45 protein-coding genes and 1 riboswitch (2 of these 46 running past the window's edge) are annotated in these 57,671 nt (G+C 58.7%); of the genes, 20 read left to right on the forward strand and 25 right to left on the reverse strand.

What is annotated here, in order from left to right; translation table 11 throughout:
* From M9Q49_RS19660 to rho, 8 genes are all read right to left on the reverse strand, one after another.
* A protein-coding gene (locus M9Q49_RS19660) for a hypothetical protein (RefSeq protein WP_254510531.1) crosses the window boundary here: on the reverse strand, positions 1-586 show its 5' portion. The gene continues 752 nt to the left of window position 1, outside the view; only the first 586 of its 1,338 coding nucleotides appear in the window; the start codon lies at positions 584-586; its stop codon lies beyond the left edge, outside the window.
* 15 nt (positions 587-601) lie between these two features.
* Entirely contained in the window at positions 602-1,099 is a 498-nt protein-coding gene (locus M9Q49_RS19665) for an ExbD/TolR family protein (protein WP_254510532.1), read from the reverse strand.
* 24 nt (positions 1,100-1,123) lie between these two features.
* Positions 1,124-1,636 carry an ExbD/TolR family protein gene (locus M9Q49_RS19670; protein WP_254510533.1) on the reverse strand — a complete coding sequence of 171 codons (513 nt, stop codon included), beginning with the start codon at positions 1,634-1,636 and terminating at the stop codon, positions 1,124-1,126.
* 60 nt (positions 1,637-1,696) lie between these two features.
* Positions 1,697-2,152, reverse strand: coding sequence for an ExbD/TolR family protein (locus M9Q49_RS19675; protein WP_254510534.1), 456 nt, complete (start codon positions 2,150-2,152; stop codon positions 1,697-1,699).
* A 43-nt stretch (positions 2,153-2,195) separates the two neighbouring features.
* Positions 2,196-3,035 (reverse strand): MotA/TolQ/ExbB proton channel family protein, encoded by an 840-nt coding sequence (locus tag M9Q49_RS19680; protein WP_254510535.1) that lies wholly within the window; start codon positions 3,033-3,035, stop codon positions 2,196-2,198.
* A gap of 552 nt (positions 3,036-3,587) precedes the next feature.
* Entirely contained in the window at positions 3,588-5,027 is a 1,440-nt protein-coding gene (locus tag M9Q49_RS19685; RefSeq protein ID WP_254510536.1) for a toxin-antitoxin system YwqK family antitoxin, read from the reverse strand.
* Between the two features lie 42 nt (positions 5,028-5,069).
* Positions 5,070-5,723 carry an ATP-grasp domain-containing protein gene (locus tag M9Q49_RS19690; RefSeq protein WP_254510537.1) on the reverse strand — a complete coding sequence of 218 codons (654 nt, stop codon included), beginning with the start codon at positions 5,721-5,723 and terminating at the stop codon, positions 5,070-5,072.
* 758 nt (positions 5,724-6,481) lie between these two features.
* Positions 6,482-7,993 (reverse strand): transcription termination factor Rho, encoded by a 1,512-nt coding sequence (gene rho / locus M9Q49_RS19695; RefSeq protein ID WP_254510538.1) that lies wholly within the window; start codon positions 7,991-7,993, stop codon positions 6,482-6,484.
* Positions 7,994-9,000: 1,007 nt separating this feature from the next.
* Between rho and M9Q49_RS19700 the strand changes: the two genes are divergently transcribed.
* Complete coding sequence (locus M9Q49_RS19700) at positions 9,001-11,829, forward strand: PSD1 and planctomycete cytochrome C domain-containing protein (protein WP_254510539.1); 2,829 nt, start codon at positions 9,001-9,003, stop codon at positions 11,827-11,829.
* Positions 11,819-13,270, forward strand: a complete 1,452-nt coding sequence (locus M9Q49_RS19705) for a DUF1501 domain-containing protein (RefSeq protein WP_254510540.1) — start codon at positions 11,819-11,821, stop codon at positions 13,268-13,270. The genes M9Q49_RS19700 and M9Q49_RS19705 overlap by 11 nt, the downstream gene beginning before the upstream one ends.
* A 183-nt stretch (positions 13,271-13,453) precedes the next feature.
* Here M9Q49_RS19705 and ccsA read toward each other — a convergent pair whose 3' ends face one another.
* Positions 13,454-17,533 (reverse strand): cytochrome c biogenesis protein CcsA, encoded by a 4,080-nt coding sequence (ccsA, locus tag M9Q49_RS19710; RefSeq protein ID WP_254510541.1) that lies wholly within the window; start codon positions 17,531-17,533, stop codon positions 13,454-13,456.
* 52 nt (positions 17,534-17,585) lie between these two features.
* Complete coding sequence (locus M9Q49_RS19715; RefSeq protein WP_254510542.1) at positions 17,586-18,224, reverse strand: hypothetical protein; 639 nt, start codon at positions 18,222-18,224, stop codon at positions 17,586-17,588.
* Positions 18,225-18,534: 310 nt separating this feature from the next.
* Between M9Q49_RS19715 and M9Q49_RS19720 the strand changes: the two genes are divergently transcribed.
* Positions 18,535-19,650 carry a D-TA family PLP-dependent enzyme gene (locus M9Q49_RS19720; RefSeq protein ID WP_254510543.1) on the forward strand — a complete coding sequence of 372 codons (1,116 nt, stop codon included), beginning with the start codon at positions 18,535-18,537 and terminating at the stop codon, positions 19,648-19,650.
* A 41-nt stretch (positions 19,651-19,691) separates the two neighbouring features.
* Here the strand turns inward: M9Q49_RS19720 and M9Q49_RS19725 are convergent, their stop codons facing one another.
* Positions 19,692-20,483: a hypothetical protein gene (locus M9Q49_RS19725; protein ID WP_254510544.1), complete on the reverse strand. Its 792-nt coding sequence runs from the start codon at positions 20,481-20,483 to the stop codon at positions 19,692-19,694.
* A 225-nt stretch (positions 20,484-20,708) separates the two neighbouring features.
* On the opposite strand from M9Q49_RS19725, the gene M9Q49_RS19730 reads away from it, so the two are divergent.
* From M9Q49_RS19730 to M9Q49_RS19750, 5 genes are all read left to right on the forward strand, one after another.
* Entirely contained in the window at positions 20,709-23,477 is a 2,769-nt protein-coding gene (locus M9Q49_RS19730; RefSeq protein WP_254510545.1) for a hypothetical protein, read from the forward strand.
* 62 nt (positions 23,478-23,539) lie between these two features.
* Positions 23,540-24,466, forward strand: a complete 927-nt coding sequence (locus M9Q49_RS19735; RefSeq protein ID WP_254510546.1) for an ABC transporter ATP-binding protein — start codon at positions 23,540-23,542, stop codon at positions 24,464-24,466.
* 95 nt (positions 24,467-24,561) lie between these two features.
* Entirely contained in the window at positions 24,562-25,026 is a 465-nt protein-coding gene (locus M9Q49_RS19740; protein ID WP_254510547.1) for a hypothetical protein, read from the forward strand.
* 154 nt (positions 25,027-25,180) lie between these two features.
* The gene (locus tag M9Q49_RS19745; RefSeq protein ID WP_254510548.1) at positions 25,181-26,752 is read left to right on the forward strand and encodes an FAD-dependent oxidoreductase; all 1,572 of its coding nucleotides are present in this window, start codon (positions 25,181-25,183) and stop codon (positions 26,750-26,752) included.
* 817 nt (positions 26,753-27,569) lie between these two features.
* Positions 27,570-28,502 carry an SMP-30/gluconolactonase/LRE family protein gene (locus M9Q49_RS19750; protein WP_254510549.1) on the forward strand — a complete coding sequence of 311 codons (933 nt, stop codon included), beginning with the start codon at positions 27,570-27,572 and terminating at the stop codon, positions 28,500-28,502.
* A 213-nt stretch (positions 28,503-28,715) separates the two neighbouring features.
* Here M9Q49_RS19750 and M9Q49_RS19755 read toward each other — a convergent pair whose 3' ends face one another.
* The gene (locus tag M9Q49_RS19755) at positions 28,716-29,018 is read right to left on the reverse strand and encodes a hypothetical protein (protein WP_254510550.1); all 303 of its coding nucleotides are present in this window, start codon (positions 29,016-29,018) and stop codon (positions 28,716-28,718) included.
* Positions 29,019-29,253: 235 nt separating this feature from the next.
* On the opposite strand from M9Q49_RS19755, the gene lpxB reads away from it, so the two are divergent.
* Positions 29,254-30,468: a lipid-A-disaccharide synthase gene (gene lpxB / locus M9Q49_RS19760; RefSeq protein ID WP_254510551.1), complete on the forward strand. Its 1,215-nt coding sequence runs from the start codon at positions 29,254-29,256 to the stop codon at positions 30,466-30,468.
* Positions 30,469-30,493: 25 nt separating this feature from the next.
* On the opposite strand, the gene M9Q49_RS19765 is transcribed toward lpxB, so the two are convergent.
* On the reverse strand, positions 30,494-31,765 hold the full coding sequence (locus tag M9Q49_RS19765) for a hypothetical protein (protein ID WP_254510552.1): 1,272 nt from the start codon (positions 31,763-31,765) through the stop codon (positions 30,494-30,496).
* Between the two features lie 243 nt (positions 31,766-32,008).
* Between M9Q49_RS19765 and M9Q49_RS19770 the strand changes: the two genes are divergently transcribed.
* The gene (locus M9Q49_RS19770; protein ID WP_254510553.1) at positions 32,009-32,950 is read left to right on the forward strand and encodes a DUF1559 domain-containing protein; all 942 of its coding nucleotides are present in this window, start codon (positions 32,009-32,011) and stop codon (positions 32,948-32,950) included.
* Positions 32,951-33,021: 71 nt separating this feature from the next.
* Here the strand turns inward: M9Q49_RS19770 and M9Q49_RS19775 are convergent, their stop codons facing one another.
* Entirely contained in the window at positions 33,022-33,714 is a 693-nt protein-coding gene (locus tag M9Q49_RS19775; protein ID WP_254510554.1) for an NAD(P)H-hydrate epimerase, read from the reverse strand.
* A 40-nt stretch (positions 33,715-33,754) separates the two neighbouring features.
* On the opposite strand from M9Q49_RS19775, the gene M9Q49_RS19780 reads away from it, so the two are divergent.
* The 4 genes from M9Q49_RS19780 (at position 33,755) to M9Q49_RS19795 (ending at position 38,920) form a co-directional block, all read left to right on the forward strand.
* The gene (locus M9Q49_RS19780; RefSeq protein ID WP_254510555.1) at positions 33,755-33,979 is read left to right on the forward strand and encodes an FmdB family zinc ribbon protein; all 225 of its coding nucleotides are present in this window, start codon (positions 33,755-33,757) and stop codon (positions 33,977-33,979) included.
* Positions 33,980-33,994: 15 nt separating this feature from the next.
* Positions 33,995-34,555 (forward strand): NYN domain-containing protein, encoded by a 561-nt coding sequence (locus M9Q49_RS19785; protein WP_254510556.1) that lies wholly within the window; start codon positions 33,995-33,997, stop codon positions 34,553-34,555.
* Entirely contained in the window at positions 34,552-36,558 is a 2,007-nt protein-coding gene (gene nadE / locus M9Q49_RS19790; RefSeq protein ID WP_254510557.1) for an NAD(+) synthase, read from the forward strand. Before M9Q49_RS19785 ends, nadE begins: the two co-directional genes overlap by 4 nt.
* A 93-nt stretch (positions 36,559-36,651) precedes the next feature.
* Positions 36,652-36,869: riboswitch (cobalamin riboswitch) on the forward strand.
* A 23-nt stretch (positions 36,870-36,892) separates the two neighbouring features.
* Entirely contained in the window at positions 36,893-38,920 is a 2,028-nt protein-coding gene (locus M9Q49_RS19795) for a TonB-dependent receptor plug domain-containing protein (protein WP_254510558.1), read from the forward strand.
* 204 nt (positions 38,921-39,124) lie between these two features.
* Here M9Q49_RS19795 and M9Q49_RS19800 read toward each other — a convergent pair whose 3' ends face one another.
* The 3 genes from M9Q49_RS19800 to M9Q49_RS19810 all read right to left on the reverse strand — a co-directional run bounded on the left by M9Q49_RS19800 (position 39,125) and on the right by M9Q49_RS19810 (position 42,231).
* Positions 39,125-40,732 carry a response regulator gene (locus tag M9Q49_RS19800; protein ID WP_254510559.1) on the reverse strand — a complete coding sequence of 536 codons (1,608 nt, stop codon included), beginning with the start codon at positions 40,730-40,732 and terminating at the stop codon, positions 39,125-39,127.
* A 150-nt stretch (positions 40,733-40,882) separates the two neighbouring features.
* Complete coding sequence (hisG, locus tag M9Q49_RS19805) at positions 40,883-41,734, reverse strand: ATP phosphoribosyltransferase (protein ID WP_254510560.1); 852 nt, start codon at positions 41,732-41,734, stop codon at positions 40,883-40,885.
* 131 nt (positions 41,735-41,865) lie between these two features.
* Complete coding sequence (locus tag M9Q49_RS19810; protein ID WP_254510561.1) at positions 41,866-42,231, reverse strand: phosphoribosyl-ATP diphosphatase; 366 nt, start codon at positions 42,229-42,231, stop codon at positions 41,866-41,868.
* A gap of 305 nt (positions 42,232-42,536) precedes the next feature.
* Here M9Q49_RS19810 and miaA point away from each other — a divergent pair, with 305 nt between their 5' ends.
* On the forward strand, positions 42,537-43,535 hold the full coding sequence (gene miaA, locus M9Q49_RS19815; protein WP_254510562.1) for a tRNA (adenosine(37)-N6)-dimethylallyltransferase MiaA: 999 nt from the start codon (positions 42,537-42,539) through the stop codon (positions 43,533-43,535).
* Positions 43,536-43,574: 39 nt separating this feature from the next.
* Here the strand turns inward: miaA and M9Q49_RS19820 are convergent, their stop codons facing one another.
* The 3 genes from M9Q49_RS19820 to M9Q49_RS19830 all read right to left on the reverse strand — a co-directional run bounded on the left by M9Q49_RS19820 (position 43,575) and on the right by M9Q49_RS19830 (position 46,449).
* Complete coding sequence (locus M9Q49_RS19820; protein ID WP_254510563.1) at positions 43,575-44,264, reverse strand: hypothetical protein; 690 nt, start codon at positions 44,262-44,264, stop codon at positions 43,575-43,577.
* A 272-nt stretch (positions 44,265-44,536) separates the two neighbouring features.
* Positions 44,537-44,983 (reverse strand): IS200/IS605 family transposase, encoded by a 447-nt coding sequence (tnpA, locus tag M9Q49_RS19825; protein ID WP_254510564.1) that lies wholly within the window; start codon positions 44,981-44,983, stop codon positions 44,537-44,539.
* Positions 44,984-45,171: 188 nt separating this feature from the next.
* Positions 45,172-46,449: a radical SAM/SPASM domain-containing protein gene (locus tag M9Q49_RS19830; protein WP_254510565.1), complete on the reverse strand. Its 1,278-nt coding sequence runs from the start codon at positions 46,447-46,449 to the stop codon at positions 45,172-45,174.
* Positions 46,450-46,567: 118 nt separating this feature from the next.
* Here M9Q49_RS19830 and M9Q49_RS19835 point away from each other — a divergent pair, with 118 nt between their 5' ends.
* The 3 genes from M9Q49_RS19835 (at position 46,568) to M9Q49_RS19845 (ending at position 48,991) form a co-directional block, all read left to right on the forward strand.
* Entirely contained in the window at positions 46,568-47,008 is a 441-nt protein-coding gene (locus M9Q49_RS19835) for a hypothetical protein (protein WP_254510566.1), read from the forward strand.
* Positions 47,009-47,308: 300 nt separating this feature from the next.
* Positions 47,309-47,869, forward strand: coding sequence for a hypothetical protein (locus M9Q49_RS19840; RefSeq protein WP_254510567.1), 561 nt, complete (start codon positions 47,309-47,311; stop codon positions 47,867-47,869).
* Positions 47,870-47,902: 33 nt separating this feature from the next.
* Complete coding sequence (locus tag M9Q49_RS19845; RefSeq protein ID WP_254510568.1) at positions 47,903-48,991, forward strand: hypothetical protein; 1,089 nt, start codon at positions 47,903-47,905, stop codon at positions 48,989-48,991.
* Positions 48,992-49,051: 60 nt separating this feature from the next.
* Here the strand turns inward: M9Q49_RS19845 and M9Q49_RS19850 are convergent, their stop codons facing one another.
* From M9Q49_RS19850 to fliW, 5 genes are all read right to left on the reverse strand, one after another.
* On the reverse strand, positions 49,052-49,996 hold the full coding sequence (locus M9Q49_RS19850) for a DUF1559 family PulG-like putative transporter (RefSeq protein WP_254510569.1): 945 nt from the start codon (positions 49,994-49,996) through the stop codon (positions 49,052-49,054).
* A gap of 9 nt (positions 49,997-50,005) precedes the next feature.
* Positions 50,006-50,431 carry a hypothetical protein gene (locus tag M9Q49_RS19855; protein WP_254510570.1) on the reverse strand — a complete coding sequence of 142 codons (426 nt, stop codon included), beginning with the start codon at positions 50,429-50,431 and terminating at the stop codon, positions 50,006-50,008.
* 70 nt (positions 50,432-50,501) lie between these two features.
* Positions 50,502-51,413: a response regulator gene (locus tag M9Q49_RS19860; protein ID WP_254510571.1), complete on the reverse strand. Its 912-nt coding sequence runs from the start codon at positions 51,411-51,413 to the stop codon at positions 50,502-50,504.
* Between the two features lie 126 nt (positions 51,414-51,539).
* On the reverse strand, positions 51,540-53,033 hold the full coding sequence (locus M9Q49_RS19865; RefSeq protein ID WP_254510572.1) for an SH3 domain-containing protein: 1,494 nt from the start codon (positions 53,031-53,033) through the stop codon (positions 51,540-51,542).
* Between the two features lie 118 nt (positions 53,034-53,151).
* Positions 53,152-53,676 carry a flagellar assembly protein FliW gene (gene fliW, locus M9Q49_RS19870; RefSeq protein ID WP_254510573.1) on the reverse strand — a complete coding sequence of 175 codons (525 nt, stop codon included), beginning with the start codon at positions 53,674-53,676 and terminating at the stop codon, positions 53,152-53,154.
* 220 nt (positions 53,677-53,896) lie between these two features.
* On the opposite strand from fliW, the gene M9Q49_RS19875 reads away from it, so the two are divergent.
* Both M9Q49_RS19875 and M9Q49_RS19880 read left to right on the forward strand, forming a co-directional pair.
* Positions 53,897-55,258, forward strand: a complete 1,362-nt coding sequence (locus M9Q49_RS19875; RefSeq protein ID WP_254510574.1) for a DUF1501 domain-containing protein — start codon at positions 53,897-53,899, stop codon at positions 55,256-55,258.
* Between the two features lie 71 nt (positions 55,259-55,329).
* Positions 55,330-57,671, forward strand: the 5' portion of a protein-coding gene (locus tag M9Q49_RS19880; protein ID WP_254510575.1) for a CHAT domain-containing protein. The gene runs 595 nt beyond the window's last position; only the first 2,342 of its 2,937 coding nucleotides appear in the window; it begins with the start codon at positions 55,330-55,332; its stop codon lies off the right edge, out of view.

Raw genomic sequence — 57,671 nt, forward strand, 5'->3', positions numbered from 1 at the left:
TGGGACCGAGATACTCAGGCTTCTTGGCGGGGCCTTCTTGCTGCCCGGCGCCTTCTTCGAAGGCTGGCTTGTTTTGCGAGCCGTCGCCAGAGGCAGGATTCGACTGCTTGAACTCGCCAGGATCCGCAGGAGGAGCCGGCTCGCCCTTTGGATCAGGCTTGGGTTCGGCAGGAGCAGGAACAGGATCGGCTTTGGGATCCGTCGCGGTAGGCTCCGCCTTCGACTCTGCTTTTGGTTCCGCCGGAGCTGGCTCTGCAGCTTGCTCGGCCTTAGGTTCCGCTGGAACGGCTGCGGGTTGCGGCTCGGCCTTAGGTTCCGGCTTGGGATCGACTTTCGGTTCGACCTTGTTGGATTCGCTGGCTTGCTTGGCAACCGCGGCAGCCAGTTGCAGCTGCTTCTCGGCACCCACGGTCAAGCGTTCGTCTTCGACTCTCCCTTTGGCTTGCTCAGTCAACCACTTCCAGTTGCCGACGTCACGGGCAGCGCCCCACAGCACCCAGATGAGCGCACCGAGCATCAGCAGGCTGCCTACGCGGGCGTAGCCAACCTTTTTTTTGCCAGCTCGGGCTCGAGTGACGGTGCGCATCCAGTGAGTCCTCCGTTACCGCATTTCGACGAAGCTGAGCTTGGTCAGGGGTTCGCCGCTGGCCATTTTTTGACGAGTGCAGACATCGACGACCTGCATTAATCCATCATACGCCAGCCGCTCGTCGACCTGAATCACGACCTGCTTGAAACTGGCAACCCGATCGGACAAAACTTCGTTCAAACGCCGATCCAAACCGGCCACGCCGCCGACCGTCGTATCGCCGATGGACAATTGACCGAGTGAACCGTTTGGCTTGGCGAAGGCCGAGATAGTGAGTGTTTCAAGACCTACATCAGCTTTGGAGATAAGCGGGTCGCCACCAGGCTTTTCTGGCCCTGGCGTAACCGGCATCGCCGTTGGCAAGCGCAGCAGCACTTCACCTTCGATCGGCGCGGGCCGAAAGGTGAGGATGAAAAACGTCAGCAGCTGAAAGGCCATGTCGAGCATCGCGGCCATGTCGAGCTTGACGCCACCAGCACCGTGCTTTCGCTTTTTTAGTCGGCCACTCATGGTGAACTCGATTGACGACAGTCGTTACGGTGCTTCGCCGGCAGCTATAAAGCTCAGCTTGGTGAGCTTCTCGCCGTTGGCTAACTTTTGACGCGTGCAAACATCGACGACCTGCATCAACCCTTCGTAGTTGAGCTTGTTGTCGACTTGAATTACTACCTGCTCAAAGCTGGCCACTGGATCGGCCAGGATTTCGCTCAGGCGGCGATCGAGAGCCGAGGTGCTGCCGATTTGCGATTCGCCGATCGCCATCTGACCGAGCGCGCCAGTGGGTTTGGCAAACGCGCTGATCACCAGCGTTTCGAGCCCCGAAGCCGGGTTGTTATTGGCAGCGTTGTTACCAGCCGATTGACCGGCCTTCTGCGTGATCGGTTGCGGCGGCGGCAAGCGAAGACGGACTTCACCTTCGACCGGCGCGGGCTTAAACGTGAGAATGAAGAACGTCAGGAGCTGGAAAGCCATATCGAGCATGGCGGCCATATCCATCTTAACGCCGCCACCCCCGTGCTTGCCTCTCTTCTTACGACGACTTGCCATGAAAAATCTCTATTCTGCACTGCACTGATTGGGTAGGCAGTAAATTGCGTGGGGGAAAGACTAACCGCCTTCGGCTTTATTCATCGCCTTGAGGGCAAAGCTGCGATAGCCATAGTCCTGACAAGTCTTGACGACCTTATTGAGCAGGGCGAACGGCGTTCGTTTGTCGGCGCGAATCACCACGGTGCTGGGGAGATCTTTGCCGAACGTGAGCGAAGGATCGGTCCGCTGGGCGACGGCCAGGCTCGCCATGGCTTCGGTCTTCAAATAGCCTTCGACGTCGGTGATCAGCGCGCCATAGACGCGCAGCTCACCTTTGTCGTTGACGTTGAGCACGAGCAAATCCGCAGCGGCTCCTTCGACGGGGCGGGCCGAGCCCACCACCGGCAGCTTGAGATCCAGATCCATGGCCGCGGCTTTGAAGTTGATCACGAGCATGAAGAACGTGATCAGCTGGAAAACCATGTCGAGCATCGGCACCAGATCCGGCTCGGCTCCTTCATGACCACCTGACATCGCGTAACTCCTTGAACTAGGTCGCTAACATGCGAGCCATGAACTAGCGGGCAGGAGCAGGAACGGCGCGGGCAGCCATGGCAGCTTGAGCTTGCATGGGCGACGGAGCAGTCCGTGACTTGGCGGCGTGAGCAGCCTGACGAATGTACTGATCGGCGAGCAACAGGGTCTCGACCGAGATGTGCATCACGCGGTTGCGGAAGTAAGTGAAGAAGAAGATCGCCGGCACGGCGAGAGCAACACCTTCGAACGTGAGAAGCAACGCTTCCGAAATACCTTCAGCCACCTGGCTCGCCTTGAGCTGGGTATCGGAGAGAGCGATAACCGCGAAGGACGCGATCATCCCCTTGAGCGTGCCGATCAGACCGATCATCGGGCCGAGCGACCCGATCACCGCGAGCATGCTGATCTTGCGTTCCATGTCGACTTGTTCGGCTTCGGCTTCGCGGTCCATTAGTTCGCGAGCTTCCGGCAAACCAGCAGGCAACTCGGCGATGCCGCTGGAAACCAACTTGCTGAAGAACGACGTCTTACTCTTGGTGAACTCGTATAACCCCTGGAAGTCGCGGGCCCCGAGCATTTGCTCGCAGGTGGCGATTTCGTCTGGCGGAGCGGCAACGGCCATCTTCAATTCCATGAACAGGCGAATGACCGTGGCGATGAAGTACATCGACATGAGCAAAATGAAGAAGCCGATCGAGCCCGACGACTTGATGAACCACATGAAGCGGCTCTTCTGGTGCTGCTCAGGAGCGGCGGCTTCACCTTCGGCGGCAGGCGCTTCTTCTTGTGCAGCCACCGGCGTCGGCGCGAACGAGGCCACAGCGCCCCAGGCGACGAGCGATGCCGCACAGATCAAGAAAATTCCAAGAAAACGAGACATGTTTCGTACCTGTTCCCAAAGATGATGGATTGACTCGCGGCAACACCCAATCGCACAGCGAGCAAACAAACTGCCGAGGTGAAAGCAATCTTACTGGAAGAGCGATAGCAAAATCAACGAAGTTGGCAAGAAGCACACCGATCTTAGCAATGTGATCGCTCGAGATACGAAAAGTACTCGTTCACATCGTTAAAATTGGTGCAAATCTGGCTGCGGCTCTTCAGACGCAACACCGTCACCTGGCAACCCCCGACAACCCACTGTAGTTGGAGTTGGCGAAACCCCAGGCGGGCCGAACTGCTTTTCTCGCGCCCCAAGATCTCAGTCCAATCGACGGCCGCACGACCCACCCGAATAGGGCGTCGCTAGAGCGGCCAATGAATCAGACGAGCGGGGCGTGAGACGCACGAACCTGGCGGACGTGAGGGGATCACGCTCAATCTACATGCAGTTTTTCGTAACCACCGCCTCACTTTATTCCAGCACTGGAGGAAATCCGCCAGAAATTACGATTTCGTAATAATTTTACGGGAAATTTTCCTGGACAGGCCGCTACGGCCCGAACCAACTGCGGGGTTCACTGCGGTATCCAAAGTGGAGGTTTTGCGGCGGAGAGAGGGGCCCCGGGGCGGTCCACGGCATGTCTTCCCAGCGCCGTACTAAGTAGATTCGATCGCCAAACTGCACACAGCGATAGCCACCTCGGTACAAGATGAGGCCGATTATGTCGCGGCGGCGGCGGCGGAACAGAACGTCGCCCAGTTTGCCTTCAAAGCTGAAGTAACTCTCTCCATCGCTGGCCGATCGATCAAATTCAATCGACGTGCCACGCAAAAGGTGAGCGAAGCAATCCCCAGCCAGCGATTCTTGGCTGCGGACCGGGATCACTTCATTCCACTCCTGCTCCTGCGAACTGCCGTGCGCGAACTGAACGAGATCAATCCCCGTGGGATCCACAAACGGCGGCGTTGGATCAGCGGCTCGCGGCACCACCCAAAGCGAGCCATAGCGATAGTCAAAGCCGCAGCCTTCTTGAACCGCATACTCGCACAGGGCAGGAACTAGCCCTAAATGCTGGTCGTCAAACAATGCGATATCAATTGCGCGGTTCTCAAAATGGATCAGAAGTGGTTCCTTGATCGAGGAATTACTGGGAAAGCGAAAAAGCAACTTGTCGTCGCCTACGGTCCGGTAGAAACTCCACTCTCCTGCGGTTGCCTTCGATAGCCAGGCGGCAAGTTGCGGATCGCGTTGTTCATGCAGCCAATTCCAAAACTGCTCCACCAGCGGTTCGCCGTTCCAAGTCACGATCTCGTGGTTCACGTACTCAGCTGTGTTCAACAGCTCGCCATTCACCGTTTGCCAAGTAGTTCGGCCGTGACGTTTGCCTTTTCGCCAATTGCTCGTGACAAGCACGTCCAAATCTCGGGGATAAAACTCTGAAAATAAGCTTCTGATTGGCTGTGCACTGGTAGGTTCGATGTACAGATCGAAATCCGGTGGTGTGAGCGTGCCGAAGTTGCACCGAGATTGCGACCGCCATTCGCCGGCAAATTCCCCTGCTTCATACTGGCCGACATATTCGCATTGACCGCCATAGCCCGAGCGAAACGGCCCATGCAACTTATCGCCGAGATACGTTGCTTCGATGGCGAGCTTACCCTTCAAATCCCAAACTCGCCGCGGCCCGCACAATTGGCCGTCGTAGTAATTGGCCTCGTACCAGACTTCGCCATTGCGCAGCGACTGTGACAAGCCATGCCGCACCGGCTTGCCCAGCCAATCGCGGTGATAAGTCACGCGGCGCTCAAAGACCGTGGTCGTCGAAGCGCCCGTGTCATCGCCAATCGATTGATAGGCAAAATCCCTCTCGACCCAAGGCCAGCGATAAATGGTCAGCCCGACTCCCACGGCTGCCATCAAAAGCAAGATCATCCGCAAACTAAATTGCAGTCGAAACCGCCGCGGACGTGGGAGAGGAAGCTCGCTCATGGCCGCGCATTGTAAGGCCCTGCGATTGCGATGCGAAACTCGTCAACCGAATCGCTCAGCTAACGAGCGATAGAAATCACGGCAATCCAAGCCCGGTGGCAGCCCGCAACAGCCGCCGTCGCCCGTCTCGAGCAAAAAACATTCGCCACTCTCTGTAACCGCGCAGTCGGCCATGAAGAAGGGAGATGAAAAACACTCTCCCAATTTGTCGAACCGTGCGAAATCCGTGAACGAACCGCCATAATATCCGTAGGGCTCACTGAAGACTCGTTTGCCGCAGAGGAAAATCATTCGGTATTCCTCGCAGCACTCTTCGCCAAAGGGATCGAGCCCGAGAGAACGGAGTCGCACGAGTGGCCGAACAACTAACCCCGTTTCGAAACGATCGGCGCGGTACTCACGCAACTCGGCGATCGTCTGCGCAAACTGCTTGAGGGTTCCCGGCCGCGGAACAACACATCCTCGCGGCCAGATTTCTTTGGCTGATTTGACGTAGTCTTTGAGGAAATACGGTGGCGCAGACATTGCGCTGGCCTGCCTGCGAACTTCGCTTGGATCGAGCGACGTCGACGTAACCGCAGGCAGCGAAATGTCGCGGATACGCGGGAAGAACTGACCAAAAAGTTGCGTTTGCTCGAACTGCTCCGGCGTTGTGACGAGCCGAACGCCGCGATCCACGAGACCGCCGTGAAGCATCGCGTACTCTCGCGGCTTCAGTGTGCCACCGCGGTAGACGCCGATTGACTTCGCCTGAGGAGACGTCTTTTGAAACGCACCTCGCAAATCACCTCGCTGCAGTGCTGGTAAATCGAATGTGGTGAATGAAATACCTAGATCATCACAAGCCAAGCACTCTTTGAGAAACCTCGAATCGGGCAACACCTGAGAGTCTGCAGAGCAGGGAAAAACCACTAGCAAACTTCGCATTGTTTCGTGAGTCACTTTGTCAAAAAACTTGACTACATACAATACATTTGTATAGTTATCATTGAGACGCGCGTACGTCTCCTCTTTGGCAATTTGGTGAAATCATCCTTCCCGCAACCATGCGCCGATCGCACTAAAGTGACGCGAGGGTTGTCGGAAGTGTTGTGACAACGCCGCGAAACTGTTGTGGCCGAAATGCCGAAAAATAATGGTTACGGCAGCAGCGACTACGGCAAGTGATTGACAGCGAAAGAGTTGCCGAAGGCCAACGACTCGCAAGAAGAGCACAACACGAAGCTGGCAACTGTTGTGAAGTTACCACAGAATTGCGGCACTTATTGTGCGCAAGTAATGAACAGACCAGCAGTTACAAGAGTCGCAATTACTGCGCACAACTGTTGTATATTCGCAAGCGAAAGAATCGCAAGGGGAACGTGAAATTTGAGGAACGCGGCGCTCGGCTCCCCGTGAGTGCACGGGGCGAGGGAGTTTTTCTTCCCCAGCCCCTAGTTCCCAACCCCCAGCCCCTAATCCCTCGCCTTGCTGATCAACTGAATAAACTCAGCATTGGTCTTATACCGGCCGAGTTGCTTGGTCAGCTGCTCCATGGCATCGACAGGATTCATCGACGACAGGGTACGGCGAAGCATGGTGATGGCGTGGAGCAAGTCCGGCGGCAGCAGCAGTTCTTCACGGCGGGTGCCCGATTGCTGCACGTCGATCGCGGGGAAGACCCGGCGCTCAGCGAGCTTGCGATCGAGGACCAGTTCCATGTTGCCCGTGCCTTTGAACTCCTGAAAGATCGCGTCGTCCATCTTGCTGTTCGTTTCGATGAGCGCGGTTCCCATGATGGTGACCGAGCCCCCTTCTTCGAACGCACGAGCCGTCGCAAAGAGCTTCTTCGGAATGTCCATCGCGCGAGTACCGAGACCGCCCGATTGAATGCCGTCGCCCCGCTTGTTGCCGACGTACTTGTTGAACGCTCGCGCCAGACGCGTGATCGAATCGAGCAACACGAAGACGTCTTGCCCCATTTCGGCGAGTCGCTTGCAGCGCTCGATGACGATCTGAGCCAGACGAACGTGACTTTCGATGTCGTTGTCGAGACTGCTCGCGACAACTTCACCCTTCACGTTCCGCTTCATATCGGTGACTTCTTCCGGCCGTTCGTCAATCAGCAGAATGAACTGCTTCACGTCGGGGAAGTTTTGCGTCATCGCAGCGCTGGCATGTTGCAGCAGAATCGTCTTACCGCTGCGGGGCGGAGCGACGATCAGTGCGCGTTGCCCGCGGCCGAGCGGAGTGAGCAAGTCCATCACCCGCGTGGTAAGCGGCGTGGCGCCAGTCTCGAGATAGAACCACTTGTCGGGATTGATCGGCGTCTTTTGGTCGAAGTTTTTGACCTTGAGATACTCTTCCGGCTCCATGCCGTCGACTTCGGTGATCTCGCGCAGTCGTGGGCCTTGCTGCTTGCGAGCTGGCTGCACGGTGCCTTTGATGATCACACCTTCGCGAAGACCGAAGCGCTCGATCATCGTGCCAGGCACAAATGGATCGCTGCGTTCGCGGGAGTACATGTTCTCGACGCCACGCAGAAAGCCGTAGCCGTTCGGGTGCATCTCGAGCAGGCCAGAACCTTGCTCAAGAACTTGTTCGACCGCAGGAGGATTGGGATAGAGATTGCCGCTCGGCCCGCCATTGGCGCCCGCACCCTGGAAGCCGCCATCGGGAGCTGCTTCGCCGCCGAAGGGGACTTCGCCATTCTGGGCGAATTCATCTTCCGGCCGGCGCTCGCCGCCCTCACCGACAGGCCCCTGGCCCGGACCACCGGGGCCGCCTTGGCCTTGCGGGCGCCGACGACGACGCGGTCGGCCACCGCCGCCGCCACCGTAGCCATTGCCGCCGCCTTGACCACCACCGTAGTGTCCACCGCCCCCTCCGCCGCCACCGTAGCCATCGCGATCGCGATACCCACTGTAGCCGCCGCCTTGGCCGCCTCGGCCACCCGAACCTCGGGGACGGAACTTCTTCTTACCCATGCTTCACCACAGAATTGCGAAAAACCAAGTCCAATTGTTATTGCTGCGAATACGAGGATGCCGCGTACTCGATAAGAGGTACGCGAGTATTGTTCACGTATTCGGCAGGCAAAATGGCAGAAATCCTAGCCACTTGCCCAGCGCTATTGCTGTGAATGCACAGAGCCAGGGTCTGAAACACCAAGGCCGTGAATGCACAGGCTGTGCTTCGCCAGTGCGGCGAAATATCGTAGGCGTCAGTTCGACTTCGCCCAAAAACAGTCTGCAAAAAACAGTCCGGCAGGCACACCTGAAAGCTTCGGCCGTTGCCGAACTCTCCCTTGCTCTGTCACCCAAAACCGGCGACCCATTCATCTCATCGCCGAGGAGGCACGCTTGGTTGCATGCGGGAGGTCGGCGAGTGAGGTTTTCAACCAGATGTTGCTGCAGGATCAGCGGGGAGGCGAATGCGGCGATCGTAAGCGCCGGTCATGCGCGGCCGGAGGGCCGGTCAGCAAGATTTCGTCGAAACGGTTGGGTAAGTCCGTCTGCTTGGGTGACGTTCAGGGTGGTCGCAATCGCTGCGACCGTAGGGGAGAGAAGCGCTCTGGCTATCGTTTCTAAGGTGCTGTGGAGAACCCCGGAAACTGCAACCGTCGCAACGCTTGTCGTAACAAGCCGCCGCAACAAAGAGGACCGCTTACAAGTGAGACAGAAGTCGATCTATCGCGAATCTTATTAAAGTGTTCGGACATGTCAAGCCTGGAGTAGAGCTAAACAGGCAGAAATTGAGGAAAACTTGTCGAAACAGGTAAGTTTTCTGCCGGCTACGCCGTATTTTTCGGTGTTTCATACAAAAGGCGGCTGCGCTGGATGCCTGAGGCGCTGGTCAGGGAATTGCCGCCATTCCTGCGCTGCCGGCTTCAGCTTATGGCCGCGTCTTGTTCCGCCTTCGACTATGATTTCTATTGAATGCTGAGCGGCCTCACTCGGCTGCTTCCCGCCTTACTCCCGCCCGAAAGTTACCGATGGTTTTCTGGTTGCGACATTCGTTGTCCTGCGCGTTTGGGATCCTGGCGGTGATCTCGGGCGCAGCTCTCGCCGATGAACCGAAGGCCACGCCTGAGCAAGAACGGTTCTTCGAAGAAAAAGTCCGTCCCGTCCTGGCCACCAAATGCTGGGAATGCCACGGCACCAAGAAACAGGAAAGTGGTCTGCGACTCGATTCGCGGGCCAGCATCCTGAAAGGCGGCGACAGCGGCAAGCCCGCCGCTCTGGCCGGCGATGCTGACAAGAGCCTGATGATCGAAGCGCTGCACCATCGCGGCGACGTGCAAATGCCGCCGGAAACAAAGCTGCCGGAAGGCGAGATTGCCGCGATCACTGATTGGGTGAAACAAGGTCTACCTTGGCCCGCCGGTTCTGCCTCAGCGAGCCTAGCACTGACTGCCGTCCAGCGAGCAGCCGCCGATCGGCAATCGCATTGGGCGTACCAACCTGTGTCGCCACCCGCGGTTCCTGCCAATGTCGGCGGCTATCACACCAACGGTCCTCTCGATGCATTCGTCGCCGCCAAGTTGCAAGCTGCCAAGCTCACACAGTCGCCCGAAGCCGATCGCCGCACACTGCTGCGTCGGTTATCGTTCGATCTCATCGGCCTGCCCGCGACCAGCGAAGAAGTAATGGCCTTTGAACAAGATGCCGCTCCCGATGCCTATGAACGCCAAGTCGATCGCCTGCTCGCTTCGCCGCAACTCGGCGCTCGCTGGGGTCGGCATTGGCTCGATGTTGCTCGCTATGCCGACACGCGCGGCTATGCGTTTCAAAAGGATCGCCGTTATCCGTATGCGTACACGTACCGCGATTACGTCATCGATTCGATGAATCGCGACTTGCCCTACGATCAATTCATCCGCGAGCAACTAGCCGCCGACCAACTGCAACTCGGCGACAACAAAAAGCCCCTCGCTGCGCTCGGCTTTCTGACAACGGGCCGCCGCTTCAACAACCGCAACGATGACATCGACGACCAGATCGATGCCGTGACCCGTGGCATTCTCGGCCTGACGGTTGCGTGCGCCCGCTGTCACGATCACAAGTTCGACGCGATCCCCGCCGAGGACTACTACTCGCTGTACGGTGTGTTTGCGAGCATCGAAGAACCCAACGAACTCCCCCTCATCGCCCAACCGCAGGAATCCGAAGCATTCCAGGCCTTCGAAGCCGAACTCAACAAACGCCGCACCACGATGAACGATTTCATCGCGGCCAAACATCGCGAAACCATCGACAAGTCGCGGCAACAAACGGCGGACTATCTCGCCCGAATCGCCGCCGGTGATCGCAACGTTTTGCTCGAGAAGCTGACGTTCCTCTCGCTCGATCCCAAGGATCTCCGCCAGCCGCTGGTCGATCGCTGGAAGAAGTTTCTCGCCGAGCGGACCACGAACAACGAGCACGCACTCTGGGGCTTGTGGCAGGAATTGCTCGCGCTGAAGGACACCGATTTCGCCGCCGAAGCGCCGAAGGTGATCGAACGTTTTGCGCAGCGCCCCGAGGGTGTCGAAAAAGGACAGTTCAATCCGCTGCTGAAGGCTGCAATCACGGCTGAGCAACCGGCGACGCGAATGGACGTGCCGCGGATCTACGGCAAGTTGCTCGTAGCGACCCTCGGTCCGTGGAAAGACGCCGGCAGCAATGACGAAGCGATCAATAAGCTCGATGCCGCTCAGCAGCAATTGGCCCGCGTGCTCGTCGCCAAAGAAAGCCCAACCGATTTGCCGGCGACTGACACACGCAACTTCCTGAATCGTGCCGATCGCAATCAGCTCGATGGCTTGCAGAAAAAAGTGCAAGAGTTCGAAGCCTCGTCCCCCGTCGCTCCGCCGCGAGCGATGGTGGTCTACGACAAAAAACAGCTTTACGATCCGAAGGTATTCATCCGCGGCAACCAGGCCCGCCCTGGCAAGCCAGTGCCGCGGCAGTTCCTGCTCGTCATGAATTCCGCCGAACAGCGTCAGCCGTTCAAGCAAGGGAGCGGCCGCAAAGAACTCGCCGATGCCCTGGTTTCGCCCAGCAATCCGCTCACCGCGCGCGTGCTGGTCAACCGCGTCTGGATGAATCACTTCGGCGAACCGATCGTCAACACACCGAGCGACTTCGGCATTCGTACCGAAGCGCCGCCGCTGCAAAACGCTCTCGATTGGCTCGCCGCCGAGTTGCCCACTCATGGTTGGTCGATGAAAGACCTCCACCGGCAGATCGTCACCTCGGCCGCTTATCGGCAACAAAGCAACGATCGCGCCGATGCCCACCAGATCGATCCCGAGAACCGCCTACTGTGGCGCATGAATCGCCGGCGCCTCGAATGGGAACCCCTTCGCGACAACCTGCTCGCTGTCTCTGGCCGGCTCGATCTCGCGATCCACGGCAAGAGCGTCGAACTCACCAAGGCCCCCTTCCCGCGCCGCCGCAGCGTCTACGGCAGCCTCGATCGCCAGGACGTGCCGAACCTGTTCCGTGTGTTCGACATCGCCAGCCCCGACTCCAGCAGCCCGCGTCGGCCGCGCACCACCGTTCCGCAGCAAGCCCTCTTCCTGATGAACAGCCCGTTCGTCGTCGAGCAAGCGCAAGCACTTGCTCAACGTCCGGAAGTGACAGCCGCCGAAAACAACTCCGATAAAATTCAATCGCTCTATCGCCTGGTCTTCGGCCGCGCGGCTGACGACGAAGAACGCAAGATCGCCGAACAATTCCTCAGTTCTACTCCGCCAGCCGGCGAAGGCGTGAAACTGAATCCACTCGAACAATTGGCTCAGCTGTTGTTGCTGACGAACGAGTTTACGTATGTCGATTAATTACTCGAACGACTGTTCGCTCACCCGTCGTGAACTTCTCCGCCGCAGCGGCATGGGCTTCGCCATGCTCGGGCTAGCGGGCGTGATGCAGGACTCTGGCCGGCTCGTCAACGCGGCGGAAGAGAACGCCGGCTATCAAAATCCGCTCGCGGCGAAGTTGCCTCACTTCCCCGTGAAGGCCAAGCGGGTCATTCACATCTTCTGCAACGGCGGGCCGTCGCACGTCGATACGTTCGACCCCAAGCCACTGCTCGATAAATACAACGGCAAAGCCTTGCCGACCACGAATCTTCCCACCGAGCGGAAGACCGGCGCTGCCTTTGCCTCGCCCTACAAGTTTCAAAAGTACGGCCAGAGCGGCATCGAAGTCAGCGAGATTTTTTCGCACACCGCGCAGCACATCGACGACATCGCGGTCATTCGCTCGATGCATGCCGACGTGCCCAACCACGAGCCGTCGCTGCTGCTCATGAACTGCGGTGAATCGCGGCTCGTACGGCCGAGCATGGGTTCCTGGCTCACCTATGGCCTCGGTACGGACAATCTGAATCTGCCGGGCTTCATCGCGATGGTCCCCGGTGGCTATCCAATTCAAGAAACACAGAACTGGCAATCGGCATTTCTGCCGGGCGTGTATCAAGGAACCTACGTCAACACGCAGCATGCCGAGATCGACAAGCTCATCGAAAACGTCCGCAACAAATGGCTTCCCGACAGCGCTCAGCGGCAGCAACTCGATGCGCTCGCCGCGCTCAACAAGCATCATCGCGAACAGCGCGGTTTCGATCCGGCGCTCGACAGCCGCATTCACTCGTTCGAGCTCGCCTATCGCATGCAGCGCGAAGCAGCCGAAGCTTTTGACGTGAATCGCGAAACCAAACAAGTGCTAGATTCCTACGGCCCGGGCACTCAGGCCCGGCAGATCTTGATCGCGCGGCGGCTGATCGAGCGCGGCGTTCGCTTCGTGCAAGTCTGGCACGGCGAAGGGCAGCCTTGGGACAATCACGACGACATCGCCGACAATCACCGCCGCCTGGCCGGTCAAACCGACAAAGCGATCGCGGCCCTCATCACTGATCTCAAACGGCTCGGCCTATTCGAAGAAACGCTCATCCTTTGGGGCGGTGAATTCGGCCGCACACCAACCGTCGAACTGCCGCAAGCCGGCGCCAACGCAGGCAAGATCAACGGCCGCGACCATAACCACCACGGCTTTACCTGCTGGTTAGCCGGCGGCGGTGTGAAAGGCGGCCAGACCTACGGCGCAACCGACGAGTTCGGCTTCAAAGCCGTCGAAAATCCAGTGCATGTGCACGACCTGCACGCCACCATGCTCCGCCTGATGGGCTTCGACCATGAGAAGCTCACCTACCGCTACGCCGGCCGCGACTTCCGCTTGACGGACGTGCATGGCAAGGTGATTCAGGATTTGATTGCGTAGGAGAGCGTTTGCGTGCCTATCGATGGCGATGACGACGCGGGCCAAAACTGGACAAATGGAATTTGTATCGAGTGGCTCGAAGAATTGAGCGACACGCGCGAGGATATCTACACCCTCGCCGACGGGAACCCGCTGAGCGAGTCCCCGTGAATTCTGCCGCGATCGCGTGCTTGATCGCGACTGCTAGGCCCGCTTCAAACTGCCCAGCGCCCCGCGATGTTGCTCTTCGCTCCTCACGCTCCACCACATGTGCAGCGGCAGTCCGGCTCCCAGGGTGATCAGTGCGAGCTGCGAAGCGACGAACACCAGCAGCGTTCGCAGCACTCCTTCGGTGAAACCGTAAGAGTGCAAGCCCACGCCGAGTTCGTTCACGCCGAACCATGACCAGGCCGTGACGATATTGCCGCCGATGGCGAGCAGGGCGAGGCCGCGTTCGCCGACCATCTTGTCCCACTTGGCGTGCAGGATAAGAGCATTCCACAGGACGATGATTAGCGCGCCGTTTTCCTTCGGATCCCAGCCCCAGAACCGGCCCCAGGAATCGTCGGCCCACAGACCGCCGAGCACCGTGCCGACAAAGCTGAAGAACATCGCGAAGCACACCACGCCATAAATCATGCGGGCGCAAATCCGCCGGAAGTCCGACGTCAGGCCGGGCGTACACACGCCGAGCACGACATACAGCACGCCGAGGAAGCCTGCCAAGAAGGTCGACGCGTAGCCGACTGTGATGCACACTACGTGCGTCGCCAGCCAGAACTGCGTATCGAGCACGGCTTGCATCACGCCGATGGTGTCACCGCTCATGCCCAGGAAGTACGCGATGATCAGCGTGGCAAAGCCCGCGATCGTCGAGACCAGGTTCCCCAGGCCGATGCGGAAGACCAACTCGATCACCATGCCGACCAGCACGGCGAACCAACCGATGAAGACCGCGGAGGAATATAGATTGGTTACCGGCGGCCGACCGGAAATGTAGATCCGCATGGCCAGTGCTGCCGTGTGCAGCACGAAGGTCAAAAACACCAGCGTGAAGGCTGCCCAGTTGCACGAGCGCGACGGAATCAGCCAGCCGAACACAGCCAGCAGAAACGCCACGATGTAAAGCTGCATGCCGACGTAGAACGGCGATACGCGGTTCATCCAGACTTCGAGATCGATCTTGCGACGGTTGTATTCCGGCGGATGCGTTCGCTCAACGGCGGAGTCGAACCGGCTGACCGCGAGATTGAACGGCTCGATCGTTTCAGTAACTTCTTTTTCCTTCAGCTTGATTTCATTCGGCAGTTCCTTCAGTCGCCGGGCGACGAAGGCCACGTCATCAAGCTGCTTGATTTGCTTCTCGACGTCCTGAATTTCTTCGGCAGTATTTCGTTGACGTTCGGATGAACGCTTCAGCAAATCGAGATCTTCCTCGAGGCGCTTTTTCCGGGCCGCAATTCCCTTTTTGCTTCCCAGTTCGGTCAGTTCCAACTTGTCGGCCTGCCATGCATCACGCGGAACGGAATGCTTGCGATAGGCCTGAATGATATTGATGAAGGCCTCGGTGGCAGGATCGCCAGGCTGGTTCTGTACGTTGGTCTGCAGGAACCAAACGATCCAGGCGTTGTGGAACGACTGCCACTTGGCTTCGGTGGTTTTATCAGTGGCCGCATTGGGCAGCGGAATCGCCAACGGCGGCTTGGCTTGCTCCAGCATTTCGCTGCTTTCCATCATCGCCTGTTTGAAAGCGAGGATTTTTCGCTGCACCATGTCCGGCGCATCGCCTTGCTCAGGCAATGGCGGCAGCTGCGGCGGATTGAAGGCCCGCACCAGTGTCATGTACTGCGTCAGCTGACCGTCCATCAGCATCAGCTTGCGCTGCGTGACGGTCAGTTCTTCTTTGGGCTTTTGCCGGGCAGCACGCACTTGGTTTTCGAATTCCTGGATCTTGGGAAAGAGCTCCGCGGTGGAGTAAACGTGCCCTTGGCGCTTCTCGTCGAGCTCGAAGACTTTTTGCACTTCCGGATTGTCGATTTTGAAGACCAAATGCGAGGCGGTGGCCGGCGAGCCGCTGATCAGATCGAGGAACCACTGCGTGACAGAAATCGTTTGTCCTTCGCGCGTCTTGGCCGTTTCACGCTGGCGGAACTGCAGCAGCATGTTGCGTACGTGCGAGTCAAACGGCATCACGCGGCCGTTGCCAGCAACGGCGAGCTTGCCGAATGCTTCGTAATCGAGCTGCGGCGTGCGCGATGACTTGCTGCGCAGGGCCATGCCAAGGAACATCGCGAAGATGATTGTCGAAGCCGCAACGGCCAGCAGAATGCCGGTCCAATTGACTTCGTGCGGAGCCTTCAGCAGCGGCTTGATCTCGTTGGCTTTCGCCTTGCGTTGATTGGCGAGCTTCGCTGTCTGCGGCTGCACCACATCGGCGACAATGATGTCGCCGGCTGCAATTTCTTCATTCTCTCGGCGGCGAAGAAAACGAATCAGCGTGGAGAGGAAGTGAGCAATCATCCCCACCGTAATGATCATTAGAGCGACGTATGGAATCATCCAACCGACGTTTTGCACCACCGCCAGCGTGCTGTGCTCCACACCGCTCGGCAGGCGAGCATAGTTGCTTTGATAGAGCGTCATCCCGCTGTAGCGAAGCGGGTCGTTCATCTTGATATGCACGGTCGAATCGACGCCGTTGGTCGGGTCCTTCACGAGCACGTCGGACGAGTAATTCCGCGGCGTATTTGACGCGACGTAATCGTCTTTCTTCACATCCTTGAGCTGTACGGTGAAGGGCAGGAACTGCCGCTTGAAGCGGAGCGCAGCCAGATACGGCTTGCCCGAGACGTCGACCGTTTCGAGCGCAGCGGGATCATCGGTCTCGGTGATGGCTTGTGCGATCAAGTAGGTTCCGAGATCTGTATTGCTCTTTTTGTCGGTGAAGCGCACATAAGCAGCTCCCAGATCGACCGAGCCTTCCGAATCAGTACCTTTCGCCGCCGAGCGCGGAACAATCGTTTGCTTTTTGCCGATGCCTTGCGTCGCAAGTGAATTTTCGTCGGCTTTTAGCTTTCGCAGGTCTGCATTCCGGACGTACTGCAAGACAAACACTTTGACGGGCAGTGTGTTGTTCGGATCAGGAATTGGAGTGAGTGCATTTGCTTTCTTTGCAACCTCCGCGAGCTGCTCATTGGTTAAGCGTAAATCGAGAGCAGCGCTGCCCGTCCTCGTTAGGTGCAGTATTTCGTCGTTAAGCTCGGCATTGGCCAGCAAATCTTGCATCGGCACGACAAAGTGCTCGTCCTTCTCCTTACCACTCCGGTCGATCAGGGCGAGCTCGGTAGAACGAATATCGCGCAGATAGTTCGCAGTTTGTCCCTCGGTGAGGGCCATGTTGTATTCGACGGCATATCGCGCGACGAACAGCTCGTTGAGCATCAACAGCAACATGCCCTGATGCAGCAGCACGATGCCGCCCCGCTTTTGAAACAGCAGCCAGCAGCCGGGGAGCAAAATCACGCCGGCGAAAGTTCCCTTCAAAAGCTGCCACACAATCCGCAGCCCTTCGGCGCCAGGATTGTCCATTTGAAACAGCACATACCACACACCGAACGACAGCCCAGCGAGCAAAAATCCAAAGATCGCCACCAGCACGCCGCGCAGCATCGTCACTTTTGGCGAACGAAAGATCGGCTGCAGCGCGAACCAGAAATAGCAAAACACCGCCGACACCCAAACGCCGATCAGCGTCACTTGCGAAGCAATCCAGAACTGATCCCAAGAGAACGGCGGATTGGTTTGAAAGCCGGCGCTATTGTGCCCGGCCAGAATCAGCAGCAGCGTGATCAACCAGCCGAATGCGATCAGCCCCAAGCCGCCGATGACCAGCGACATTTTGGTCTTCAGCTGCAGCACCCAGCGTGCATGGGCAAACAGCATATTCAGAATCATCGTCACGCCCACGAACATGCCGCCCGGCATGGGAATCGGCGGGAGGTTGATTCGCTTCCAGTTGGGGAAGAACGAGGGCGGAAAGAAGACGTTGATGTCGACGCGCATGATCCACGCGCGAAAGTATTCCGGCACGACCTGCCAGATGTCTTTGTCGACCTGCGCGAGCGTGCCGACGAGCACCACGAAGATGCCGTACGCAAACATCGCGACCGCGATCTTTTGCGAAGCCAGCGGCGCGAGGAACCAATCGAACCAGGCAGCCGTCGACATCGGCCGACCGGAATCGAGGCCATCAGCGAGAACAGGTTTGGAAGCAGCAACCGACATAATAGAAATCTCCGCCGCGCGGGCGAGGAGGTGGAAAGGCAAGCGAGACAAACTACCAGCTGAGCGACTTCGCAAACTCTTCGAAGCGTTGCCGCTCTTGTTCGGCCAGCTTGGTCGAACCAATCAGCTTGATAAACCAGGTGCGGTCGCCATCAGGAACGAGCACACCAAGAATCGACTTCTTGGTCGGCGCCGATTCGGGCGAATGCATTTCAATGAACATCGCGCTCATGCCGTTGACTTCACGCGGCTTGAGGGCTTCGGCCAACTCTTCCTGCTTGAATTCAGGCAGGCCGACCTGACCGCGCCAGCGATTCATATTTGCAATCAACTCGCCGCCGGTGAGGCTCACCGTGATGTCAACCTTTTCACTGCCATCGACCACTTCGAAGGCCTTCAGGCTGAATTGATTGCCGGCCGTCTGCTTCCATTCCGCAGGCGTCTCGAACTTCAGATCTTCGCTCGGCGGCGGTTTGCTCGGCACGCGCTGGGGCGGCATGCCGCCAGGAGGAAAACCCGGCGACGCAACCGCCGTGGCGATCGACTCTGGTTTGGGGGTGGTGTAGCTGGCAATCTGGTCGCGCCGGTTCAGCGCGTAGCTAGTCATGAAAAAGAAGAAGCCGAAGGCAATGACCCACACGGCAATACGAGCCATGATGGTTGCGGGATCGGCAGTGGGGGAACTAGACATGATTGCCCTAAATAAATCGCCGGCAAAGACTTGCGCAAATCACGCAGGCCAGCGCCAAAAACACGGAGCGGAACCGAGCAGCGAGCTGGTCCCGGGCGGGAAACTCAGGTGGGACGCCCCAAGGGGACTACTATCCGATTATAGCGCGGCTGGGGGCGAATCGTACAGTCAAACGCCGTAAATCTCGCGCACAATCGGACGGTTCCACACATCGCCAGCGATTCGCGAAAAAGGAAGGTCTGGAGGGTTGGCTCGCAGCCGTTATCATCTGAGTGGCTTCACTTCCGCTCCGCTCTACCCAGCTGCACCTATGGACTCTGTCTACTCCATCGCCGATACCAGCGAAATCATCAGCCCTGCGATGATCATCTATCGCGATCTGGTCGAACAAAATCTGCGCGAGATCATTCGCATCGCCGGCGACCCGGCGCGGTTGCGGCCGCATTGCAAGACGCACAAGATGCCGGCGATTACGCGGTTGCAATTGGAAATGGGAATCACCAAGCACAAATGTGCGACGCTGGCCGAAGCCGAAATGCTCGCCGAAGCCGGCGTGCGCGATATTGTGCTGGCCTACAACCCAGTTGGTCCCAACATCGGCCGGGTGATCAAGTTCTTGCAGAAGTTCGCGGGAACCAAACTCGCCGTGACGGCAGATCATCCGCAACCGGTGGCACAGCTGGGGGCTGCGGCCGCAGCGGCGAATTTGCAAATCGAGGTGCTGGTCGATATCGACAGCGGTCAACATCGCACTGGTTTGCCGGCCGGGCCAGAGGCGGTGGAACTTTACAAAACAATTGCCGCGACAAAGGGACTGTTGCCAGGCGGATTGCATTTATACGACGGTCAAAATCACCAAACTGAGATGGCAGCGCGAAAAGCAGCGGTGCTCGCTTGTTGGGAGCCAGCGAAAAGACTGCACGATGAGCTCGTCGCGGCGGGATTGAGCGTGCCGAGGATTCTATGTGGCGGGACGGGTTCTTTTCCGATCTTTGCGGCGCTGCAGCATCCGGCCATCGAGCTCAGTCCCGGCACGGTAGTTTTTCATGACGCCGGTTATCGCGAGATGTTTCCGGATCTCAATTTCACACCGGCAGCGCTCCTTATCACCCGCGTCATCAGTCGGCCGACGCCGAACCGGGTGACGACGGACCTCGGCTACAAGGCCGTTGCCTCCGATCCGCCGGCCGGCAAACGATTGTCCTTTCCGGATCTGCCCGATGCGGTAGCCGTGCTGCAGAACGAGGAGCATCTGGTTCTCGAGACTTCGCGGGCTGCGGAGTTTCAGCCCGGTGACGAGCTAATGGCAATTCCCCGGCATGTTTGTCCGACCTCGGCGCTGCATAAGTCGGTATATGTCGTCTCCGACGGGAAGTTGCAGGAGAGCTGGGATGTGGTGGGGCGTGATCGCGTACTGACGGTTTAGCGTAGGCCGGAACAAGCGGTACCCGCGCAGTTCCGGCCAGCCTACGAATGCGCACAGTCCCGGCCGTAATTCGGCCCGAAGTCGAACCCAGCCAGGCTGATGGTTTCTGCCCAGCGTTGCACGGCGGGGACTGAGTCGCGGTCGAGGGTCATTGTGACCGCGATGTTCTCCCGCGGCCGGCCGTCGTCCTCCAGATAAATGCCGACGCACGCGTGCAGCGCGGGAACAAATCGATCCTGGAAGAATTCGGGATGACTCGAGTTGGTTGAACCGCGCGGATCCACGCCCCAAGCAGATTGCAGCAGTGCATCGAACTGGGCCAGGTCGATCTCGGATCGCAAGGTGAATTGAATGGCGCCGCGACGGCTGCAGCTCCGATCGGGATCAAACGCCAGGAAATTCAAGCGGAACCGGTGGAGATGATAGTCGAGCAAATCGCCAATCGAGTCGCCGACAACATGAATGGTGGATTCGTGCCGCGGCAGCTCGAAAATGGTCCGGCCTAGGCGCGGGCAAGTGATGAAAACATCGCCGTGATCGGTATCGGCCACCACCAAACAGTTGGTGAGATCGCTGAGCTCGAGCACGCCCGAATCCCAAGCGCCCAGTTCATAGATTTGGTAGATCGCGTCGTGAACGAACGACGCCGGCCAATGTTTCTGCCGAGCGGCGTCCGTGAAAATGGTCAAGCCTTGGCTGATCTCGCCCAGACCGAGCGGGCCGATAAACTCATCCAACCCCAGCGGAATCATCTCCGGCGGAAAACCAGCATGCTCCTCCCGCGGCTGTGGATGCAGAAACTTGGTGACGAGCTGGATGTCGGCGAATTGCATGGGTTGATGATACACCAGCGAATATCGCGGAGCTCATTCCTTTTTGCGCGTTGGGTTTACCTCGAGCCATCGACCATGGAGTGTTCGACGACGACGGGGTACTGCTTTCGCTGGCACTTTTCGCACCTTAAACTGACGGGGCTTATCGGGATGGTTCCTCGCTTGTCTCGCGGAAGGCTGCGTATGCCGTTGTTGTCTCAGGACTACTCTTCACGCCCCCCTGCGTTGTCTCCGGCTCACCATGCATTCCTGGCTTGGCTATTGATCACTCTAGGCCTGTTGCCGCTGGCAGGCTGCGGTGGCTGCTGGAATTCGAATCCGCAGAGCGCGCAGAAAAAGACTCCCGAAGAAGAGCTCGAAGAGCAGGAGAAGAAGAAAAAGAAGGCCGCCGAAAAACCGAAGCCTGACTTCGAAATGCAGCCGACCATCATCCTTCCCAACGACGTCGGCCAGGATGTCGAGGATGACGGCAATCCCAACAAGCCGCCGTCCACGCCGAAGGTCGTGTTTTTCACCAAGCCAGGCCACTGGGTGGCGGGCATGCAGCAAGCCAAGGCGAATAACTTCGACTTTCAGGGCGAGCTGCGAACTTATCCAATGGATCAGTTCGAGCTGCCGCTCGACGTGGAACACACCGACTTTCGCCTGAGCATTTCTCGCCCCGCATCGCTGCCGAAAGGTCAGATCAAACGCTTCGAGACGCTGTTCTTTCTGCCGAAGCGCGGTGAAGCGAGTAAGTCGTATTCGCTCCGCACCGAACTGCGGGCCGGCCGAGGTTCGCGCTTGCCCGAAATGATCAACGTGGCCGGCAATGCGCTGCGCGAGCACGAGTACTACTTTGTCGTCCTCGCCAAGAATCAAGCTTCGTACGTTGATCTGACCAAACTCGATTCGCTGCAACTGCAGGGGAGCGATTTGGGTTCCTTCGCAACAACGGGTCAGCAGCCCGCCACGCGGTTTTATCACGCGGTGTTTCCGCGCGTCGACAAGAGCGTGCCGCTGCCGTCGCATCCGCTGGCTTGGACGATGATCGCTTACATTTTGTGGGATGATCTCGACCCAACGGTGCTCACGAAAGAACAGCAGACCGCGCTGCTCGATTGGCTCCACTGGGGCGGGCAGTTGATCATCAGCGGCCCCAATTCGCTCGATCGACTGAAGCAGACATTTCTCGAACCCTATCTGCCCGCCACCAGCGGCCAGGCCAAGACGATCGGCGCGAACGAGCTCGCCGACCTCAACACGCATTGGTCGCTCAAGGAACGCAAGCCGTTGAAAAAACCGGCGCACATCACCGTGCTGCAGGACAAACCGCTGGTCGGCGTGGAACTGCAAAAGCAAGGCGATGCCGAATGGATTCCTGATACCGGCGAACTTGCGATCGAGCGGCGGTTGGGGCAAGGCCGAATCGTGGTCACGGCCTTTTCGCTGTCGGCGATGCCGTATCGCTTTTGGGCCAGTCGCGACAATTTTTTCAACAACGCGTTGTTGCGCCGGCCGTCGCGGAACTTCGAACTCCGCAACGAAGAGCTGCACATGCAGTGGGCCGGCTCGATGAAAGAAGCCAAAGACGACGATGCCCGCTTAGGCACGCGTCTGCGATTTTTTAGTCGCGATATCGGCAGAATGCGCGAGTCGATTGGTGCTCAGCCGGGAACTCCGCCGCCGCCCACGGCAGAAATCCCGGAGCCAACCAAAGTTGCCCAGCAACACGAACGCAGACCGCCGGCCATGCTGTCGCCATCGCTGACTTCAAGAGACGTGAATGACGAACGCCACGCCGGTTATCGCAGTGATCAACTGGCGGGTATTGGCGGCTGGAACGACTTCAGCGGCGCTGCCGATGCAGCTCTCGCGGCCCTCAACGATGCTTCGGGCATCAAGATTCCTCGCGCCGATTTTGTGCTCAAGGTGCTGGTAGTTTACTTGCTGGTGCTGGTCCCGTTGAATTGGCTGGTCTTCTGGCTGATCGGCCGCGTGGAATATGCCTGGGCCGCCGCGCCGGTGATCGCCATTGTCGGGGCACTTGCGGTCGTTCGTCTCGCGCAGCTCGACATCGGCTTTGCTCGCAGCCGTTCGGAAATTGCGGTGCTCGAATCGCATGCCAACTATCCGCGAGCGCATGTCACGCGGTTCACTGCGCTCTACACGTCGCTGTCGACCAGCTACGACTTGCGATTCGAAGATCCCGATGCTCTCGCGCTACCCTTTGCGCTCAGCAGCACGCACGCTCGGCGAGAAACTCGCCCTGCCGCAGACGTAGTCCTGACACAAGATCAAACCATCGAGCTCAGCGATGTGCAGGTGCAGTCGAACTCGACCGGCAAACTGCACACGGAACAAATGATTGATTTGCCGGCCTCGTTTATCATCACCGGCGATGATCAACGCGGCTGGCAGCTGGAAAACGGCAGCCAATTCACGCTGCGGCAAGCGGGAGTGCTGCGCAAGATCGCGCGCGAGCAACCGGTGGATATAGAAGAGAAGCGAGTCGTTCCGCGCGACCAGAAGGATGAGCCCGGCGTCGTGGAAGAAAACGGCCTGTTCTATAAAAAGACAACGACGACCGTGACCAAGATGGTTGAGAACGTCGAAGCGGCCTACTTTCCTGACATCGAAGCCGGGGCGACGGTGCGGCTCAATTTCTTGCCGACTGCCGACAATCACAGTTGGGTGCCGCAGTGGGATCGCTCACCGATGATGTCGCCCCTCGCGCCGGTCGAGGATGAAAATCACGTCAGCCTGCACCGCCTGACGCAACACGCCGCGCGACAGCTCGAGCTCTTCCCCGGTGAGATGCGCCTGATCGCTTGGACCACGGAACCAATCCCCGGCCTGCGAATCACGCCCGCTTCGGCCCAAAGCACCACGTACACGCTGGTGCTCGTCCACCTGCAACGGCCCCAGCTGCCGAAGCCCGAACAAGACGTCCGCCTGCGGGTGGATGTCATGCAAGATGAAGTGAAACCGGAAACCGACACCGAACCCAATTGAATGCAGAATGCCGCTTGTGATTTCCCTAGTCCCCAGCCCCTAGCCCCCAGTCCCTTCTCCCCATGATTGAACTCATCGACTTCGGCAAAGACTACGGCGAGTTTCGCGCGGTCGAATGCCTGAATCTCAAAATCGAAGCGGGCGAAATGTTCGGCTTCATCGGCCCCAACGGCGCCGGCAAGAGCACGTCGATCCGCTTCCTGGCGACGCTGTTGAAAGCAAGCCGAGGCGAGGGAATCGTCAACGGCCACAGCGTGACGCAGGACCCCATGTCCGTGCGGCAGAGCGTCGGCTACATGCCTGATAACTTCGGCGTGTATGACGGCATGAAGGTGTGGGAGTTTCTCGATTTTTATGCGGTTGCTTATCGCCTGCCGAAGGCCAAGCGCAAGCAGGTCATCGGCGACGTGCTGGAACTGCTCGACCTTGGCCACAAGCGCGACGATTATGTAAACGGCCTGTCGAAGGGCATGAAACAGCGGCTGTGCATGGCCAAGACCCTGGTGCACGATCCACCGGTGCTCATTCTCGATGAGCCGACAAGTGGTCTCGATCCACGGGCCCGCGTCGAAGTGAAAGCGCTGTTCAAAGAACTCCGGAAGATGGGCAAAACGATTCTCATCTCCAGCCACATTTTGTCGGAGCTCGCCGACTGCTGTTCTAGCATCGGCATCATCGAGCGCGGTCAGTTGCTGATGCACGGGCCGATCGAAGAAGTCTACAAACGAATCCGTGGCAACCGAACCGTCGAAGTTCGCTTTGTGAACAACATGGACGTCGGCATGTCGGTGATTCGTTCGAGCCCGCACTGCCGCCGCATCGCTGCGGATGTGAACAGCTGCGTCGTGGAACTCGAAACCGACGATCGCGGCGTCGCCGAACTGCTGCAACAGCTGGTCTACAACAAAGTCGAGCTGCGGAGCTTCGCCGAAAAAGATCCGTCGCTGGAAGACGTCTTTATGATGGTGACGAAGGGGCTGGTGACTTAAAAGGTCTCATGATTCCTGAACGTCTGCAACGGCGACCAGTCAGCAAAGCCCTGTTGAAGGAGATGTCGGCGCTTTGCACCGACATCGAGCGTGAGTTGGAAAGTCGCGGCGATGCCCAGCCTCTCATCGACCGTTGGCATGAGCATGCAGATCGACGCTACGAGCCTGACGAGTTTCGGACTTACTGGAAGGCGATTTCCAAAGGGACCTTTGTGCGCGAGGCGCTCAATCCTCCCGCAGCGTTCGATCCCCAGGTAACTTTTGCCGAGGCACTGGCAGTGCTCGATGCGGTGCGCCGCGTGGAAACGTCCCAATCAGCTCAAACGTATTATCTTCACTGGTTAGAAAAGCAGTTTCCTGATTGCAGGATTAGCGACCTGATCTACTGGCCTGACGAATGGTTCGGCGATGCCTCGCTATTTCGTAATCCCGATGGATCGTTCAAGTCCGACGTGAGCTTGTCGGGCGAGGAAATGTTGAGTTACGCGATGGCAAAGTCTGGCCGGCGACTTCAAGGCGCGCCTGAAGTTTCGCTTCCCTTTCCCCTGCCAAATTCCTAAGGTCGCTTGTTCATTTGCAAGCCAGTTAGCGCGCCGTCGCACCACCGAACGGCGAATATTTCTCTCTAAGTCCCGGAAATGCGGGTAGTTCGGGCTTCGGACCAGAACTTGCTCTCCAGCCAGCGATCCTCTTTTGCTGTGGAGCGCTATTCCTATGTCCCCGACCGACATCAAGCCCATTCCTGTCTGGCAGCGAGTCAAACGGCCTCGCTTCGAGCGAATCAGCGGCCACGGCGAGTTCGACGTCGTCGTCATTGGCGGCGGCATCACCGGCGTGACCACCGCTTATCTGCTGAAGAAGGCTGGTAAGCGAGTCTGCCTGCTGGAGCGAAATCGCATCGGCTTTGTCGACACCGGGCTGACGACCGCCCACCTGACGATGGTCACCGATCAGCGATTGCCGGAGCTGGTCAGCAAGTTCGGCGAAGAAGCCGCTGCGCTCGCCTGGCAGGCCGGCGCGCAGGCGATCAACATTATCGAAGCGAATGTGAATGAGCTGGAAATTGATTGCCAGTTTCATCGCGTGCCGGGTTACTTGCACGAATCGATTTCGGGCCAGCGCGATGAAAGCAAATATCTCGAAGGGGACGCGGAGGTCGCTCGCAAGCTCGGATTCGAAGCCGAGTTTATGGAGCACGTGCCGTATTTCAATCGGCCGGGTGTGATGTTTCCGTCGCAGGCCAAGTTTCATCCACTGAAGTATCTGATGGCCGTTGCCGCCGCGGTCGAAGGGGGCGGTTGTCGTGTCTTCGAGCATGCGGAAGTGACCGAAGTGCAGGATGATCCGCAGCGCGTGTTGGTCGGCGAGCACGAGATCAAAGCCAACCGCATCGTCATCGCCACGCACGTGCCGCTGACGGGCAAGACCGGCCTCGTCAACGCCACGCTGTTCCAATCCAAGATCTATCCCTACTCGTCGTACGTCATCGGCGCGAAGTTGCCCAAGCGACTGGTGCCCGATGCTTCGTTCTGGGATACGACGGATCCGTACTACTATCTGCGCGTCGATCCCGGCAGTCGCAACGACTACGCGATCTTCGGTGGCAAAGATCACAAAACCGGGCAAGTCGACGATACGCAGCAGTGCTTCGATCAACTGCGCGAAACGTTGATGAACATCTTGCCGCAGGCCAAGCCCGATCGGCAATGGTCGGGCCAAGTGATCGAAACCAACGACGGTCTGCCCTACATCGGCGAAACGGCGCCGGGCCAATTTGCCGCGACCGGCTTTGGTGGCAACGGCATGACCTTCGGCACGATCGCCGCCACCATGGCCCGCGACTATGTGCTCGATCGGAAAAATCCCTGGCAGGAACTCTTCTCGGTTGATCGAAAGAAGTTGATCGCCGGCGGCTGGGATTATGTCTCGGAGAACGTCGACTATCCGTATTACTTCGTAAAGGATCACCTCGAGCGCCCAGCAGCGATCAGCCCCGAGTCATTGCTCCCCGGCGAGGGCAAAGTCATTGGCATCGGCGGCGAACGCGTGGCCTGCTCGCGCGGCGACGACGGCGAACTCAATGCCGTTTCGGCGATCTGCCCGCACATGGGTTGCGTCGTACACTGGAACAACGGCGAGAAAACCTGGGACTGCCCTTGTCACGGTTCGCGGTTCCAAGCGAGCGGCGAAGTGATCGGCGGCCCAGCAGAATCGCCGCTGGAAAAGGTTTCGCTCGATACAGGTAAGATCATCAAAGAAGAGGAAGAGCACTCGCACTCATCGTGAGCTCGTGGTGACAGAAGGTGAGGCTCCCAAGACTTCGACATCGCCGATCGCGGCGAGCGACGGGAGGGCGAGGCGGGCGAGGCTCCTGCCGAGCCGCCGAGGTGGATTGCGAAGGCCGCCAGCGACTGCTTTCGACCGGCGCGGCTCGGCAGGAGCCTCGCCCTCCCGAAATTCGGCGCAGCGTGAGCGGGTTACATGGCGGATCTACGCCGGACCCAAGTTGTCCGCGCTGGTGTGTCTTTATTTGGCTGGATGGTAGGTCCACGTTTACGCCTGTTGCGACTTGGATGTGATACGAGCAGGCGTTATCTGGACCTGTTCAAACTCAGTTGCGACCGCTCCTTTTGATGGTGATAAAGTGTGATATTGGAGACCTGATATTGCAGCCAATTTTTGTTCTTAAGTCTGATTTGGCAATGACTTGTGGATGAAATGATCTTTTGCATCACCTGTTATATTCTGGGGGTATGGAAGGGGGGTGTTCAAGTTGCTCCAAAATAGCTGGCCACTGCACTGCGCGGCTCCGCCAGGAGCCTCGCCAATGTGTAACCGTTCGCGCTGGCAATCCATGCATCGTGAGCGCTCGGCCAGCATCCTGTCCTGCTCCCCTCGCCCCGCTTCGGGGAGAGGGGAGAGAGAAAAGGCCGCTGACAGCGGCACTGGCGTGAATGGTTGGCAAGCATCTTGACCAAAGTTGTCCCTGCGCTCGTATCCAATGGTTTGGCAACGAACGCGATGCTTGTTGCTGATTGCGGAGTGCTATGGCACGTAGTACAGTCGCCCGCGTGCTCTTCACTCACCTTACTGCGAGTCCAAAATGCTTCGATCATTAACGCTCTGTCTGCTCGCGTCTTTGGTTTGCGCGAACGTTTCTCGTGCGCAAGAGTCGCTCGTTGCTCCCGGCGAGAAGGTCACTAAAGTTGCCGGTGATATGAAGTTCACCGAAGGGCCGGCGTGGTTTCCGGCCAAGAAGCTGCTGGTGTTTTCGGACATTCCCAGCAGCAAGCTGATGCAATGGAGCGAGAAGGATGGCTTGTCGTTGTTTCGCGAGAGCCAGGCTTCGAACGGCAACATCTTGGATCTCGAAGGCCGGCTGATCACTTGTCAGCATGACGGTCGCAACCTGGTCCGCACCGAAACCGACGGCAAAGTCACGGTCCTGGCCGATAAGTGCGACGGCAAGAAGTTCAACTCGCCGAACGACGTCGCCGTTCGTTCCGATGGCACGCTGTGGTTCACCGATCCAGCCTGGGGCCTGAATGGCGCCGGCGATTATCCGGGGCATTATGTGTTTAAGCTCGATCCGGCTACCGGTAAGGTTGAGCCGGTGATCAAGGATCTGGCGATGCCGAACGGGATCAACTTTTCGCCCGATGAGTCGCGTCTGTATGTCGCCGATACCGGCGGCCATCAAAAGCATCCCGATCCGTCGTTTCACAAAAAGCCAGCCGTCATTCGCTGCTATGAAGTGAGCAAGACTGGCGAACTCGGCAAGATCCTATTCACGATCGAACACGGCAGCGACGGCATGTGCCTCGATGTGAAAGGCAATCTCTACACCACGCACGGCGGCATCACGGTGCATGATCCCGAAGGGAAGGTCATCGAGAAAATCGCGGTTCCCGAAGGGCCAGCCAACTGCGCTTTTGGCGGCGAAGACATGAAGACGCTGTTCATCACGGCGAAGACGTCGCTCTACAGCGTGCGAATGGTCAACGCCGGAGCAAAGCCAGTCGGCGCGAAGTGGTAGAGGCTTCGCAGCCAAAGCACCGCCAAGAAAAACGCTGGGCTACGATGCGCTGCCTCAGTCCTGCCCCTGCGGCGCGATCGTAGCCCAAGCGTCTAGAGAGTATCTATCGGCGTGGTCTCATGAGTCCGGGGGTGGATTTCCCGCAGCTGCGCAAAGCCGCACACAGTAATCGCTTGTGGCAAAAATCGTCACCGGGTTAGTTTTGCACAGCCCTTATCCGCCGGGCTTCTTCAGCGACAAGCTATGCAGAATCAGCACGCTGCCTACGGAGACCAGTGCCCAACCCAGCCATTTTGGTGGTTTCATTCGATGGTTGGCGATCGGCCCAGAAGCGGCAACCATGGTGGGTAAACTTCCCGCGCTCGCCATCTGTGGCTGTCGCCAGGCATTCACCCGCTGGGCGAGGAACTGCGTCGAGCGCTCGTTGAGCACGAAGGTATCGACCGCGCGGAACTGAATTCCCAGCAGGAGAATCAACACGCCGGCCATAAAGTACTGGTTGCGATTGAATTCCATCATCATGCTCCTCGCCCCCGAACTTTCTCTCTCGTGGTGCTAGCTCGCTGTGCTCTCTGCGAATTATCGAACGGCGGGAGCTAGCACTTTGATCGGCCTCCTCAAGTTTCCGCTTGCTCTTGCCGGGCGAACCTTGCGGCATTGAACTTTGCCGATCCTGCCGTTCGTCCTAAACTGCAGGGGTCATCCGAAGGGGTCCGCGGAGCGGACTAACGTTCAAGGAAGAACCTCAGCCATGAAACTCTTCTTCTCCGTCGGCGAGCCCAGCGGCGATTTGCACGGCGCGAACCTCATTCGCGAATTACAACGCAAAGCCGGCAACGTCGACGCCATCGGCCTCGGCGGCCCACGCATGCAAGCCGCCGGTTGCCAATTGATGCGTGATATGACCGACCTGGCCATCATGGGCCTCGTCCCCGCGCTGGTAAAACTTCCTGAGTTCTTCAAATTGCTGGCCCAGGTCGAACAAGCCCTCAAAGCCGAGCGACCCGATGCGGTGGTGCTGATCGACTACCCGGGTTTCAATTGGCATGTGGCGAAAAAAGCCAAAGCCCTCGGCATTCCGGTGGTTTATTACGGCCTGCCTCAGCTCTGGGCCTGGTTGTCGTATCGCGTCGAAAAAGTCCGCAAATACATCGACCACCCGCTCTGTAAACTCCCCTTCGAAGAAGCCTGGTTTCGTGGGCAGGGCTGCGAAGCCACGACCTACGTTGGGCATCCGTATTTCGATGAACTCAAAGCGCAAACGCTCGATCAGCAGTTCCTCGAACAGTTCAAAAACAACCCGCAACGGCTCGTCGCCATTCTTCCCGGCTCCCGCCGCAGTGAAGTGCAGCGTAACTTCGCTCTACAAATCAAAGCCGCCCGCCTCGTGCATCGCGCGGTCCCTGATGTTCGCTTTGCCGTCGCCAGTTACAACGACCAGCAAGCCGCCATGGCGGCCAAGATTCTCGGCAATCACGATCTGCCGCTGACGATCATTCCGGGTAAGACGCCCGAGCTAATCCATGCGGCCACCTGCTGCATGGCCGTCTCGGGCAGCGTTTCGCTCGAATTGCTGTATCACGCCAAGCCGAGCGTCATGCAGTACAACCTCGCGATGCCTTCGTACTACATCATGAAGCATCTGGTGCGGGTGCAGTACATGACCCTGCCGAACCTGATCACCACGCCCGAGCTTCATCCGCCGCGTACGCAGAAGTATCGCCGTGGCGACGTCGTGCACAGCCACGTTCTCTTTCCGGAATATCCGCACTGGCGGGACCGCAGTGCTCAGGTCGCCAGCCATGCGATCGAATGGCTGCAAAATGAACCAGCCCGGCTGGACCTCGTCCGCCGGCTGGAACAACTCCGCGGCACCCTCGCCATTGGCGGCGCCTCGTCCCGCACGGCCGACTACATCCTGCAACACGTCGTGCCGCAGGTGGCAAATCAGGCTCGAGCAGCCTGATTTGGTCGCTACTCGCGATCGCGAATTACGAAGGAGAGCTTCGCACCAGCAGTAGCGGGCTGAGCTGGATGCCGACCTCGTTAAGATCTTCGTCGCTCGTTTGTTCGAGCAGATCGAAGTCGTAGGTGGCCAGCGCGCTCTCAATGCCGAGAGCACTCAGGAATTCGCCCAGCGGTGCTTCGGGCGCTTCATCGTCGGAGGTCAACGTATCGGCCAACTCATCTTGGTCGACATTCTTGGCGAGCAACGGTCGCAGCGCGCCGAGGTGCATCTGCAGCTGCTCTTCCGAAAAACCGCCTTGCTCTTCGTCGGCGAAGTCATCGTCGTCATCATTTTCATCAACAACTTCGAGATCTTCGTCGAGCGTTGCTTCCTCGCCACCGTCATCAGCCGTCATCGACTTCAGGTCTTCGTCCAGATCGGGCGAATCTTCGCCGAGGCCTTCGGCGAATTGTTGCATTTCGCCGGGCGACATCTGGCCCGACATCATGCGGCCAAACATCTGCGCGATGTCAGGGGGCAGCGCGCCCTGCAGCATCGAGGCTGGATCGAAGTTAGCTTCCGCGTTTTCATCTGCCGAGCCGGGCGCTCCTTGCTGAAAGAAGCCCTGCATCGTGGCGGTGAGTTCTGCCGTTTGTTGTTGCAACAGATCCTGAAACTGCGCGAGCTCGGCTTGGTTGACTTGCGACCATTGGTCGAACTTCCGCATGTCGCCCAGCGACGCCTTTCCTTCGGTCAGCCGATCGTAGATTTCCTTCACATCGGCCGGCATCTTGCCGGAGAAGTTTTCTTGAAGCTCAAACAGCCGCGAGAAGCCATCCTGAATCGGGCCAGCTTCTTCGTCATCGTCGACAGCTTCGGCAAAGTCATCGTCTTCTTCCTCGGTCTCACCTTCGTACTCATCGGTCAACTCGGCCAGGCCGTCGTCGAGCGATGCGCCGAAGTCGAGATCGCCGCCGCTGCTGTCGAATTGGTCGAGTTCTTCGCCGTTTTGAAAAAGAGAGTAATGCCACGACGAACCTTCCGTGACCCACACGTTCAGCGTGTGCGTTTGTAGCTGCTTCGAAAGCTCGCGGCCGATCTCTTGCTGAAACATGAAATCGGAGCAGAAGAGCGAGACCCAATCCCCCTTGGCCTTGGCGACCCACACGCCGCGGGTGATCTGCTGTTCGTCGCCGCTGTCATCGTCGGCCAGCAGCACTTGAAAGCCTTCGCCCCGCAACAGTTCCGTCACAGCTTGCTGCACTCGTTTGGCGGTGCTTCCTTTGACATGCAAACTGCTAGTGAAGCCATTCATCGGTGCCGCTCCTGAAAGTCTCGTGCTTAACTGTTTATTCGCCACTTTTTACTTACCCAACCGCGAACCTACCCCAGACCGCTGGAAGTGAACAGGAGGGATTGACCTTTCGCCTGCGAGCCATCGAAAACAGCCCACCACAACGACTCTTTTGATCCTTGTGGGAGCTCGCCGACAGAAGTATTCTGAAGGCCTTGGATTGCTTCGCGTGGTTCCCTCCCCCCGCCTCACATCACGCCACCGATGCCCTGCACTCCCCATCGCCGAGCCGCAGCTTTCACGCTGGTGGAACTGCTCGTCACCATCGCCATCATTGGCGTCTTGGTGGCGCTGTTGTTGCCCGCCGTGCAAGCGGCGCGAGAAGCGGCACGGCGGATCAGTTGCGGCAACAATCTGAAGCAGCTCGGCCTGTCCTTTCAGAACTATCACGACAATTGGCTGAAGTTTCCGCCCGGCGGCGTGACGTTCGGTGCTTGCTGCAACAGCCCGAGCTACGAATCGTGGCCGATCTTGCTGTTGCCCCATTTGGAAAGCAACAATCTCTCGCAGCAATACGACTTCACGCAGACCAACGAAGCCAACGCGAATCGCATTTTTCGAGAAATGAAGACCAACGTCTTCTCTTGTCCATCTGAGGCAGAGCCAGCCCAATTGCTCAAACCCGAATCGGGTCCGGGCAACACGCTCGACTATCGCACCTCGACTTATCGCGGCGTCGGCGGCAAGAGCGATGGCAATGGCTGGTGGGACAGCTATCCGCAATACACGACTCTTCCCTTGGAATGGCGCGGCGTGCTGCACCTCGTCGACAATCGAGGTGAGCTCACCTGCGAAAGGATTGCGGGCGTCACCGACGGCACGAGCAACACCTGGCTCGTCGGCGAATACAGCACGAAGTCGCGCTCGCGGCGGCGAACATTCTGGGCTTACTCCTACGGCTCGTACAATCGCTCAGATTGTGTCGCGCAGAGTCGCACGTTGATGAACGACTACGACCGCTGTTCCGCCATCGCCGGCACCGGCCTCGAGCAAGCCTGCAACCGCGGCTGGGGAAGTTTTCACGCCGGCGTGATTCAATACCTGCTCGTCGACGGCAGTGTCCGGCCGGTCAACACGGCAGTCGACATGAGCCTCTTCGCCGATCTGGCGAGCATCAGCGGCGGCGAACTTCGCCAAGTGCCGTAACTCACACTTCTCTTACCGGAGAGTTTTAGTGAATTTCCACTAAGTGTATATTGAACACCTAGATTGGCCCGCTAGAATGAAGACGTCCTCTTCACGACGCCATATTCCTCTAGCAATTTCCGCGGCACGCCGATGTCGCCAACTTCCACAATCCCCAAAAACTCCGCGGCGACCGGATTGGCAAAGCCGATCTTCGGCGCGACAAACGTGCAGGTGACATCGGCGCGAACCGTCGGTTCGCCGGGCGCGCCCGAGTCGCAATCGAGGCCGCTGGGAAGATCGACGGCGAACTTCCTCGCCGGAGAAATGTTCAGCCGTTCGATGACTAGCGCCATTGGTGGATGCGGATTACCACGCGATCCCGTTCCGAGCAAGCAATCGACAAGCCATTCGGCGCCGTCCAATTGTTGGTCGAACTCATCCGCAGAAATGATTGAGGGAATCAACTCGATTGGCAGGCAACTTTTCTGGGCAATGGAGAAGTTTGCCGCCGCGTCTCCCTGCAATTGCGCCGGATCGGCGACGAGCAGGATCTTAACCGGAATGCCGATCGCATCGAGTTGCCTGGCGATCACAAACCCATCGCCACCGTTGTTTCCTTTGCCGCAGCAAATGACGACTGGCCCGCGACAGCCATGCCGTAGCAGCGATTGCACGCAGCTGCGACCGGCGTTTTCCATAAGCACCAAACCGAGCAAGCCGAACTCGTCGGCTGCCCGGCGATCGAGGGAGCGAACCTGGTCGCGAGTGAGAAAATTGTTCATCTCTGTTAGAATAGCAGAGCCAATTCTCTGGAGAATAACGATGCCTTTGTTTGATTATCAATGCGACGATTGCCACGCCGAAGTCGAACTCTTGATTCGCGGTGACGAACGGCCTGAATGCCCGACCTGCCATAGCTCGAACATGCAGAAGCAACTGAGCGCACCCGCGGCCCACATGGCGAGCAGCAGCGGCGGCATGCCGATGATGGGTGGCGGTTGCGGCAAGCCCCAGTGTGGCCAGGGCCGCTGCATGGGCGGCATGTAGGAAGAAACAATCGAGATGAAATTGCTCGTCGATGGCTACAACCTGCTGCACGCGAGCGGTGTATTTGGCTCACCTACCGATCCGCCAACGCTGGAAACCGCGCGGCGAGCATTGATCGATTTTCTCGCCCAGCATCTCCCCGAGCGCGAACGAACTCGCACGACGATTGTCTTTGATGGCAAGGACGCGCCGCCGGGACTGCCGGCCGAAGGGTCGCACGAAAAGATGCGGTTCGTTTTTTCGCGGCGAAAGACCACGGCGGATGAACTGATTGCAGAGATGATTGCAGCGGAAAAAGATCCACGGCAGTTGTTTGTGGTCTCGAGCGACCACGGTGTGCAACGGGCTGCCCGGCAGCGCGGTGTTTCGTTTGAAGACAGCGAAGTGTGGACTCGCGAGTTGCGAACGAAGGCCTCCGCAGTCGCGTTTCCAACCGAAAAAACGGAACCAACGCAGTCAGCCGCCGACATCGCTCATTGGCTGCGCGAGTTTTCGCCATCGCCGCCGCACAAGACACCGAGTTCGCAGAAGTCGAGTTTGAAGAAGTCGAGTTCGAAGAAGAAAGACCAAAAATGAAGCTCGTCCGAGTTGGCGCAGCCATTCTCAATCAAACGCCTCTCGACTGGGACGGCAATCGGCGACGAATCAGCGGCGCGATCGCGACCGCACGCGAGCAAGGCGTGTCGATACTCTGCCTGCCCGAGCTCTGCATCACCGGCTACGGCTGTGAGGACGCGTTTCATGCGGTGGGAACGCAAAACTACGCGCTGCAGGTCCTCGGCGAATTGCTCCCCGAGACGCGCGGCATGATCGTGTCTTTCGGCGTGCCACTGCTGTATGGCAGCGGCTTGTACAACACCTCGTGCCTCGCCGCCGATGGCAAGCTGCTCGGTTTTGTCGGCAAGCAGAATTTGGCCGGCGAAGGAATTCACTACGAGCCACGGTGGTTCAAGCGCTGGCCCGCCGATGTCGCGGTGCCGGTGCGCGTGATGGGGCGGGAAGTGCCGCTCGGCGATTTGATTTTTGAATGCGGCGGCGTGCGGATCGGTTTCGAGATTTGCGAGGATGCCTGGGTCGCCGAACGACCCGGCGGTAATCTGGCTTCGCGCGGCGTCGATATCATTTTGAATCCCAGCGCCAGCCACTTCGCCTTCGGCAAGCACGAAGTCCGCAAACGGTTTGTCACCGAAGGCTCGCGAGCCTTCAACGTCGCGTATGTCTACGCCAACTTGCTCGGCAATGAATCAGGCCGAGCGATCTACGACGGCGATGCGATGATTGCCGTGGCGGGACAGTTAATCGCCACCGGGCCGCGGTTTTCGTACGACGATTGGAAGGTGACGACCGCGACGATCGACATTGATGCAATCCGCACCAGTCGTGCCCGCATCGGCAGCTTTCGGCCCGAGATTGTCGCCGATGACAAAGGGGTCGCGCGGTCGGACTTTTCGTTTCCCGCCGTGCAACCAACGAAGTCGCACGTCGAAGAGCTCCCCTGGGAAACGTCGAGCCATTTGAAAGAAGAAGAGTTCACCCGCGCAGTGCCGCTGGCGCTCTTTGATTATCTGCGCAAAAGCCGCTCGCGCGGTTTTGTCGTTTCGCTCAGCGGCGGTGCTGATTCAACGGCCGTTTCACTGCTCGTATCGCTCGCAGTAAATTTCGGCCTAGCCGAGTTGGGCCGCGAAGCCTTTCTGGAAAAGCTCAGCTACATTCCGGGTTTGAACAACGCTCAAGAGCCGCGCGAGATTGTGCAGAAGCTACTGACGTGCGCCTACCAGGCGACACGCAACAGCGGGCCGATCACACGCAACGCAGCGAAAACCGTCGCTGATGCCGTCGGCGCGCAGTACTACGAACTCGAAGTCGATTCGATCGTCGAAGGCTATAAGGAAGCGGTCAGCCGAGTCCTCGGCCGGCCGCTCGATTGGAAGACCGACGACATCGCCCTGCAAAACATTCAGGCTCGCGTTCGTTCCCCCAGCATTTGGATGCTCGCCAACATCGGCAACGCACTGCTCCTCTCGACCAGCAATCGCAGTGAAGCTGCCGTCGGCTACGCCACGATGGACGGCGACACCAGCGGCGGTCTATCGCCGATTGCGGGCATCGACAAGAACTTTCTCCGCCATTGGCTGCGGTGGTTTGAAAAAATCGGCCCGCACGCGACGGGCTCGTTTGTCGGCGGTCCGCTGCCGGCGCTCGCAGTCGTCAACGAGCAAGCGCCGACGGCAGAGCTGCGGCCTGCTGCGTCGAAGCAGACTGATGAAGACGATCTCATGCCGTACGACCTGCTCGACGCAATCGAGCGGGCCGCGATTCGCGACAAGCTCGCGCCGGTCGAAATTTGGCGAGTAATGCAGGTCGAGTTTCCTCAGCACTCGTCGCAACAGCTTGCCATTTGGGTCGAGCGGTTTTTCAAACTCTGGTGCCGCAATCAATGGAAGCGCGAACGCTACGCGCCGTCGTTTCATCTCGACGATGAAAACCTCGATCCGAAGACTTGGTGTCGCTTCCCAATTTTGTCGGGCGGGTATGAACGAGAACTTGCCGAGCTGCGCGAGTTGGCTAAGAAGGATTGAGTGACCAGCGATCTGCTAGCAGCGCAATCTGCAAAATCGGAATCATCCTTACGACCGTCGTTATCCGATCAATCGTTACAGGTTCTCGGCTAGACGCACCGCGGGGGGTGGTGCGTCGCTGAGTGCCTGCCGTCGGATTTCAGGGAAGCGGAGTGCAATGCTCCCGCCGCCCCGCGACTGTAAGGGTGACGAACGCCAGGATTCAATTCGAATCCACAGGCCACTGACATGGGCTGCACGCAGCCAGGTTGGGAAGGCCGGCCAGTAGGACGATCCCGAGCCAGGATATCTGAACCGCGGCCCGCTCGACCCGTTTCCCGTGGGGGGAAGACGCATGTTCCGTGTTTTTGGTGCGCGTGTGCAGAGAGCAAAACTTCTCTGCTTCGCGATTCCACTCGTATTCTGCCTGGCAACCAACTTGCGAGCGCAAATCGCGCCCTTCGGACCGCCGCCGGTTCCCGAAGAATACACTGCCGCACTCGCGCAGCCGGAGCCACCGGTCGAAACTCCACCGGAGCCACTTTCCACCGCGCAGCCGATGGTGCTGCCCGACACGGAAGTAACTGGCCGATTGAATCGCTTTCCCGCCGAGCCGTTGCCGGCCGGTGATGTGATCGCGCCGACACGCACGCCGCAACCTGCCGCGACCACGGCCAGCAGCGTGACGGTGATCACGCGCGAACAGATTGAACGGAGCGGCCAGGTCAATGTCGCCGAAGTGATTCGCGGCACGCTCGGCGTCGACGTCGTCCGTCAGGGACCGGCCGGTGGTTTGACCAGCGTGTTCATGCGCGGCGCCAATTCGCAACATACCAAAGTGCTGCTCGACGGCATTCCGCTCAACGATCCGAGCAATGCTTCGCGCTTGTTCGACTTCAGCACGCTCAGCACCGACAACATCGAACGCATCGAAGTTCTGCGCGGTCCGCAGAGCATGCAGTACGGCAGTGATGCCATCGGCGGTGTGATCAACATCATCAGCCGGCGCGGCCAGGGACCACTCTCCGTGCGTGCGGGTGCGTTGGGCGGAAGTTTCAACAGCGGACAAACGAGCGTCAACGTGCAGGCCGGCGATGAGAACGCTTATTACAGCGTGACCGGTTCGTTTCTGTCGACGGGCGGCATTTCCGCTGCCAGTGCACGGGTCGGCGGCGTGGAGCCGGACGGCTTTAACTTAGGAACGGCGTCGGGGCGAATGGGCTGGAACGTGACGCCCGATTTGAATATCGACTATGTCTTTCGCATGTCGGAAGGCGCCGCCAAGGTCGACGACTTCGATTTTCTTACTGGCCTGCCTATCGATAACTTAATTCGCAAGAACTACACCAACAGCGTTGCCAATCGCATTCAAGCCAGCTGGCTCACTTTCGAAGGGCAGTTTCAGCAGACGGTGGGTTTCAACGTCGTCAACATCGAGCGGAAAGACAACGACCCGGGTTTCTCGCCGGCGCGCTTCACTGGTCAAACGCGAGAAATCAATTACCTAGGCAACGTGCTTCTCGCGCCGACGAACACCTTCAGCGTCGGTGCCAATTACCTGGCCGAAGACGCTTCGACTTCCGACAATCCTCAGCAGACGCAAAACGTGAAGGGGATCTTCGTTCAGGATCAATTCCAACTGTTCGAACGATTCTTTGGAACCGCCGGTGCGCGGTGGGATGACACTAGTCGGGCGGGGCCAGCCCAGACCTATAAAGTGACCGGCCTCTATCGCATCGATGAAACGAACACCGGCATCCACGGCACGCTCGGTACTGGCTTTCGTCAACCGGCGCTCGCCGAAAACTTGTTTCAGTTCGGCAATCCGAACCTTCGGCCTGAGCGCAGCAAGGGTTGGGACGCCGGCATTCGCCAAGGCATCTACGATGACATCGTGTGGGCCGATGCGACTTACTATCGCAACGACTTCACCGACCTGATCATTTTCGATTTCAACACGTTCAGCCTGCAGAACGTCGGCCGAGCGCGGGCCAGTGGTGTGGAGTTCTCGCTCTTCGCTCAGGTTACCGATCGCGTCGTTGCCAACGTCGCGTATACGCTCGACGATACGTTTAATGCCGACACCGGCATGCAGCTGTTGCGTCGGCCACGCGAGAAGTGGAACCTGTCGCTGACGCGGGCCTGGCTGCAGAACAAGGGAGCGCTCACGCTGTCGTATCAGTACTACAGCAATCGCCTCGATACAAACAACTTCATCCTGCCCAACTACTCGTTGCTGAATCTCTCCGGCAACTACTTCTACACCGACCGCATCGAACTTGTCGGCCGTTTGGACAACATCACCAACACCGAGTACGAAGAAGTCCGCGGCTACGGCACGCCGGGATTTGGCGCGTACGCTGGGTTCAATGTGTATTGGTAGAAGCTGCACAACGACGTCTGGGATAACCTCGATTGCGTCAGCAATCGAGGCGACGAAGTCGCAAGAGGCATTGCGTCCCTGGTGAAATATCAACGGACGGTCGATACGATGTCCGCCAGATGTGGTGACTCAGCCTCAACCGAGATGCCTCTAGCCGCTGGCGCGACATCGATTGCTGAAGCAATCGATGGTATCTAAACGCAATTACGCCGTGGGGCAAACCTTTGCAGGTTTCAACCATTTGCGAATCGTCGTAAGCAGCGTGCTGCGATCGATGGGCTTGGTAGCGAAATCATCGCAGCCCGCAGCCAGGCATTGACCGCGCACGCCGCTCATGGCGTTGGCCGTGAGTGCGATGATGGGAATTCGAACTCCGGCGTCGCGCAATGTGCGCGTCGCTTGCGCGCCATCCATACCGGGCATGATCATATCCATCAGGATCAAATCAAACGGCTCGCTGTTGGTCTCGGCAGCGAGCGTGAGATCCACAGCCTGTTGACCATCTTCGGCCAGCGTCACTTCCGCACCGGCCTTGCAGAGTAGATACGAAATCAATCGGCGATTATCGGGGCCGTCTTCGGCCAGCAGGATGCGGCAGTTGAGTCGCACATTAGCTAGTCGCAAGGTCGAGCGCGCGATCGATTGCGCTTCGCTATCGGCCGGCGAATCGAGTCTCGGCACGCCAGCGAGCGGTCCAGTTTGCACGCAAACCGTGAATTTGCTTCCCTGCCCGACGGCGCTCTTCACCGAGATGTCGCCGCCAAGTTTGCGGGCCAGTTCGCGGCTGATAGCGAGGCCCAGGCCGGTGCCGCCGTAAGTGCGACTCACCCACGAGCCGCCCTGTTGATAAGCAACGAACAAGCCTTGCTGCTGAGCTGCCGTCAGGCCGATGCCGGTGTCGGTCACCGTGAACTGCAACCGCGCTTCGTTGGGATTGCTGTGGCTCGTCGGCTCGATCAGTTGCACGCCGATCCGCACTTCGCCTTCCTTGGTGAACTTGATGGCGTTGCTCACTAGGTTCAGCAGGATCTGTTTGAGTCGCACCGAGTCGCTGGTGATCGTCGCCGGCACGCCGGGCGTCCAATCGAGTTCCAGCTTCAACCCCTTGCCGCGAGCGCGCGGCAGGAGCACTTCCATCACATCGAGAATGATCTGCGCCGGTGAGCAATCGAGCCGATCGACTTCGAAGCGGCAAGATTCGATTTTCGAGATGTCGAGAATGTCGTTGACGATCTCCAGCAAGTGCTGGCCGTTGCGTTTGATTGTTTCAGCCGCTGCGACGATTTCGTCGGGCGCGAGTTTGGGTTCGAGCAGGTTGTCAGAAAATCCCAGAATCGCCGTCAGCGGGCTGCGGATCTCGTGGCTCATGTGAGCGAGGAATTCGCTCTTCGCGCGACTCGCCGCGAGAGCTTCTTCCTTGGCCCGCTCGAGTTCGACTTCGATTTGTTTTCGTTCGAAGGCATACCGCACGCTGCGCGAAACCAGCGCGTAGCTGACGGCTTCTTTGATCAGATAATCTTGCGCGCCCGACTGAATCGCCGTGATCGCCATGTCTTCGTCGGCGACGGCAGTCAACACGACGATGGCCAGCTTGGGAAACTCTTCGCGCAGACGATCGAGCGTGCGCAGGCCTTGTTCATCGGGCAGATTCAATTCGACGAGAACCACATCGACTGGCAGCGTGCGCAGGTGGGCGAGCCCGGCGTCGAAGCAGTCGACGTGCCGGACATTGAGATCGCTGCGGCGCATGCTGGCGGCTTCGCACAGCAGGCTGGCGATCCACGGATCGTTTTCCATTAACAGTATTTGCATGTGACGCACCGCAGGCTGCAAAACGCGCGCACTCCGCCGCCTGACGGACTGCCCCCGCAAACCTACGTTGCAGATTCCTGCAAGAGTTCGTCACCGTCACAGTTTTGCACGGTTAGTGCAGTCGTTAAAACCGCTACGACGTGTCTCAGCCTACAGCCGGCAGTTATTAATCTGCGTTTCGAGAACGGCGCTAGCGCCGACGGCTTCCAGCTTTTCCATCACTTCGATCACTTCGCTGCGCCGAACCATTACGCGGATGGCGCACCAGTTCGGATCTTCGAGCGAGTTCACCGTGGGGCTGTTAAACCCGGGGGTGATCTTCTCGGCTTCGGCGAGCTTGGTGCGCGGAATGTTGTATTCCAGCAGCGAATAGCTGCGGGCGATGACCACCCCTTCCAAGCGCCGCACTACGCGGTCGGCGAGTGTCGATTCGCGGCGATCCTTATTCTGAATCAGAACGGTCGAATACCGGCCGATTTCATCGAGCACGCGTAGTCGATTCGCGGCGAGCGTGCTGCCGGTTTCGACGAGGTCGACAATCGCATCGGCCACGCCGAGGGCGATCATCACTTCGACCGAACCGCTGAGCTTTACCAAATGAACGTCGGCATGGTGCTGCTTCAGGTAATTGCGGGTGACATTCGGAAAGCTAGTCGCGACTCGCTTGCCGTGCAATTGCGCGGGTGTGCGGATGTCGCCATCCTCGCTCACGCAGAGAGCAAGCTTGCACTTGCCGACGCCCAGGTCGAGCCGGCTGATGACTTCGACTTGCGATTCGGCGAGCAGATCGCTGCCGGTGATTCCCATGTCGATCGCACCCTCGGCGACGAGTGTGGGAATATCGTCGGTGCGCAGAAAGGTGATATCGATCGGCATTTCGCCGACGCGAGCAAACAGGCTGCGGTCCTGACGCCGAAAGCTGAGGCCGGCCTGCTTGAGGATTTCGGCGGCGAGTTCACTGAGACGGCCCTTGCTAGGGACGCCGATGCGGAGGTTGGACATGATTTTCAAATCGGAGAGGAAGATAATGAGTGGTGGCGTCGTTCAACGCTTCGGCCCCTCACCCCAGCCCTCTCCCCGCAGCGGGGCGAGGGAGTGACTACGTGCGGCGCACGCCTGATAGATAATTCTAACTACGCCTTTCGCAGCGCCTTTTCATCGAGCCCGCTGATGCCGAAGCGGCGGGCGATTTCGGATTCGACTTCGTCCCATTTCACTTCTTGATGAGCGAGCAACACGAGCAGGTGATAGACCACGTCAGCCGCTTCGGCGATGACGTGCTTGCGACCCTGTTCGCCAGCTTCGTAGGCCGCTTCGACGACTTCGCGGGCTTCTTCCTGCACCTTGCCGCCGATCTTGGGAACGCCGCCGTTCAGCAAAGTCGTGGTGTACGACTTGGGGGGCGGGTTCCGCTTGCGGTCTTCGATGACCGCCATGAGTTGGGCGACGACGGAAGTGGACGATGCGGCTGACGATTCGGGCTGGGCGATGGCAGTCACGGTTTTCTCGTTGCTTGCGTGGGTTTTCTGCGGAAAGGACTGTAGGAAGCTGCAGCGCGGAGGCATGTTTCTGAAAAACACCGTCACGAACCGAATCTCGCCGACGCCCGTCAGTCCGGCTGCATCCAATTCGTGACCGCCCGTCCCCGCGGTTGGCAGTACCCTGCTATCCTAAGTTGCGAGGCCCTTAGCTGCAATGCATCCAAGGAGCCGCAAATGATTGCGAAGCAGCTGAATTCGCCAGAATTCAGAACCGGCAGTTGGCAGAAATCATCTGAATTCTGGCGAATTCAGCGACATTCATCATGAACCTCCCCGAACACGATCCGATCCCTGTTTCGCCCCTGCCGCCCGTGCGCGATGCCTGGTTTCTGACCGGTCCGACCGCGGCTGGCAAGACCAAGGTCGGTGTGCAACTGGCCCGGCGACTCGATGCCGAAATCATTTCGATCGACTCGATGGCCGTTTATCAGGGCATGGATATCGGCACCGCAAAGCCCAGCGAGGAAGAGCGGGCTGCCGTGCCGCATCACTTGCTCGATGTCGCTTCACCCCGCGATGAATACAGCCTGAGCGAATACCTCGACGCGGCCCACACTGCTGTCGACGAGATCCGCAGTCGCGGCAAGCGAGTCCTCTTCGTCGGTGGCACCCCGCTCTATTTGAAGTCGCTACTCCGCGGCGCTTATCAGGGACCGCCCGCCGATTGGGCCTTTCGCGAACAGATTGAAAAGGAACTCGCCGAGGTTGGTCTCGAGGCGCTCCACGAACGGCTACAAGTGATCGATCCTCTGCTGGCCGCCAAACTGCATCCGCGTGACAAACGCCGGATCGTGCGCGCACTCGAAGTCTTTCGCCTCACCGGCCAACCTCTCAGCCATCAGCAGTATCAGTTCGACGACGCCAAGTCAGCCGCCGAGAGTCACGTCTTCGTGCTGCAGTGGCCGCGCGAGATTCTGCATCAGCGGATCGAAGCTCGCGTCGATCAAATGTTCGCCGCCGGCCTCGTTGAGGAAGTGAAATCGCTGATCGCTCAGCACGGCTCGCTCAGCCGCACGGCCAACCAGGCCGTTGGCTATCGCGAAGTGCTCGAATTCCTCAAGCTGATTCCCAGCGAACGCGACCGGCCGCCAGTGTCGATCGGGCAGTGCATCGACTTCGTAAAAATCCGTACCCGCCAATTTGCCAAGCGGCAGGAAACCTGGTTCCGCAGTTTGAGCGAATGCACGCCGGTGGCGCTCGATGTCGATCACTCACCGGCCCAAGTGGCTGAGCAGATCGCCGCGCTGCGAGGAATCTCGTAGTTTCTCGTAGGCCGGACCATTGGTCCGGCCACGAAGCGTCTACGCCTTCTGCATTTCGCGCATCAGCCGGTTATATTCATCGACGGAATCCCGCTTCCCGGCCCGTTTGTTTCGTTCCTGCATCCACGTCGGCTCGAGGTAATCGCGCAGCTTTGGGCCGCGGATGAAGTACTCGAACATGCTATTATCCATCGGCTGATTCTGCAGAAAGTAGCGCTGGATCATGTTCTCCTTAACTGCTTCTTGCGGCATGAACGTGCGCACGAGATCGGCATCGTCGAGGACGTGCTCGAGTTCATGTTGAATGATGATCCGAAAGCGATTGACACTGGAGACGTCTTTGTCGCGCGGCTTGTATTCGTCGAGAATGTGCACGCTCACCGTCGCGTCGAAATAAACTTCGCCCCCGGTGAACTGCCACTGCGGCGGGCCGTTCTGCGACGGAAGCTGTTTCCACTGCTGGTTGAAGTTGGCAAACCCCAACTCGAATTTTGCCTTGGCAACGCCCTTCACACTCGGGTTCGGCTTGGCCAGCAGTTTGTCGAGCGCGGCGCGCGTGACAAACTCAGGCTGTGGGGCATCGGCAGCCGCCAGACCTGCCGGCAGCGCGATCTTGTATTTGCCCACGTCCACCTTGGCAGCGCTCGCAAACTTCAAGCGGCCCACAAACTTGGCCTTGAGCAAGGTACTGAACAACGGAAACGCAAACATCGTGGAAGGCGATGGCATGGGAGGGCTTTCGAGCAGCGGAGTTGGTACGCGGAAGGCGGGGGAAAGATGGTTCGCTCCCCAAAGAAGTAAGAGCGGTTCCGCGTCACGCCGTCACGAAAGATTTAAATAACAAAACGGCAATCGCGATCCTGAAGCGGTAGGCCGGATCTGCCTGCATAGCGATCGATCCCGAAGGGATCACAGCCATTAGCCCCGGGTCGCTGCTTCAGCAGCGCACCCGGGGTTAGCAATAGAATCACGCGCCGATCCCGAAGGGATCGCAGCACCGCTCATTCAAAATAGAACGGGTCGTAGTCGATCTCCGCCAGACGTAGCAATTCCAGCAACTCATCTTTAGATGAACGATTGCGATGATGCTCCTCTTGATTGCCAATGTACGATTTCACCCCGCCGCGACCGGTCGGGCTGACCGTAAAGGCTGCGTAACCTTCCTGCCACGAAAATTTCGGCAACTGAATTTCACGATGAACCCAATCCGTTGCAGCCTTCTTCAATTCACGCATCACATCGGCCAGACAGTGCGTGGATTTCAGGCTCACCAGCATGTGTATATGATCAGCAACGCCGCCAACTCCTTCGGAATACCCCTCAAGGCCTTGAATGGTACCGCCCAGATATTCATGCAAGCGTGATCGCCATTCGACGCCGATTAACGGTTGACGGTTTTTCGTGGCGAAAACTAAGTGATAGTGCAGGCTGAGATAGGTGGAAGCCATGGCAGGGCTCGCGAGGAAAGTGAAATCGCAAAGTGATAGCAACGAGATTGTGCCGCGACTAAATGGAGGCGTCAAACTCTCGTGCCGGTTTACTTGCTGCGATCCCGTTGGGATCGATGCGCCCTATTTAATCCGTTACCCCGGGTGCGCTGCTTAAGCAGCGACCCGGGGCTAATGGCTGAGGAAACCTATTCCCCGATCTGTACCAGCTTCGGTTGCGGCCGTGCCGGTGGTGTTTCCTGCCGGACGTCGATCCATTTCTTTTCGTCGAAGTGTTTGCCGTACGTGCCGTAGTCGTTGAAGAAGAAATATTTAGCGAGGCGATAAGCCCAGGATTTTTCCGGCACTTCGGCGCCGGGGTTGTATTGGCTCGGGCGGAGGTCCATCGATTGGAGTTCTTTGACGGCGGCGTGGCGGGCCGTCGTGTCGCGAGCGCCGTGGCGCTGGGCTAGTTGCTCGAGCAGGTCGGGTCGTTCGAGAACCAGGCAACCTCGCGTATGTTCCGCCGCGGTGTGGCGGAAGTCGCGGAGGAACTCGCTCTCTTGAAAAACTTGCTTCAGCGGCCGTTCGTCGTAGATGCTTTCCTTGGCAAACTGAATGATCGGGCAAGGCTCGATATCGCCCCACGGGCTGATGTGATGCGTGAAACCCGTCGCCGCGGGACAGAGGGCTCGGCCTTCGCCGTCGTAGTAGGCATCGACAATCACGATCGGCTTTTTCGCCCGCATCTCGACGACGAACTTGCGGCACTGCAGCTGTTGTTCGGGCGTGAGCGAAAGTTCCGGTTTCGCATCGGGACCCACCGGCCGGTAGATGTGAAACCAGGTGTACATCACCCCCATTTCGATCAGCCGGTCGAGCCATTTTTCGCTGAGGAGATCGAAATTCGTCTGACACAGACTCGTGCAGACGCCGGCCATCACTTTGTGCTTCAGGCAGTTCTGCAGCCCTTGCATCGTCTGGCTGTAGACGTGATCACGGCCGCGGCGTTCGTCGCTGACGATCTCGTTCCCCTCGACGCTGATCAGCGGCGTGACGTTGCCGCAGCGGCGGAGTTCCCGGGCCACTTCATCGGTGATGAAATGGCCGTTGGTGAAGACTTGGAAATAACAGTCCGGATGATTTTTGAAGATCTGCAGCACTTCGGGATGCATGAACGGCTCGCCGCCGAGGATGCCGAAGAACGAATTCCCCATCGCCTTGGCTTCGCGGATCAGCCGGTCCATGGCCGCGACTTCGATCTTCGATTGCTTGGCTGCAACGTCGACCCAGCAACCCTGACAACGGAGATTGCAGCTGTTGATAACCGACACGTAGAGGAACGGCGGAAAGAACTCGCCTCGTTTGAGGCGAGCTTTGTGCTTCTGGACGGACCACACGCCCTTCGCGCCGAAGTTCCAGGCGAGTTTCCAGAGAAGTCGTTTGTCGGTCTCGCGCAGCAACCGCCACGCCATACGAAAGTACATTACTATTGCTCAAATTGCGGTTTGGTCGCGGGTAGCGAGCCTATCGTGCGCAGGTTCATTCTATTCGGAATGACGACAGCGCGACACTGCTGCGGCGGCGGTTTCGACGGAGGTTGGCATGGCGTTGCGGAAACGAGGCAAGTACTGGTACGGTGAATCGCAAGCAGATATTCGCGACGAACTGGTCCGGGTCGGCAAGTTGAATGACGAGATCCCGACGCACTTTCAAGACGTACGCTGCAGTTGCGGCGCGAATCTATTTCGACTGAAGATGGACGACGAGCAGGGCGTCGCCGTGCGGACCTGTGGAACTTGTCAGGCCGAACACCCAATCGGCGACAGCGCGGAGTATTTACCCGGGGCCGATCTGCAGGAGAGTTGCTGCGTTTGCGACGCGGAACTTTTCGAACTCACCGTGGGTGTTTCGCTGTATCCAGATTCGAACGATGTCTGTTGGGTTTACATCGGCTGCCGCTGTCCCGCTTGCGGCGTGACGGGTAATTACGGCGATTGGTCGAGCGAGGCGGGGGATGTTGGTGAGTATTTGAAGCAGGTTTAATCGTTCGCGATTCCCGCGATTGCGGGTAGCAGACCAGTGAGCGCCCCACCGGGACGAGCCCGGCGGTCGCGGACTTCGTGCTAGCGCGAACGGTTTCCTTCTGCCAAAAATTCACGGACCTAAGTTGTCCAGCGCGGCTGTCTAATTGAGCAAGCGCCGAGTGTGGCGAACTTGTAATTCATTCAGCTCTCGGGTGGGTCCAGCAAGGCCGTGAGTAAGTCTCTGCTGCGCGCGTGACAACCAACGAGAATTAGGGTCTAGAAGTTGGCAGGTTGTGTCTGGCAGTTAGCGAGGTGTTGTATGACCTGTTGTGAAAAGGTTGTGAACCGTTATCGCAAAACTGCCAGTGTGTTGCACGCAAGTGTTTGCCGGGCCATGAGTTGTTGCGAGATTTCGCGGCAGCGAGCTCGCGCACAAAGTGTTGTTAAGATTTTGACCTCATTTTGCACAACACTCATGGTAGCAACGAGTTGCGGACAAACCAAAACAGCAACAACTGTTGTAAAGTTGTCGACCGATGCTGGCGTTGGACAGGCGAATGGGCAACCGCTCGTCAGCCAACAGAATCTGTCCATGGTGCCCGAACACTTTGCCTTGCCTCTCCGTATTTCCAGGGAGACACAGTTCCTGGTGACGGCATTGCTGCTGTCACGCATCGCTGGCGACAAAACGGACCATGTTTTACCGGTGGAATCGCCAATACCGGAAAATACGTTTCGATCCAACGCTCGGGCCGAAGATTCCGTTTCGTTGCAGCCGATGCAAGCTTTATCTATAAGGAACTGTGTCGTTAGAGTGGATAATTTCGCTGCCAGCACTGCTTTGTCGCAGCATCTCACTGCGTCATCGCAGCAGAAATAGTGGCTCGCCCCGAGCGGCATCAGAAAGGTTTGTATGTCGAAAGAACGTTCGCGGTCGATTCAATCCAAGCGGCTCGTTGTGGAACGCCTCGAAGATCGCTCCCTCATGGCCGGTAACGTGACGGCTGCGGTGAGTGGCGGTGTGCTCGTGATCACGGGCGACACGGCAGATAACGGCATCACGGTCGACTATATCGCGTCGAATAACACCTACCAGGTGACCGGCACGACTCCGACCGGCGGCACGGCAACGACGATCAACAGCCTCGATACGAGCGTCCCGGCCAACGCCCAGATTTTCAGCGGCGTGACGAAGGGCGTGACCGTGAACGCGGGCGCTGGCAACGACAACCTGGTGTTCGGCGCCGCGACGTCGACCACGTTCAAGGTGGTCGGCAATCTCGAAATCGACATGGGCCTCGGCAACGACACGGTCGCGATCGGTCGCAACGGCAATGCAGCCGGCGGCGCAACGCCAGTTGAAAACGAAATGAACATCAGCAAAGCGCTGGTGGTGAAACTGGGCGGCGGCGGCGACACGCTCGATATCACGAACACTACGGTCGGCGGCAACATGGTCATTCACGCCGATCCGGCGAGCGGCCCGACCACGACGCACGGCGCCGATACGGTTCGCTTCCCGACCACGTTCACGCCGACTGGCGGCACGCTGCAGACTTTCCCGGTGACGGTGGCTGGCAAAACGACGGTGATCCTGGGCGCCGGGGCCGATACGTTCAATGCGTTGAACCTGACCTCGCGGAAGGGCATGCTGATTCAAGATCAAGCCGGCAATCTGAACTTTGATCTCGTCAACGGCACGGTTGGCGGCGAGTTCAAAATGGTGAAGAATGGCGGCACGGCCAACGACATCGACATTCGCAATCTCAACACCGGCACGATGCGGATGAGCACCGGCAACGGTGTCGATACGATCGCGATTCGCGACTCGATCTTCGCCCGCATGTACATCGAAACCGCTGCTGGCCGCGATCAAATCACCATCGGCAATACCCGCGTGACCAAGCTCGGTTTGATCGACGGTGCTCGCGACAAAGCACGCCTGACTCAAGAAGCCGGCAACGTGCTGCGTGGCGTGGTGAAGGTCCGCACGTTTACGTAAGAACGAACGCGATCATGTAGCACGGGACGAACAAATAGTTCGTCCTGTGGGCAGACGAATCTACTGCGCCGCTTCGCCGCCATCGATGGTCGCTTGAGCGCGGTAGAGGCCGAGCGCCACGCTGTCTTGCAGAAAGCGCACGCTGCCGTCGCAATAGACAAACTGCACGCCGCCCGGATGCTTCGACCGAAAGCCGTTGTGGCCGGTCCAGTCATCGGCGGCGTAAGGCGTGCCATCGGGCCGCTTGGCATTCGGCGGCAGAGCTGCCGTGGCGTTGGCTTCGACGGGATGCCCCCAGGAATACCCCAGCCCATAACCGGGCGATGAGTTTGTTGCCCGCGTCTCATGCCAGACGTCTTCACCAGCGAGCATCGTCATGCTCGTGCCATCCTTGATCGCGGCCAGTCCCTTCGGCAACTGCCAATCCATGGGATAGAGCACGCCGTCTCCCTTCCACCACGGCTCGCAATCGCCGCCGATCGAACTGCCGTTGGCCCAATCGCCCCAGCAAAAATTGGCGCCCTGCACACCTTTGTAATTGGTCAGCCCGGTCTTGAGGCCGCGGAGATAGCGGGTCTTTTCGAAGAACGTTTTGATCCGCGCGATGTCATCGCTGGGGCAATGAAAAACAGCGATCGAAGAATCGAGGACGGTCGTTTGATTCAACTGCTGGTTCGGAATGTCTCCCTGGTTCGCGAGGTTCGACTGCTCGAGAAACGGCAGGATTGCTGACAACCAACTCCACGACTTGCTGTTTTCATAAGGCCCGCCGAACGCCGTCGAGTCGTCATAATCGCCGTAGCGATTGGCGGGGAGCTTCTTGTAGCTGTCTTCGAAATTGTGCACCGCGAGGCCGATTTGCCGGAGATGATTCTGGCATTTGGTTCGCCGCGCGGCTTCGCGAGCCGACTGCACGGCCGGCAGCATGAGCGCGACGAGCACGCCGATGATGGCGATGACCACGAGCAGTTCGACGAGTGTGAAACCGCGCGAGAGGTTCTTCATCTCTTCCTCCTACTTCACTAACTGCAGGTCATACTCACCTGCCGCGGGCGTGGGTTTGACTTCGAACGAGAAGGGCGATGTGCCAACATTGTTATAGCGCACGGGAATGATCGACCTCGGCAAACCGGGACTGACTTTGCCGGTGTCAACGAGCGGTTCGGTAGCGAACACGACGACGCTGTACCAGCCCGGCGGAGCGCCCGGTTGATTGGCAGTGTAGATGCGGTATTCGCCCCGCTCGTTGATGAGGCCAGTCGGTTGATGCTGGGTTTCGTTGTCGCGAACGGCGCGCAGCGAGACCGTGCCGGTGGTCAGCGGCGCACCGCCGTAACTCACCTGCCCGCGAACTTCATGAAGCACTGGACCCGACTGGCCGCAACCCGAGAGAAGGAAGATCGCAGCGCAAGGCCAAGCCCATCGAATCAACGAGAGCACACGCACTCTCCTGGGAATGACGAGGCCCTTATTGGAACAGGCAAAACGCGATTTCGCTAGTGCGAAAAGGTTACCTCAGGGCATCGGCTCGCTTTACCATCCGCAGCTCATTCCCGGCCGAGTTGTAAGTCACTTCATCCATGAAGGCTTGCATGAGCACGTGGCCACGCTTGGAAGATTGGCCGAGGGTGGCGGTTTCGCGCGCGGCGGCCAGCGGCGCTTGCCAGGCAAAGCCGGGGCCTTCGTCGCGGATAACGATCTCTACGTGCTCGGCCAGCACGATGACTTCCACATCCACACCGCGCGATGAGTAGGGGGACTGTTGAGCGCGGGCAGTGACTTTGGCGGCGAGTTCACCGTCGGACCGAACGGCCCGCGAATCGGGAATCTCGGCCGTGGTGAGTTCCAGGTTGCCGCGGATGACGGCGTTTTGTAGCCCTTCGCGAATGGCAGCGCCGATGCGAAAGCGGCCGGTGGGATCGGTGAGGGCCATGCCGCTGACCATCTGTTGCACGAGATCGACGAGAGGATCGATCAGCGCCAGATCGTTCTCGAGTTTGAAGCGAAACTCGCAGCGGCGGAGGCAGGTGATGAGTCGTTCGTAAGTCTTGTCGCCCCGCGTGAGCGAGAGCGTTTCATTCACGGCATCGAGCAAACGTTCGGCAAGCAACGACTTCGGCACGTAGCCGGCAGCACCGTGATGGAGCGCTTCGGCAGCGAGCGATTCGCGACCTTGCCCCGTAACGAGAATCACCGGCACACCGGGATAATCTAGACGGACGGCAGCCACGAGTTCGAGGCCGCTCCGTTGCGGCATGTGCAGATCAGTCACGATGAGATCGGGGATCTGTTCGCGAAGCGCGAGGAGCGCAGCACCGACATCTTCGGCAAACGCGATTTCGTGCGCGGAGTTGCGCTGCAGCAATCCGCCGATCAGGCGGCGATCGACGGCCGAGTCATCGACCACCAGAATTTTGGTCATGGCAGGTTGCCTCGCATCGCGAGTGCAGCGCATTAAGGAGGGAATTCGTTGACCCTAAGTATCTGTTCGGCAAGCGGCCACCGCCACCGCCGTATTCAAGATTGCCGAAACCCGCCGCGCCGAGTCTTAGCGAGTGCTCAGCTCAATCACGCGTTCGGCCACGATGTGTGGCTTGTTAAGCTTTTCAACCATGCCTCGCTTCCCATAAATGCCGACTGGTTTGTTCTCGTAGCGGCGGAGATTCATGCCCGGGCCGGGCGTGACGAAGGCGATTGGCTTTCCTTCGGAGTCGACCAGGGCATAATTCGCGGAGACCCGCAAGTCGCGATCGAGAATCGGCTGCAGCAGCCCCACGCCGTCGTAGCGAGCATCGGCAGCCGAAGCGGTTCCGCTCTTCGAGCGTGCCGCCAAGATCGGATCGTTCGGCAGATCGAAGGCTTCTTCGAATTTACGGATCTTTTCGAGCAGCAGGCGGGCTTGGCCGCGTTCGGTCGGTGAGTTCCCTTCGTCGACGATTCGCTGGACCTTGTTGCGGATCGATTCGAGGTTCCACGTTTCGCGGGGCTGCGAGATGCGGGAAGAAAGTTCGAGGTCGAGGGCTTTGAGTTTCTCTGTCGCGTTCAAGGCATCGAAACCAGGGCCGTCGTTGCGAATCGCCGGGGCGGGTTTCAAGCCGCTCGACTGACTCGTCGGCTGCGTGCTCGTGGTGGACTGCGCGGGGAGATCTTGAAAGTTGGTCGAGCGCGGCGAACCGTGAATGCTGTTCTGCATTTGCTCGCGACTGGCCATCCGCAGGTCGCTGGAAGGGGCCGGCACCCCGGCGGTGTTCTCGATCGGCCGTGGTTTGCGTTTGACAAATCCATCGGGCGAGGCTGTGTAGTCGCGGGCCACGTTCACCGGTTGTTGATGCTCAACTAGTCGCACATCGCTGTCGACCTTGCCATTCAAATCGCTGAGCACCATCGCCGGTTGCGTGGGCTTCTCGCGACGGGCCGCATTGAGCGAAGCCAGCGCGTTCATCGATTCCTTCATCCGGTTCACACCGGTGCCAACGGCGACTTGCACTTCGCGATATTCGCGCGGTGGAGTCTTTTCTTTGGCAACAGCCAGGTCTGCTTCACGTGGCGGCGACTTCGAAATCTGGTTGATGTGGATGTAGCGAAACTCACCTGCCGGCGGTGCGATCTTCAGCCAGGTTTCTGGGCCCTGGGCGGTCTTCACTGTCTTTTCGCCGACCACTTCGACGAGTTCGCCCGGGCGGAGTTTCACCTGATAATCGAAATTGCGAACGGCCGAATCGATCGAATGAATGTACGCCGGCACCGCGATCAGTACGCGATAAATGCCTTGGTCGTTGGTTTCTTCAACCGCATCGGCCACGATCCAGCTGTAACTATCTTCGGGCGGCCGGATCGCGAGCCAACCAGTTGCTTCGCGTCGATAGACCTGCACTTCATCGCCGGCGTAGAGCCGATGCGTCGCGTAGTTGCGCGTCGAGGGGCCGCTGACGACGTTGACTTCGTCGACCGCCACATAAGCGGTATACGGATATTGGTCGGCCGCCACTGCCATAGCGGGCAGCGTGAACAACAAGGCAGCGATAAGTACGCGATGAACCATAGCGAAGGCTCGCACAAAACGACGATGGCAACGGCCTGAAGCCGGTTTCATCGGGGCTTGTAGCGAAACAACGCAAAACGGGCAAGTTCAGCTAGACCGAGCTAGCAACTCGACCTAGCTAAGCCGAACGACGGAGCGGCATCGCCAAGCGAGGCGCGATCACCAGCGCCACTGGTTGTTCATCGGTCGTGATTACCTGGCGTCCGACGCGGCGGTCGAGGTTGACGACGATCGGGGCTTTGAGATTCACGGTCAGCGACGGGCCGTCCTGGCTGACGATCGTGAGCAGGTACGCCTGGTCGAACTGTGTTAGTTCGAGCGGCAGCAGTTGATTGCGAGCGACACGCACCTGATAGCCAGGGACGAACCGCCGCGGGCTGACCACAGGCAATGCAACCTCGGGCCGCGACACGCTTTGCAGCCAGCCAAGTGAATCGTTGTCGGCATCGCTGAGTAGCACCCAGTGACGGCAATCCTCAAACGCAATCAATCCATGCGGAAAGAGGATGATGTCGTCGGCCTCGATCCGCACTGCTCCGAAGCGAGAAGTATCGATTTGCATGACGGCCACGCGTTCGCAAGAGATCTGGCTGAGAAGAGCTATCGAATCAGTGATATCACGGCCAGCAGGAAGGCGAGGCATCACAGTTCCTATCATCGGCACAGTGCTACCGGTGAAATGCACTGCAACCTGCGAAATTCCAAATTCCGCCAAAATTCCAGGCCAGACGGTTCCCCACAATTGCCCCCCGCAAAACATTGCCCCGATCAAACTGGATTGATACGATTAAGGTGCCGAAGCAACCACTGCTGCGGTCCTACCGTCCAATTGCCCGCCGCATGCCGCTACGAGGGAACCCGCCATGCTGACCATTTTAGGTACTGCTGATCGAGGCGCAAAAACCTGCGATCGTCAAAGCCGCCGCGACTTTCTGAAGATCGGCGGTATGGTGATGGGCGGCTTGTCGTTGCCTCAACTGCTGGCAGCCGAAGCACAAGCGGGAATCGGCCGCAGCCACAAAGCTATTATCAACGTCTTTCTGCCAGGTGGGCCGCCGCATCAAGATATGTGGGATCTGAAGCCCGACGCCCCGAGCGAAATTCGCGGCGAGTTTCAGCCCATTAGCACCAAGGTCCCCGGCATCGAGATCGGCGAGATCTTTCCGAAGATCGCCGCCATTGCCGACAAGTGCATCTTCGTTCGCTCGGTGATCGGCGCCACCGGTGGCCACGACGCTTATCAATGCATGACAGGAAGGCCGCTCAATCCGGCACCGGCGGGAGGTTGGCCGGCGGCAGGCGCATGGATCAGCAAGCTCAAAGGGCCGGTGAATCAGAGCATTCCGCCGCACCTCAGCATGTGTTACAAGACTGATCACGGGCCCTGGGGCTACGACGGCGACGGCGGTTTCCTCGGCATCGCCCACACACCGTTCAAACTGGTCGGCGGCCGTGAAGAAACGAGCAAAACCGACAATATGGTCCTCAAGGGGATCACGCTCGATCGTCTGCAAGATCGCAATAATTTGCTCGCCTCGATTGATCATCTGAAACGCGATCTCGACACCAGCGGCAAGATGGCCGGGCTCGATACCTTCACGTCGCAAGCTGTCGGCATTCTCACTTCCTCGGCGCTCGCCGATGCGCTCGATATCACGAAAGAGTCGCCCGAAACCATCGAGAAGTATGGAGCTGGCGATAAGAAGTTCCGCGACGACGGTGCGCCGAAGCTGACCGAGAACTTCCTGATCGCACGGCGACTCGTCGAAGCCGGCGCGCGGGTTGTTTCGCTCAACTTCAGCCGCTGGGATCACCACGGACAGAATTTTCAAGCCATCAAGCAAGACGGCCCACTGCTCGATCGCGCCACGGCTGCCTTGATCACCGATTTGCACGAGCGCGGTCTAGATAAAGATGTCTCGGTCGTCGTCTGGGGCGAATTCGGCCGCACGCCGAAGATCAACCCACAAGCCGGACGCGACCACTGGCCACAAGTCAGCTGCGCCTTATTAGCGGGCGGCGGCATGCGAACCGGTCAAGTCATCGGCGCCACGAATCGTCTCGGCGAACACGCCACCGAACGGCCCGTGTCGTTCCAAGAAGTGTGGGCCACGCTCTATCAGAATTTGGGCCTCAACCTACGATCGGTTCGCGAGTTCGATCTGCGCGGCCGGCCGCAGTATCTGGTCGATCAGGGCGTCGAGCCCATGAAAGAAGTCGTTTAGCTGTCACAGCGCATCGATTGCCTGGTACTGAGTTAGTAGAATTAGCGCTAACTTCGTCCGAGGGCTTCTTCATGCGTTGCCGACACATCTGCAGCTTGTTGATCGCGCTGGCATTTCTCACGATGTCGCTGCGCCCCACGCGAGCTCAAGAAGAGCTTGATGCGGAGACCTACAACAGCATTCTCAGGGCCGTGCAAGTCGCCAACGACAACGGCCGCTATAAGGAAGCCGAGCGCTACGCGCGTCAAATCAAGGCCAACGACGAGCGGTATGACCCGCAGAATTTTATCTGGAGGCTCCTGCTCGGCCTGTCAATCAAGAATCAAAGCCGCTTCGAAGAAAGCAGGCCGCTGCTGGAATCGTACGTAGAGCTGTGCAAAAAGACGTACGGCGATGAGATCCGCACGGTAGAAGGCCTGACGACGCTCGGCGGCTTGTATGTGGAATTGGACTTGCTCGACAAGGCCACGGCGGTGCTGGAAGAAGGGTTGAAGATGGGCGTGCGCACGCTCGGCCCCGACGACGATCTGACACTCGCTGCGCAGGGCAACCTGGCACTCGTGTATCAGAGCAGCGGTGACTGGACGCGCGCGGTGCCGATGTATCGCGACATCATAAACCGGCAGCATCGGCTCAACCGGCGGGAGCTGATGCGATTGAATCCAATCTGCAATTTGGTGTTGCTGTATCAATCTCAAGGACGCTTTGACCTGGCCGAATCGCTGACCCACTACGGCCTGGGACTCGCCAAATCGTTTGGCTTGCCCACCAAGCATCCGAAGGTCATCACGCTGCTTGAACGCTTGGCCTTGAGTTACCAAAAACAGCATCGCCTGACCGAAGCCTTGTCGATACTGAAGCAGGCGCTGCAAGCCGCCGAAGGGACACTGGACGCCAACTCTGCCGAGATCGGCTCGCTGTGCCACAACCTCTCCGCGTGCTACTCGGAACTTGGTGACCGCGAAAAGTCGAGACCATTCAGTGAGCGGTCGATCGCAATCCACATTGCCGTATTCGGCGCCGACCATCCGCGGCTGTGTGCTCAGTACGGCGCGCTGGGATGGGACCTGATCAATGACGAAAAATATGCCGAAGCCGAAACGGTGCTGCGGCGCGGCTTGGAAATCGCCGACCGCGTGACCGGCGTGAACGCGGAAGCTTCGAGTGCGTTGCGAACGATACTGGGGAACGCTCTCTTTCTGCAAGGAAAGCTCGACGACGCGGACAAGCTGTTGCAGCAGGCCGTACGGGACTTGGAAGCCCTCGGCAGCGATCAGAATCGGCGTCATGATGCGCTGCGTTTGCAAGCTCAAGTGCAGCACGAGCGCGGCGACAAACCTGGCGCTATCCGGCTGCTGCAAAAGGCGATTGAAGTGGCCGATGCGTCGCGAGTGTCAACGAGCGGCGGCGAATTTGAGCGGGCCTCGTACTATTCCAAGTTCAACTATTCCCACGAACTGCTCGCCGCCTGGCAAGCCGAGCTCGGCGAAACCGCGGCCGTCTTTGCCGCATTCGAACAGGCTCGCGCCAGGACCTTTCTGGAATCGATGAATCAAGCGGGAATCGATCTGTGGGCAGGCCTCTCGGTGGAAGCAAAAGCCCGCGGCCAAGAGCAACAAATCAAGCTGACCAGCCGAGTTTCGCAGCTGAATACGCAGTGGCTGGAGCTTCCTGTGCCCAGCCCACGCGAAGATGCTGCCGTGGACCAGCAGCGCCGGCAACTCGCGCGTGATTTACTGATCGCGAAGGATTCGCTCTATGAATTCGAACGCAATCTGCGGAACTCCAGCCAGGCCTATCGTCAACTCATCGCCACGCAACCCAAGGTGTTCGAACTGTCCGCAGTGCAGCAACGTCTGGTGGGTGAGAAGACGCTGCTGCTGAGTTACTTTGTCGGTTACTACAACAGCTATCTGCTGGCGATTTCGCCGACATCCGCCCAGTTGCACGAGTTAGTGGTCTCTGAGCGAGATGCAGCGACTCTCGGGCTGATTGCTGGACCGCTGACACGGGAAGATCTGCAAAAAGTTTTGCTCGGCGACGGGAAAACGGGCGTGCTGCAACGCCTAGCAAGCAAAGAGCCGCTGGGCGATGCCGAGGCCAAATTGCACGGGCTGTGGAATGCGTTGCTGCCGGAACAGCTGCGCGGCGAAGTTACCGGCGGTAAGCTCGAGAAGCTGATCGTTGTTCCGGATGGCCCGCTGTCGCTCCTACCGCTGGAAGCGTTGATTGTCGAACGCTCGCCCACGGTCTATTTGCTCGATGTCGCACCGCCGATCGAGTACACGCCCTCCGCAGCTGTCCTCATGACATTAACCGAACGCCCGGCAGTTGCCACCCAGAAGGAGCCAGTGCTCACGCTCGGCAATCCACTCTACAACCGCGGCGATAAGACGCGCAGCACGCACACGCC

The sequence above is a fragment of the Anatilimnocola floriformis genome (genome assembly GCF_024256385.1).
Classification (GTDB): domain Bacteria; phylum Planctomycetota; class Planctomycetia; order Pirellulales; family Pirellulaceae; genus Anatilimnocola; species Anatilimnocola floriformis.

Bases quoted from the DNA above. Each gene is read 5' to 3' on its own strand.
- M9Q49_RS19665 (WP_254510532.1), bottom strand. From the start codon at position 1,099: ATGAGTGGCCGACTAAAAAAGCGAAAGCACGGTGCTGGTGGCGTCAAG.
- M9Q49_RS19670 (WP_254510533.1), bottom strand. From the start codon at position 1,636: ATGGCAAGTCGTCGTAAGAAGAGAGGCAAGCACGGGGGTGGCGGCGTT.
- M9Q49_RS19675 (WP_254510534.1), bottom strand. From the start codon at position 2,152: ATGTCAGGTGGTCATGAAGGAGCCGAGCCGGATCTGGTGCCGATGCTC.
- M9Q49_RS19680 (WP_254510535.1), bottom strand. From the start codon at position 3,035: ATGTCTCGTTTTCTTGGAATTTTCTTGATCTGTGCGGCATCGCTCGTC.
- M9Q49_RS19685 (WP_254510536.1), bottom strand. From the start codon at position 5,027: ATGAGCGAGCTTCCTCTCCCACGTCCGCGGCGGTTTCGACTGCAATTT.
- M9Q49_RS19690 (WP_254510537.1), bottom strand. From the start codon at position 5,723: ATGCTTCACGGCGGTCTCGTGGATCGCGGCGTTCGGCTCGTCACAACG.
- rho (WP_254510538.1), bottom strand. From the start codon at position 7,993: ATGGGTAAGAAGAAGTTCCGTCCCCGAGGTTCGGGTGGCCGAGGCGGC.
- M9Q49_RS19700 (WP_254510539.1), top strand. From the start codon at position 9,001: ATGGTTTTCTGGTTGCGACATTCGTTGTCCTGCGCGTTTGGGATCCTG.
- M9Q49_RS19705 (WP_254510540.1), top strand. From the start codon at position 11,819: ATGTCGATTAATTACTCGAACGACTGTTCGCTCACCCGTCGTGAACTT.
- ccsA (WP_254510541.1), bottom strand. From the start codon at position 17,533: ATGTCGGTTGCTGCTTCCAAACCTGTTCTCGCTGATGGCCTCGATTCC.
- M9Q49_RS19715 (WP_254510542.1), bottom strand. From the start codon at position 18,224: ATGTCTAGTTCCCCCACTGCCGATCCCGCAACCATCATGGCTCGTATT.
- M9Q49_RS19720 (WP_254510543.1), top strand. From the start codon at position 18,535: ATGGACTCTGTCTACTCCATCGCCGATACCAGCGAAATCATCAGCCCT.
- M9Q49_RS19725 (WP_254510544.1), bottom strand. From the start codon at position 20,483: ATGCAATTCGCCGACATCCAGCTCGTCACCAAGTTTCTGCATCCACAG.
- M9Q49_RS19735 (WP_254510546.1), top strand. From the start codon at position 23,540: ATGATTGAACTCATCGACTTCGGCAAAGACTACGGCGAGTTTCGCGCG.
- M9Q49_RS19745 (WP_254510548.1), top strand. From the start codon at position 25,181: ATGTCCCCGACCGACATCAAGCCCATTCCTGTCTGGCAGCGAGTCAAA.
- M9Q49_RS19750 (WP_254510549.1), top strand. From the start codon at position 27,570: ATGCTTCGATCATTAACGCTCTGTCTGCTCGCGTCTTTGGTTTGCGCG.
- M9Q49_RS19755 (WP_254510550.1), bottom strand. From the start codon at position 29,018: ATGGAATTCAATCGCAACCAGTACTTTATGGCCGGCGTGTTGATTCTC.
- lpxB (WP_254510551.1), top strand. From the start codon at position 29,254: ATGAAACTCTTCTTCTCCGTCGGCGAGCCCAGCGGCGATTTGCACGGC.
- M9Q49_RS19765 (WP_254510552.1), bottom strand. From the start codon at position 31,765: ATGAATGGCTTCACTAGCAGTTTGCATGTCAAAGGAAGCACCGCCAAA.
- M9Q49_RS19770 (WP_254510553.1), top strand. From the start codon at position 32,009: ATGCCCTGCACTCCCCATCGCCGAGCCGCAGCTTTCACGCTGGTGGAA.
- M9Q49_RS19775 (WP_254510554.1), bottom strand. From the start codon at position 33,714: ATGAACAATTTTCTCACTCGCGACCAGGTTCGCTCCCTCGATCGCCGG.
- M9Q49_RS19780 (WP_254510555.1), top strand. From the start codon at position 33,755: ATGCCTTTGTTTGATTATCAATGCGACGATTGCCACGCCGAAGTCGAA.
- M9Q49_RS19785 (WP_254510556.1), top strand. From the start codon at position 33,995: ATGAAATTGCTCGTCGATGGCTACAACCTGCTGCACGCGAGCGGTGTA.
- nadE (WP_254510557.1), top strand. From the start codon at position 34,552: ATGAAGCTCGTCCGAGTTGGCGCAGCCATTCTCAATCAAACGCCTCTC.
- M9Q49_RS19795 (WP_254510558.1), top strand. From the start codon at position 36,893: ATGTTCCGTGTTTTTGGTGCGCGTGTGCAGAGAGCAAAACTTCTCTGC.
- M9Q49_RS19800 (WP_254510559.1), bottom strand. From the start codon at position 40,732: ATGCAAATACTGTTAATGGAAAACGATCCGTGGATCGCCAGCCTGCTG.
- hisG (WP_254510560.1), bottom strand. From the start codon at position 41,734: ATGTCCAACCTCCGCATCGGCGTCCCTAGCAAGGGCCGTCTCAGTGAA.
- miaA (WP_254510562.1), top strand. From the start codon at position 42,537: ATGAACCTCCCCGAACACGATCCGATCCCTGTTTCGCCCCTGCCGCCC.
- M9Q49_RS19820 (WP_254510563.1), bottom strand. From the start codon at position 44,264: ATGCCATCGCCTTCCACGATGTTTGCGTTTCCGTTGTTCAGTACCTTG.
- tnpA (WP_254510564.1), bottom strand. From the start codon at position 44,983: ATGGCTTCCACCTATCTCAGCCTGCACTATCACTTAGTTTTCGCCACG.
- M9Q49_RS19830 (WP_254510565.1), bottom strand. From the start codon at position 46,449: ATGTACTTTCGTATGGCGTGGCGGTTGCTGCGCGAGACCGACAAACGA.
- M9Q49_RS19835 (WP_254510566.1), top strand. From the start codon at position 46,568: ATGGCGTTGCGGAAACGAGGCAAGTACTGGTACGGTGAATCGCAAGCA.
- M9Q49_RS19840 (WP_254510567.1), top strand. From the start codon at position 47,309: ATGACCTGTTGTGAAAAGGTTGTGAACCGTTATCGCAAAACTGCCAGT.
- M9Q49_RS19845 (WP_254510568.1), top strand. From the start codon at position 47,903: ATGTCGAAAGAACGTTCGCGGTCGATTCAATCCAAGCGGCTCGTTGTG.
- M9Q49_RS19850 (WP_254510569.1), bottom strand. From the start codon at position 49,996: ATGAAGAACCTCTCGCGCGGTTTCACACTCGTCGAACTGCTCGTGGTC.
- M9Q49_RS19860 (WP_254510571.1), bottom strand. From the start codon at position 51,413: ATGACCAAAATTCTGGTGGTCGATGACTCGGCCGTCGATCGCCGCCTG.
- M9Q49_RS19865 (WP_254510572.1), bottom strand. From the start codon at position 53,033: ATGGTTCATCGCGTACTTATCGCTGCCTTGTTGTTCACGCTGCCCGCT.
- fliW (WP_254510573.1), bottom strand. From the start codon at position 53,676: ATGCCTCGCCTTCCTGCTGGCCGTGATATCACTGATTCGATAGCTCTT.
- M9Q49_RS19875 (WP_254510574.1), top strand. From the start codon at position 53,897: ATGCTGACCATTTTAGGTACTGCTGATCGAGGCGCAAAAACCTGCGAT.